The following is a 57,671-nucleotide window of genomic DNA, read 5'->3' as shown; positions in this document are numbered from 1 at the left end:
TTTTGGGAATACTGCGGCATGGCCCGTCCATTTAATCGAGCCGTCAGGCCAATACGCGAGCGGCCATGTTTGCAAATACGGGGCGTTTTCCGAAACAATGGCGACCGTTTCCCCTTTTTGCAGCACTCCTTTTGCCCAAGGCACTCCCCAAGTCACCCCGCCGAACGCGGCAGGAGCCCTATTCAGCCATTTTAGTTCAGCCTGTGCTTTCACAAGTGTTCCTCCTTTCTGTTCAACCGATTGGTCAGTGAACATTTTCCTGTTTAGCCTATTGACCGTCAATATTCCTTTTTTGCTTATGATGGAGAGGTGCCTGCTCCTTTTTTGCAGGAATCATTCCTTTATTGCAAAACGAAACAAAAAAGCCGCGGGCAAGCGCCTGCGGCGATTCATTTACTCTCTGAAAATAAAATCACGCGGTATTCGTGCGGGCCGAGTGTTACGCGTCCGGATACGGGCCTGTCGGATAATAGATCGGTTCCGTTCCCGTCAAGTGTCACTGCGCCTCCGTTGCCGTCCATATTGATCACGACCCAGACAAGCCCGTCTGCTCCTTTCCGGGGCGCGACGACTGTTCCGGGAGTAGCATCGGTTTTCTGCGTAACGCCCGCTTCTTCGGCATAATGGCTGATCAGCTTTTTCATCATGATGTCTCCCGCTTCGCCCGCCGGCATCGACCCGAGCATGACGATTTTGCCTTTTCCGTATTTATGTTCTGTGATGAACGCTTTACCTGATGCCGGGCCTTTCTCAATCATCCCGACAGCCTTGGTGCCGCCGGCTTCAAAAACAGCGCTCCACAAGCTCTGCGGCGCCTTTACGCCAAACGCCGTTCCGCTTGAGTTCCGCTCATCCATCGGGAATGTAAACAGCGTTTTGACACCGGAACATTTTTCCAAATCACCCAATCCGCAATCAGTGTGAATCGTATGGTGCTCTGTTCTTCCGCCCGTCAGCGGACCCGCAATCCAAATGCCGCCGCTTTGTGCAAATGCTTTGGCTTTTTTGATAAAAGCAGGCGGAAGATAATGAATAAACGGCGTAAACAGCAGTTTATAGCCGTCAAGCGGGCTCCCTTCAAGAATGACATCCCTGTAAATGCCCATCTTTAGAAGACGGTCATAAAACTCGGTGATCAGCGTTCTGTAATGAAGACCCCGATGAGGCTCCGTTTTCAAAAACACCTTCGCACGGTCCGAATAGACGACAGCTGTTTCAGCCTGCAAAGGAGCTGTAGCCAGCATGATGTGCTCAACCTCTCGTCTCGCCCGCTCGACTTCGAGCACATGTTCATATCCCACATCAGGCTCCCCCCATGCGCTGAGCACTGATCCGTGCGGCTGCTCAGACCCGGCTCTCTGCTGGCGCCACAGCCAGTAGCAGAATGCGGCTCCTCCAAGAGCATAAGAAGAGACCGCTTCAGCTTTCAAATAGCCGTTTTGATGAGGCATCGCATAACTTTCAAGCGAAGCGCTGTAGGAAGGGCTCGTCTCCATTATCCAAAACGGCCGTCCTTTTTTAATGTTTCTCCATAAATCGCAATTAAACAAAAAGGCGGCACTGTTTTCCTGGCTGGCGTACGTATCAAACGAGGCGAAATCAAGGCCCTTAAAAAGATCTTCATGATCAACGCCGAACATGACGCTGCTGTTATGGGTGATCGGGGCATCGGAGTATGCTCTGATCACCTCAGCCTGTTCACGCGCAAATTCAGAAATTTTGTCCATCGAAAACAGCTGATACATTGTCCTTAAAGAAGAATTGTGCAAAAACGGAGTCGGTCCGGGCTGCGGGACTTGCTCGAAGCACTGATACGTTTCGCTCCATACGCCCGTACCCCATGCCTCATTCAGACGGTCAATCGTCTGATAGCGGTCTTCCAGCCATTTGTGCCATAATGTGCGGCACGTTTCACACATGCATTCTGCGACATGGCATTTGAATTCATTGTCAAGCTGCCATCCGATCAATCCCGGCAGTTGTCCGAGCTCTTTGGCGATATGCTCGATGATCAGGCGGGCCCGCTTTCTGAAATACGGATGGTTTGTGCAGGCATGCTGCCTCGAACCGTGTCCCATCGTCTCCCCTTTTTCATTCACATGCATTCTTTCCGGGTGCCCGTGGGTCAGCCAGATCGGCGGTGTCGCAGTCGGTGTGCACATGACCGTTTCAATTTTGTTGTCGTAGAGCTTTCGGATGACGCCGGCAAAAAATCCGACATCGATCCTGCCTTCTTCCGGCTCCATCCTTGACCAGGCAAACTCTCCGATTCTGACGACATTGATCCCGGTTCGCTTCATCATCCTGATATCTTCATCCAACACATCCTCATCCCACAATTCAGGATAAAAGCAAGCGCCGTGGTACAGTTTTCCGTTCATCTTCATACCGTTTCTTTGATAAATGGCAGCCCGAGCTCTCGAATGCCGGTAGAGACAAGCTTTGCCATTTCCCGGGCCCCTTTTTTCGTAAAATGTGTGTAGTCGTTGACATTTTCCGAGATCATAAAATATTTAAATACCTCGCTGTACCCTTTTTCCGCAAAATGCTGAAGGCTTTTGTCCATTAAATCGATCAAGCGGACATTTTCTTCACTTGCCACCTGCTTCATCGCAATGCAGTAGTCCGGGAAGTCGTTCAAAAAGACGCCGTCCTTGTAATGGAGCCTTGCGACAGGCGTGATGAGAAGCGGCGATGCTCCTTTTTGACGCGCGCCGTCGACGTACATTTTCAAATATTGTTTATACGTCGTATACGGCTCTGTATAGCGTTCTGGTTTATCTTTCGACGCGTCATTGTGCCCCATCTGAACGAACAGCCAATCATCCCGTTTGATCACATCCAAAATCGAAGCAAGTCTTCCCTCTTCAACGAACGTTTTTGAACTCCGGCCCCCGATTGCCCGGTTGATCACCTGTACATTTCCGGATAAATAGGACTGGAGAAATTCGCCCCAGCCTCCCTGGGGCGAATCCGCCTTATAATGCTGCACGGTCGAATCGCCGGCCAAATAGATGCTGATTGTCATCACGACCACTCCTTTTTTATGAAAGAATTTTATCAATTGTGTCGAGCTCTTCAGCTGAGAATCGAGCGGACTTAAGAGCCGCGGCATTTTCTTCGATCTGTTCGGTTTTGCTTGCGCCGATCAGCACCGAGGTGACGCGCGGATCTTTTAAAAGCCAGGCTATCGCCATTTGCGGCAGGGACTGGCCGCGTTCGGCCGCCACTTGATTCAGCTTGCGGACTTTGCCGAGCACGTCTTCTGTGATGCCCTCGGCCTGTAAAAACGGACTGTTCGCATCAGCGGCTCTTGACCCGGCGGGAATCCCAGTCAAATATTTCGTTGTTAAAAGCCCTTGGGCAAGAGGTGTAAACGCGATCGCCCCGGCTCCTTTTTTCTGCAGCACTTGCAGCAGGCCTTTTTCCGGTTCTCTGTGGAACATTGAATATTTGGGCTGATGGATGAGGAGCGGAATCCCGTATTCTTGCAAAATATCGGCCGCCTTTTCGGTCTGTTCAGCGCTGTAGTTCGACAAACCGACATATAAAGCTTTTCCTTGCCTGACGATGTGGGCGAGCGCTCCCATCGTCTCTTCCAGCGGTGTATGGGGGTCAGGGCGGTGCGAATAAAATATATCGACATAATCAATGCTCATTCGTTTTAAACTTTGATCAAGGCTTGCCACGAGATACTTTTTTGACGCCCAATCGCCGTATGGTCCGGGCCACATCGTATAGCCGGCTTTCGTGCTGATGACCATTTCATCGCGGTAGCCGGCAAAATCGGTTTTCAGCGCTTTTCCGAATGTTTCTTCGGCAGAACCGGGGGGCGGACCGTAATTATTCGCCAAGTCAAAGTGGGTGATCCCCAGATCGAATGCTTTTCTTAACAGCGCTTTGGCATTATGAAAAGAACTTGCTTCTCCGAAATTGTGCCAAAGCCCTAAAGACAGAGCAGGCAGTTTTAATCCTGAATGTCCGCAGCGGTTGTATTTCATATTTTCATAGCGTGAATCACTCGCCTGATACCCCATATGAACCCCTCTTTCATTTTGTAATGAAATCGCTTACCAATCATTTTATGGTAACAGGCTGTGAGATTACAATCATACTTTTTTGCATATTTAATAATCCTGCCGGTGCCCCGGGTCTATGCATGATGAACCGGCGGTCTCTGTCATTCTTCATTTCTCTTACAAGGAACAGTATAAATATTCGGGCGGGGCGGCTTTTTCATTCCGGTTCCCAAATAAAATCCGGGGTGAGGCGGCTGATTGTAAGCGACATTTTGCCAGGCTACCCCCAAGCGGTAGACGGGATCGTGCATGAACGTATAGAAACGGTGTTCAGTCAGCTCGGTCGTTGTGTATATTCGCAGAGCATCGCTTCGGGCCGTGCGGAACACGACATCTTCGCGCCAATCGCCGAATAGATTGGCCTGAAGCACGGGCGTCCCTTTCGTCCAATTGTTGGACAGCGTTCCGTCAGCCGTAAGCAGATTGACCAGCCGGCTGCTGTGATAGTCCCATTTATCAATTTTGGGGATGCCGGCGGGTTCCTTCCAATCGTGGTCAAGCAGCTCGCGGAGAAGATCGCCATCCCACCAAATCGCAAAATTAGCCGTAGCCGGAGCGGCGTCGCTGAGCTTTTCTCCCTTACTCGTATAGAGGCCGTATGATTTTCCTTCATTACCCGGGGGATCGATCGCCCAGACAAGCGCACCTTGATAGCGGGGATCGATATGTGCGGCCATTCCCCGCCCAACATCTGTATCGGCCGGCACTCCCCAGAGGATTTCCCCTGTACCCGCATCGCGAAATGAGAGGCCGTACGGAAGGCGCGGATCTTCATGCACTTGAAAGACTTCCAGCCCGGGCCGATCCGGGTCAAGATCGCTCACGTGCATGGCGTCACCGTGTCCAAGCCCTGTCGTATAAAGCCCTGTTCCGTCATGATCAACGGCCATTGCGCCGTAGACGATCTCATCTTTCCCGTCATCGTCGACATCAGCAATGCTCAGACTATGGTTTCCCTGCCCTGCATAGTCTTCGTTTCCGGGCTTGTCGCTGTCAAACGTCCACAGCTTGGTCAGCTTGCCGTCCCGGAAGTTGTAAGCGACTAGCACCGTTCTTGTGTAATAGCCGCGCGCCATGACAAGGCTCGGCCTTTCGCCGTCCAAATAGGCGATGCCCGCCAAAAATCGGTCCATGCGGTTGCCGTATCCGTCTCCCCAGTCCTCAAGCCTTCCACGGGGCGGAGCGTAATCCACGGTTGCTAATTCCCTCCCCGTTTCCCCGTGAAAAATCGACAAATATTCAGGCCCGTCAAGAATTCGTCCATCTTCATTTCTGTAATCGGCAGCCTGATCGCCGATCACCCGTCCGGTTCCATCAACCGTTCCGTCAGCCGTCTTCATGGCGATTTCCGCTTTTCCGTCGCCGTCAAGGTCATAGACCATCAATTGGGTATAATGGGCGCCCGCGCGGATGTTTTTCCCGAGATGAATCCTCCACATGAATGTCCCGTCAAGCTTATAGGCATCGATGATGACTTCTCCGGTATAGCCGTTGTGCGCGTTATCTTTCGAATTGGACGGGTCCCATTTGAGCACAATTTCGTATTCTCCGTCGCCGTCGAGGTCTCCGATGCTCGCGTCATTTGCGCTGTACGTGTACATTGCGCCGTCAGGAGTTGTCCCGCCGTCAGGCTTGTTTAACGGAACATCCATGTACGGCTTCTCCCAGACAGCTGTTTTGTGCGACGTCTCGACTTCCTTATCTCCGAGAACCTTTGTCACATAATACAGCGATTTTTCGTTTCCGTGTTTATCAAGAAAGTTGGTCGATGATGAAATGGGTGTTGAGTTGATTCTTTGTCCGTTGCGGTATAGATTAAAAGCGGTTTCTTCCGGATCGGTTCCTAAGAGCCGCCAGCTGAGAAAAACCCCTTTTTTTGTTTTTACGGCCACAAGTCCGCGGTTTAAGTGTTCCATTTGCCTCGGTTTTGTCGCTGTTTTCACCGGCCGAACGCGTTCAGCTGCTGCATGTCTGTCCTTTTCTCCCATAGTCCTCTCTCCCCCTTTACGGTCTTTACGGTTTGGAATGGCGAACGGGAGAACCGGAGACCGGCTCTCCCGACACCTTATTTCTTTAGCGAGTGTTTCAGCGGATACATGTTCAAATCGGAGATTTCTTCTGTGACGAGCCTTGCCAACTGGTTGGCACCGAACTCGTGAAAATGCACCCTGTCCTGGATGCCGTCCGGATAATTCGGGCTTTCTCCCGGCTCTAAAAACATAAATACGTTTTTAGTCGCTTCAACGCCAATCTCGTTGTAGTAATCAATGCTTTTTTTGTTTAAATCGATCACCGGAACGTTCATTTCCCGCCCCAGCTGTCTCATTGCGTTCGGATATTCTCCGATGCTGTTATAAAAAACGCCCGTTTCATCATAGGTTCGTTTACTTTGAGAAGTGACGAGCACAGGCCGTCCTCCTTTTTCGCGGGCTTTGTCAATATATGTTCTCAAGTATTCCTGAAATGTCGTATACGGATCTGTATGGCGGGCCGGATCTTGCCCGGCGTCATTGATGCCGAACTGAATCAACACATAATCGCCCCGTTTCATCCGGTTCAAAATCGTATCCAGCGACCGTTCATCCACAAAACTTTTCGCGCTTCTCGCGCGTTTCGCCTGGTTGTCGATGATGATTTCATCCGAGAAATAGCCGCCTAAAAATTGCCCCCAGCCTGCCATCGGCGCATAACCTGGTTCATAATCGGAGACCGTGGAATCTCCCGCCAGAAAGACCGTCGTCTTGTCATCTGTTACATGATAAGCCGTCTTCGTCATGACCAACGCATTGAGGCGCGGCGCTGTTCTCGCTGTTAAGGCTTGAATGGAAAGGCGGCCGCCGGAAATATGAATCGGAAACGTTTTTTCGTTATATCCGCCCGCTTCCGCACCAAACGAATACAGCTGAAGCATGCCGTTTGCCCGTACATCCATGTTCGTTTTTGCCCGCGCATCTCCTGTTATCATCTGTACATGATATTGACCGTCAGGCAAATCGACAGTAAACGCCGTCCCATCCGGAATACAGAAGTCTGAACGAAGCGGGTCGGCCGTACCGCGGTCCGTACAAGACACCTTTGCCGTGTCGTCAAATCCGTAGCCTTTTAGAGGGGTATAAGCCGATTGCGCGCCGACCGGAATAAAGCCCGGAGCAAGAGGCCCGTTACCAAAATCAAACTGATACACCTTCGACATTTCGACGGCATACACTTTTGGCTGAGGTCCTTTCCACTCCAAATCGAGACGCCCGTCTTCCACCGAAACGGTGAACGCTTTTTCGGCTGAGCTTCCCTTTGCTCCGGCCGGGATCGTTCCCATTTTCTCTCCTTCGGCATAAAGCTTCAATTCATCGCGGGATGAGGCAAATACGGTCACGCGGTATTTGCCGGGGGAGAGATCCGCCAGAAAAGCCGTCCGGTTCACGACACAATAGTCTTTCTTGAGCGCTTCTTTTTTTTGCGTCTTTTTGCATACAGCGCTCCCTGCCCGTGAAAATCCGTAGCCTGCACCATTTTGATACGCGGAGGCCTCGTTCACTTTCACATAATCCTTCTCAGCGGGACCTTTTCCAAAGTCGAACAGAAAAAGATCCTGACTGTGATGTGCGGCAGCGGCTTTCGGCTGCGCAGGTCCCCCCATTCCCGTGATGAACAAGAAAAGGAGGGGGATGACCCATACGCAGCGAACATATCGCTTCATTATGCAGCTCCCCTTTTTCATCAGCGTGTATAAATGTTCGGCTTCTCCGGTGTCTGCATGCCTTCGCCTAAATAAAAGCCGGTGTGCGGCGGCTGGTTGTAGCCGACATTCTGCCAGGCGATCCCGAGGCGATAAACTGCATCATGCATCAGCGTATACATGCGGTGTCCCGTCACATCTGTCGTCGTGTAAATGCGCAATTCGCTGCTGTCATCCGCTCGCCAGACCACTTCTTCACGCCAGTCTCCGAGAATGTCAGCCTGCAGGGACGGCGTCGCTTTTGTTCCGTTATTCGCCGACGCTCCGGACGCTGTCAGTAAGTTGACGGTTCGCGAATTTCGATAATCCCATTTATCAATTCTGTTGCTGTCCAGAAGCTCTCTTTGGAGATCGCCGTCCCACCAGATACCGAAGTTCGTTGATGAAGGCAATGTGTTGCCGATTTTTACACCTTTTGCCGTATAAAGACCGCCGTTCGCCCATACTTCCGCTCCTTCGTAGCGCGGATCGATATCAGCGGCCATTCCGCGTCCGACATCCTTACCTGCGTGAACTCCCCAGATGATCTTTCCTGTTTTCGCATCCCGGAAGGATAACCCATAAGGAGAATTGCTGTTTTCATGCACTTGAAAGACTTCCAGTCCCGGTCTTGACGGGTCCAGGTTCCCTGTGTGCATAGCATCCCCATGCCCCCATCCGGTTGAGTAGAGGCCTTTTCCGTCATGATCGACAGCCATCGCTCCGTATATGATCTCGTCCTTTCCATCTCCGTCAACATCAGCGACGCTCAAACTGTGGTTGCCTTGACCGGCATAGGCGCCATTTCCGGGAGCATCCGAATCGAACGTCCACAGCTTGGTCAGCTTTCCGCCTCTGAAGTTGTAAGCGACAAGCACTGTTCTCGTGTAATACCCGCGTGCCATGACAAAGCTCGGCCGCTCCCCGTCAAGGTATGCGACACCGGCCAGAAAGCGGTCAACCCTGTTGCCGTAGCTGTCTCCCCAATCGGCTACATTTCCCCGGGCGGGTTCGTAGTTGACTGTTGTAAGCTCAGCGCCTGTATCGCCTTTAAAAACCGTCAAATATTCGGGCCCTGACAAAATTCTGCCTTGGGCATTGCGATAATCGGCGTTTGCATTGCCGATCACCTTTCCCTTGCCGTCTTTCGTCCCGTCGGCCGTCTTCATGGCAATTTCCGCTTTTCCGTCGCCGTCAAAGTCATAGACGAGAAACTGCGTATAATGGGCGCCGGCGCGAATGTTTTTGCCAAGGTTGATTCTCCACATCATGGTGCCGTCAAGCTTGTATGCGTCAATCAGCACATCTCCCGTGTATCCGTCCTGTGAATTATCCTTTGAATTGGAAGGATCCCACTTGAGAATGATTTCATATTGGCCGTCTCCATCAAGGTCGCCGACGCTCGCATCATTGGCGCTGTATGTGTATGACACTCCATCAGGCGTTTTTCCTCCGGCCGGTTTTTGCAGCGGAACAGATTTGTATTGTTTATTCCAAACGCCGACGGATTCAGAAGGAGCCTGCTCCATGCCGTTTAAAACGGCGCGCACTTGATAAACGGCATTCGAATCCCCGCCCGCATCCTGATAGTTTGTGCTCGATGTAATCGGGGAACCGTTCAGCTTCTTTCCGTTTCGATACACATTAAATGAAACAGAAGACGGCTCGGTTCCGAGCAGCCGCCAGCTGACAAAAACACCATTACCCGTTTTAACAGCGACAAGCCCCCGGTTCAGCGATTCCATTTGCCTTGCCTGCGCAGCCGTCCGCCCGTCTGCTTCCGCTCGTTCCGAGAAGCCGGTCACAAGCGTGATGAATATAATAGATGACGCGGCCAACAGTTTCTTCCACCTTTTCTTTCCTTTCTTCATCATCTTCTCCCTTCGCTATTTTTGTAAGCGCTTACTTAAAAGGGATTCTATTACGGCTTCCATTTTTATTCAATTGCACTTTTTTGCCGAAGGGAAAAGATGTGTTCAAGTCCGGCTTTTAGCGGTTCAGCCTTCACAATTGATCCTTTTTTGCTCACTTTTCTCATTTTTGCACGGTGCAGCTAGCCTTCCAAACGCAAAAAACAGCGATGTGCGATGAACATCGATACAAGAGCAAACAAACTGACACCATAAAATGGGATCAGACCCGGAACCGTCATCAGCACATAAACGACCAAGCCTCCTGCAGCTGCCATTCCGGCCGTCGTCAAAGGGCGAACGAGACCGATCAGCGCAGCCTGTGAAAAATAGCGGACAAACGGCAACTGAACATGAACGTAAAGCGGAAAAATATAAACGAAAACCACGAAATACATCAGCCCGGCGATCAGTGTGGCATAGCTGATCATGATCGAAAATAAATCCGCACGGACTCGGAAAAATTGATAGTTTACGAATAAAATTGTTCCGGCGGCGATGAGGATGAAGCCAAGTCCGTTTGTTTTGAAAAATTCTTTTTTATACGTTTGATAAAACGTTTTGAATACGGGTGCGTCCGGCCGGCCGAGCAGCCACTTGCGCACAACCGTGAACATCGCAGCCGTGCTCGGAGCCCAGCCGAAAACAATGCCTCCTCCCAGCGTGAATAAAACCCAGAGCCCGTTCAGCCAGGCGATTTTCATGATCGCTTCACAAGCGCCGTACATCATCGCCATCACGCCTTTTTCCCGCATGCCCGATCCTCCTTTCAGCCGCGCAGCAGCCTGCGCACTTCAAAGTTGGCATAGGCTGCTTTCAGCGGAGCCATTTGTCTGAAGCCGATTTTTCCTGCGCCGTAAACAGGACCGAAACGCCTGCCGTCGTCCGTCCATTCCAAAATGGGCAGCCCGTTGATTGAAAAATGAACGCATGCCCCGTCCTTGATGAGCTTCATCCGGTAAGGAGGCAAAGCGTCAGCAGCGGGCGGAAGCGGATCGGCTCCCTCACAGACGAGGTGAAATCCGCGGCTTTTCCTGAGGTTGCATGTTCGGAATGCTCTTTCATCAGCATGCTTATGTCTGAAATACGACAGGTGCAATGTGTTGATGTCCCCTGAATGATATTGCGGATATTTCCCTGTTCTCTCCGCCAGCCGCCCGTCAAATAAATCTTCCCCGTTCATGCCGGCGGCTGCAAAAAATGTCATGCATAAGCCAGGTTCCCGCACAGGGTAGAAATCCCACTTCACAACAATTCCATCAGGGAATGTCTCAGGACACCAGTAAACAAAATGGGCATCGTCTCCATATTGCTCAGCGTCGAGTTCGTTCTCCATATGCATGCGGCCGTGCGGAAAACGAGTGATTCCTTTCCCTTCCATCACCCAGTCGCGGAGATCTTCAGGGGATGATAAAGGGTTTTGATACATCAGGCTTCCTTCTCTTACATTACACTCCGGCACGGAAATCGCTCCTTTCACAATGAAGATAAGCCGATAGAGGCAGACCAAGCTCTCTGATTCCTTCTGTTACCAGCCTGGCGACTTGACGGGCCCCTGCTTCGGAAAAATGGGTATTGTCTTCGATTCCATTCGGATAATGAGGATGCTCATGCGGCTGAAAGTGGACAAACAGCCGTTTTGAACCTTTGATTCCGAGAGATTCATAGAGCGTTTTTGTTTTGGACCATAAATCGATCAGCGGAACGTCGAAGCTGTCAGCGAGCGCCTTCATCGCTTTCGGAAAATCCCCGAGTGTGTCGGCGGGCTTTCCGTTTTGATCAAAACGTCTGCGCTCTGCGGAAGTGATCAAAACCGGAGTCGCCTGTTTTTCACGAACCGCTTCCACATAGCGGACAAGATGCTCCTGATAGGTTGTATACGGGTCTGTTCCGTACGGCTTTTGATCGTTGTGGCCGAACTGGATCAACACATAATCACCAGCCTCAAGCCGATCTGTGATATCATCGAGCCGGCCTTCATCAATGAAGCTGTTCGAACTGGCCCCGCCTTTTGCCATATTCACAACCGCCGCCTCATCTGAGAAAAACAGCGGAAGCACCTGTCCCCAGCCGGCCATCGGCGCTTCATGCGGGGGACAGTCTGCGACGGTCGAGTCCCCGGCCAAATATACTGTCACTTTTGGCTTTTTGTCTGTTCGTTTCATAGCACTCTCCCTTTCACGAAGATTCCTGATGAATCTGCCTGTAGCGGCTCGGCGGAATGCCGACCTGCTTCTTGAAAATCCGGTTGAAATAGCTGTGTCTGTAGCCGACCTCTTCAGAAACGTCATGGATTTTTTTATTCGTTTCAAGAAGGAGCTCTTTCGCTTTTTCGATTCTGAGACGGGTAACATAGTCGATAAAATTGATACCGGTTACTTGTTTGAAAGCTTTGCTCAGCGTATACGAATTCGTCCCGGCTTGATCAGCGCAGCTTTCAAGCGAGATATCGTTCATATAATGCTGATGAATCATCTCAAGCACCTGTTCGACAAGCCGTTTTTGCTGTCTGTTTTTCCTGCCTTCCATTTCTTTAAGATACGGGCTTACGATACGCTCCATTATCCAGCCGACGGCCCTTTCCGGCTCCCTCAGCTCTGAAAGCTCCTGCAGCAGATTTTTTCGGCTGAACAATTCATAAGGGTGAAGACCGGACTGAAAGATCTCTTCCTGAATCTTTGCGAACAGCTGCATCATGCCCGGCTGGATGCGGATTTCCGTCTTTCCTTTTTCAGACAGCTCCCGGATGAACATCCTGATCCGCCTTTCGACTTCATCCCTTTCTTCAAGCCGTAACGCCCTGACGACCTCTTTTTCAAGGGCGAACGGATAGTATGATTCAGCAGGAGGCATGTCTTCCCGCCGGCTTAAATCGATCACCTGGCTGGCGTTTTCGAACTGTCTGTAATGCCTGCCTTCTTTCACCTCTTCATAAATGCCGGGAATGTCTTTTAACATGTCAGCATTTTTTGATACCGTCACTGTGACGTGGAGTCTGGATACGCCGTAGATCACATCTGTCAGCTCACGCACAAATTGTGCGATTTCTTCCTTGAAGGCTGTTTTCCTGCCGCTCATCAGCAGCACCGCGAGCGATAACGAACGGACATCGCTCATATAAATATGTTTGAATGTCCTTCCAGCCAGTTCGCGCGTAATGTTGCCCAACAGAAAGCCCGCCAGACTTTCATCCTTTTTTGTAAAAGATCCGTTTCCTTCGTAGAGTCCCGTCAGCTGGACATCGATGATGGTAAACACATTGTCTTTCGCTTCCCAGCCCCACCTTTTCAGACGATCTCTCAAATTCCTCTCTGATTCATCTGCAAAGTATCCGCTTAAAAGGCGCTGAAAAAAAACGTTTGCAGCCTGGGGGATTTCCTTTTTCAGTCTGCCGCTTTCCTCTGACAGGTCTTCCCAGCGCTTCTCGAGCCAATGAAATTCATCAGGAAAATGGGCGGCCTTTCCCTCTCCTGAGCAGAGCTTGATCAGCCTTGCGACAGGTGAATAAATTTTGTGTGACGCATACCATGCCAGAATGAAGGCAAGAACGATCCCGGCGATGCTGACCGACGCGATGAGCTTTGATAAAAACAACACCGGAGCCGTAATCGCCGACATCGGTGAAGCCGAGACATAGGTCCATTCCTGGTTCAATCTGTCCATTCGTCCGTATGAAACGGAATACACCCCTCCCTTCCAATCCATAACAAAGGAACCCTGTTGCTTCTTTTGTTTCTCAAGCCTCCTTTTTAAAACGCTTTCAAAATTGATTTTGCCGCGTTTGCTTCCAGAAAAAACGGGCTTCTGGTTATGATGAAAGAGGAGCGCTGTTCCCTTTGAATAAGGTGAAAGACTTTCCAGCAAATGCTCCATTTCTCTTTGGTCAAGCGTCAAAATCAGCGCGCCGAACGGTTCTGAGATGCCTCCCGGAATTTTGTGGACAAGCGCCATTCCGGCAGGAGCTCCTCTCATGTCTTTCCAATAAACGTTTTGATCGTCTTTAAGCAGTGAATGATAGGCCTTTAAGATTTTCCGGTCGGTCATTCCGCTGTATTCCGGATTTAAGAGAATCGGCTCCTTCCCTTGAATGAACAGTTCAACCTTGTGAATGAGCGGATTTTGATCCTGAAGCAAAAACAGCGATTTTGAGAGCCTGTACGTCGTTTGAAAGTCCGTTTGCAGATCGGCATCGGCCAGACCGTTCATCAGTCGCGAATCATATGCAAGCTGGGAGAGCATGATTTCTAGCCCTTCCAGCTTGTCATCGATTTGGCTGATTTGGCGCTTCACCTGGTTCTCGTGCAGATGTTGGAGCTCTTTTTCAATTTTTGCAGCCGAAAACAAATAGATTCCTGCACCCGTCAATAAGCCGGGAATACATGCAATCAGCAGGATCAGCACAAAGCTTTTTTTAAAAAAACTCCCTTTACGCCGTGAAACATATCTTTGATGCAGCTTTTTCATCCCTCTCCCCCCACTGCAATGAAAAGAATGTTTCTTTTTCAATTTCTATTGGAACGCGCGCGACTTGGAGCGGACGACATCGGCCAAAAAGGTCAGGGCAAGCCCCTGTCCCCAGCCTTGAATCCGTTTATACGGAACGTCTTTGTAACCCTGCGCATCCCGCATCACCGCTGTGCCCGCGGAAACGCGTTCCACCCTTCCGTCAGGCGCAACCGCATCTGTAATGGCTGAGAGCGCCTTCTGAACGGATTTATGGTATAGCGAGCCTCTGGACAGCAGGCCGGAAGCAATCCCCGCAGATCCTGACACTTCAAGATATGAATCCGGATCCGTCAGTACGGTGTGCCATAAGCCAGAAGGATGCTGAAGCCTGACAAGCGCGCTCAACAAGTCTCGGAGTGAACCGTCAATGATCATATATGAAGGATGCGTAACGTCGATCAAAGGGAGCGCTTTTGCCATCGTCAAAGCTGCCCATCCGTTTCCCCTTCCCCAAAATATGCCTGACAGATTGTTTTTAGCCACATGATCCCATCCGTGATAATAGAGATTGGTCTCCATATCCTGCAAAAATTCTTCATGGCCGTGATACTGGCGGAGCCCGTCTTCAAAATATTCCTCGCTGCCGACAAGTTTTCCGATTCGGAGAAGGAACAAGCCCGCCATCATCATCGTATCGACCCATGCCTGTTCAGGGAATACATGTTTCTCTGAGTTGACGGTGTGCTGCAAAACCCCGTCTGCGAACCGAGGCGCATCGTGAAGCACATAGTCCGCCATTTGCCGGGCGGTGTCAAGATAACGGTCATCTCCTGTCGCCTGGTAGAGCGACAGAAGGGTATGGCCGATGGATACCCCGTTGATCGACAGCTTAGGCAAGCCGTCTTCAAGCTTTTCATCCGTCCAGTTTTTCAAAAGCTCGAGGTATTCGTCATTTTCGGTTGCTTCATACGCCTCAGCCACACCGTAAAACGCGACGCCGCCCGGCCAATCCCATTCGAAATCCATCTCAAATGTCCGCTTGACGATTCTGTCGATCACTTCATTGAGTTTTTCTTCATCAAAAACAAGCTTTGTCATGCACTCTTCTCTCCTTTTTTATTTTAATCCGCTCATGCTGATGCCTTGGACGATCGATTTTTGAAAGACGAAAAACACGAGAATCACCGGGATGAGTGAGACGACTGACATCGCAAACATCGCCCCCCAGTTAGACGCCGTTTCCGTATCTAAAAACAGCTTTAATGCCAGAGAAACCGGGTAAAGCTCCGGCTTGTTCAAGTAAAGAAGCGGATTGATCAGCTCCTCCCACTTCCAGTAAAACGAGAAGATGGCGGACGTCGCAAGCGCCGGAGCGATCAATGGCAAAATGATTCTGAAAAAGATGCCGAGACGGCTGCAGCCGTCAATCTTTGCCGCTTCATCGAGTTCTGCCGGGATCGTCCTGATGAACTGAATCATCAGAAAGATAAAAAACGCGTGCCCGAAAAATTGGGGAACAACGATCGGCTTGAATGAATTCAGCCAATCCAGCTTTGCAAAAATGATATATTGCGGAATCATCAGCACCTCGTGAGGCAGCATCATCGTCACCATCATGCAGCTAAACCAGAATGCCTTCCCTTTAAACGGAATCCGCGCGAATCCGTAAGCGATGAACGCAGAGGACAAGACCGCGCCGACCGTCGAGAGGCCGACGATGATAAGCGAATTTTTAATAAATGTGATGAACGGCTGTCCGGCGATCCCTTTCCAGCCCTCCGTATAATTGGACAGGATCAAAGGGTCCGGGATGAGCGAATGGGATGTGGCGAATATGCTTGCACTTTCTTTAAACGAGCTTGCGATCAGCCAGATAACGGGATACAAAAGGATGATCGCAAGACCGGCCGTCGCGATATGAAACACAAGATGCCCGGCTGTTTTCTTTCCATTTCCTGCAGGAAGCGGGGCAGGCGCCGCCCGCCCCGAAATGTCTTTAATCGGCTCCACCAGCTACTCCTCCTTCGATTCGTAATGCACCCATAAGGATGAAGTTTTGAACAATATGAATGTGACAAGGCCGATCAGAATCAGCATCACCCATGCCATCGCCGATGCGTAGCCCATTTGGAAAAAGTTAAAGGCCCGCTGGAACAAATAGAGGGAATACAGAAGCGTCCCGTCAAGCGGCCCGCCTTCCCCTTTTGAAATAATGTAGGCCGGCGTAAAGGTCATGAAGGCTGAAATGGTCTGCATCACCAAGTTAAAAAAGATGATCGGGCTGAGAAGCGGGAGCGTAATGAGAAAAAAACGCTGAAACCTGTTTGCACCATCGACGCTTGCCGCTTCCTGATACATCGGCGGGATATTTTTCAATCCGGCAAGAAAGATCAGCATGGAAGAGCCGAACTGCCACACCGACAAAAGAATCAAGGTCCACAATGCGCTTGTCGGGTTCTGATACCAAAGAATTTTCTTGTCAAAACCGAGGAAGAACAAAAGCGCATTGATGACACCGTCATTGCCAAATACATTGCGCCACATAATCGCAACCGCCACACTGCCGCCGATAATCGACGGGAGATAAAAGAGCGTCCGGTAAATGCCGACACCTTTTTCGGCTCTGTTCAAAATCACCGCGATGAAGAGCGCAAACGCGAGGCGCAGTGGAACACCGGCGAGCACGTAATAAAACGTCACTTTCAGCGAGCCCCAGTATTTTTCATCATCGGTCAGCATCGCCTTATAATTGTCAATGCCGACCCATTTGGGCGGGGTGAACAGATCATAGCTCGTAAAAGACAGAAACAGCGAGGCTCCCATCGGAATGACGGTAAAGCACAAAAATCCGATAATAAACGGGGAAATAAAGGCATAACCCGCCAAATTGTCAATTCTTTTTTTTCGCTTCACGTTCACTTCCTCCTGCAATTGATGAGCGGCCTTCCTCCACTTGCCCCGCTTATCATTGTTGATTTCTTTTCAGTATGGCGTCCGCTTCTTTTCTGAACTTCGCGGCTCCTTCTTCAGGCGTGATCTTTTTAAACAAAATTTGGTCTGACGTGTCTTTTAACAGCTTGATGACTTCGGCGCTACCGATCGGTTCAGGCGGTTCCGCTTCCCCCGCGTACTCTGAAGCACGTTCGACATATTCGAAAATCTTTTTCTCCTCTTCACTCAGTTCTGACTTCACCGTTTCCGCTATTTTGGAGGAAACCGGCACGCCTCTTTCTCCTTTGATCAGGGCATTGGCTTTTTCATTGTTAATAAAGAAGTCGATGAATGCTGCCGCTTCTTTTTTTTGCTCGGAGCTTTTCGGAATTGAAAACAGCATGCTCGGCTTTAAAAACAGCGCCTTTTCTTTCCCTTGTTCAGGAGGCAGTTTTAATGACAGGGGCGCATCGGTCAGCTGGGCGAACGCCGCAAACTGATTTGAATAATTCCATGTTGCAGCCGTTCGGCCTTTGACGATAAAATCGTCCTCCATTCCTTTCACTTGCGCGCTTTCATCAGGCGTCGGCGAAGCTTTTTTATCGACGAGCTTCACCTGCCGCTTGAAGTAGTCGACAAACAGCTTGTCGTCTGAATAAGCAAGGCCTGTGCCGTCCTCTTTATAAAAGCGCTCGCCCTTCGTCCTCAGGTAGTACGGGAAAAAGACATCAGGCGGATGCATGCCGTTTGAACCGTATTGCCCTGTCTTCTCCTCGACCTTCAGCGCCAGGTTTTCAAAATCGGTCCACGTCCAGCTGCCGTCGTCAATCTCAACGCCCGCTTCTTTTAGCATGTCGTCATTGGTTATCACCGACAGCACATTCACACCGAGCGGGAAGCCGTATAACTGATCACCGATTTTGCCGCCTTTGATCGTCTTTTCATCAATCGCTTCGGTATTGATCGTCCCGTCCTTGACATACGGAGTCAGATCTTCAAGCTGGCCTTTCTTGCCGTATTGGGAGAGATACGCCATATCCATCTGAATCACATCGGGCAGCTGGCCCGCCGCGGACATCGGGGCAAGCTTTTTCCAATAATCGTCCCAATTTGCAAACTCCGCTTCGATTTTGACATGCGGATGTTCCTTTTCATACAGCTCGATGATTTTTGATGTATAATCATGCCGAGGCTGTCCGCCCCACCATGCGACCCTCAAGGTAACCTTCTTTTTGCCGTCCGCACCGGCCGCCTCTTCAGTGTTTGAACTGCATCCGAACAGGCCGAGCATCAGCAAAATGCAAAAAGAGAAACACACAAACTTTCTCATCAACATTCCCCCCTTAATTTGTAAGTGCTTACATTTCATTTTAAATTCAACTTTCTGTCCCAAAAACTCAAAAAACAGAGAAAAATGTTAAAAAAACAGAGATTCCGTCAATCCGCAAAAAACCGCCGGATAGGACCGGCGGCATTAAAATGTGTTTTCTTCTTTTTTTCGAAATTCTGACGGGGTGAGTCCCGTGTATTTTTTAAAGACAAGACTGAAGTATTTCGGATTGTGGCCAAACCCCAGTTCCTCTGCCAGCGTGCCGATGGCCGTGTTTTTAGACTTCTTCATCTTCGCGATCGCTTTTTCGATGCGCACCTTTGCGACATAGCTTGAAAACTTCTCACCGGTTTCCTGTTTAAACAGCTTGCCGAGATAATCGGGGTTCATGTACAGCATGTTGCGGGCTGCCCATTTTAGCGAAAGCTTCGGATTTGAGGCTTCCTTTTCGATGAGATCGAGCACCCTCCCAATTAAAACCGATGTCTCCCCTTCATCTTGGGCGATCTTTGCGTATGCCTTTTCGTACAAGAAGGAGGCTTCGCTAATATTGCCGCTTTCGCTGAGTGATATCTCAGGTTCAAATCGGAGCAGGCGGCGTGAAAGCTCTTGGACGCTTTTCATTTTTTCCTCAAGCACGGCAGGAGCCAATGCTCCGTCTATTGCACAGACAAGCACTTGGTGAACGCGGGCCGAAGCGATGACAGAACCGTTCAGCACCTCATCCGCAATGGACTCAACGCCATGAGCATAATCTTTATCCTCCCCGTCCCGGACGGAAAACAGGATCAGCCTGATGACCTTTTGCTCTGAAAAGAAGCGCAGGCACGCTTCATCCTCGAAGCGGCCGCCCGTAATCAGCTCTTTTAACATCTGCTTCATAAGATGCGGCTTCATCATCTCCAGATCGGTTTTCACTTTTTGCGCCGATTCCTCTTTTTTCAGCTCGCCGATCACGCTTTGAAGCGAATCTGTAATATGGCTCTCATTGCAGGGTTTGAGCAAATAATGCCTGACTCCGTATGACATCGCTTTTTTTGCATATTCAAACTGACCGAAGCCCGTCAGCAAAATAAACCGGATTGACGGGTGGTCGCGGGACACTTTTTCGATCAGTTCGAGCCCTCCCATCCCAGGCATTTTAATATCGCTAATCACAATGTCAGGCCGCTCTTCCATAATCAGGCGGTAAGCGTCAATCCCGTTTTGGGCGGCTCCGATTAAAGACGTCCCGAACGAATTCCACTCGATCATGCTGGAGATGCCGTCAAGAATAATCCGTTCATCGTCCGCCAACAGCACTTTATACATCATCACACCCCGCTTTGAAATGGTATTTTAATCATCATTTCGGTTCCCTTGTTCTTTTCGCTTGAAATCGTCAAGCCGTACCCTTTGCCAAACATCAGCTGAATGCGTTCATCGATATTTTGCAGCCCGATTCCTCTGCCCCTTGTCCGGACAAGCTCCTTTCTCGCTTTTTCCAAAAAGTCTTCATCCATGCCCGGGCCGTTGTCGGCAACCGTTAAATAAACAAACCCTCCTTTTTGATATGCTTTGATTTGAATATGGCAAGGTTCAATGAAAGGCTCAAGACAATATGTAATCGCATTTTCAGCCAAAGGCTGGAGAACAAGCTTAGGGATGCGGCATTTTTTCACCGATGGCTCAATGTCGAGCTCAAAAACAAGCCGCTCCTCAAAGCGAAACCGCTGAATGGTAAAATAGTGGCGCACGATTTCAGCTTCTTCCTCGATCGTCAGCACGTCGGTTTTCATATTGATGGCATTCCTGAGCAAAAACCCGAGAGATTCCGTCATCTTTGAAATTTGCGGCTGCCGGTTCGTTTTTGCCAGCCAGTTGATCGATTCGAGCGTGTTGTATAAAAAGTGGGGGTTGATTTGCGCCTGAAGCGCTTTGAATTCCGTCTCTTTCAGCATGAGCTGCTTCTTGTAGTTCTCGGCAATCAGTTCATTGATCCGTTCAACCATTGTAAAAAAGTTGCGGTTTAAGACGCTGACTTCATCCTGCCGGTCTAAAGGAGCACGAGTAAGCGGCGCCAGTTTAAAATCGCCGGTTTGGACATTTTTCATGGCCGCCACCAGCTTCTCAATCGGGCTCGTAATGCCCCTGGCCATTTTTCTTCCAAAAAGAACCGCAATCAGAAAGAAGAGGATAAAAAGGGAAATCAGGATCGTCTTCATCGCAGAGATTTTCGAAAACATAGCATCAAAGGGGATCAGACTCCAATACGTCCAATTTTTATACGCTGATTTGACATATGAAACGAAAAAGCGCTGGCCGTTTTCCTCCACAATGTCATATCCGTTTTCTGCATGAGAAGATAAACGGAGTCCATCAGTTTGGCTGAAAGGCATTTCAGAAAAAAACAGCTCCCGTCCGTCCGACATCGCAATCTTTCCCGCGCCTTCCCCCCAGTCTTTCGGAAGGTCGCCAATGACCCGTTTTAAATCAGCGACAATCACCACTGTTCCCAGGTGGTCAAGGTTTAAACGCTCATAGGAGCGGATTTCCCGGACGGATAACAGCTCGCCGGTTTCACCCGGCATAGGCTCCCACGTGTTGCTGCCTTTTTGACGCGACGCTTTTTCGATCAGCGCATTCTTTTGCTCCCGCAATGCTTCGGTTAAATTCGCTCCTGCGGAATACTCGGTGCCGGAAGCATCAAACAAATGAATCGATTTAATGTACCGCTTAGAGCCGGTATATTCGGCCAGCTTATCCCAAATTTTGCTTTTCATCCGGTAGCGCCCGTATTTGTTTTGGCCCCGGCCGGCTTTCAGAAGGTTCGCTTGGATGTCCGCGTCAGTGGTGATTTGATATGACACATCCTCAATCTTTTTCAATTCATCTTCAATGCTTTTTGATGATAACATCAGCACCTGTGACGACTTCCTGTATATCTGCTGGTCATATACACGGAACGCGTATTGAACGCCGCTCAAGATCAGGATGAGCGAAACGGCCATGATCAGTGAAATCAAAATAAACAATTGATCTTTAATTTTCAAATGCTGAAACCGGTTCACCGAACGAACACCTTCATTTCAAGCGTGTGACGGCAGCCTGCTTGTCTGTCCGGCGCCCATCGATTGCACGGAACGCCTGAAACGAGAGCTTCGTCAAAATGAAACTTAAAGCACTGCCGCTGAAAAACAAAAGAAATGTGACATGAAATAAAGCGAGCAGAATCATGCCAAACGCGCTGATCAGCATGAAAAACGAGGTGAGCGGACGGGAAAATCCGATGATGAAGCTGTATTTCAGCACTGCAATCCGTTTTAAATCGTAGTGGACATCGATTGGAAAAGCGTATAAGAGGATGATGGCATAAATGATAAACAAACTGATGAACAGGCTTAAAAACACTGGCTGATCGTGAAAATAGACGACAGCAATTTGAAAATCAACAAACAGCAATAAGCCGACCAAGCCCAATATCAAACCGAGAATGCTTGATTTAGCCAATTTCTTTTTAAACGCCTGAAAAAACGTCTGAAACACCGGAATATCCGTGTTTCCCAGCGCCCACTGTCTTGTCACAGCGAACATCGCGGCAGTCGCCGGCGCTAAACCGAAGATGACTGCTCCCGCCAGTGTAAAACCGATCCACAGCAGATTCAAATAGGCGAGCCGCATCACCCACTCGCAAAATCGGTAAAATCCATTTGCCAACGTGTGAATCATGGTATCCCTCCTTCACTACTTAGTAAACGCTTACAAAAAATATATTTCTCTTCTTTCGAAAAAAATCCTCTTTTCCCCTCTCGCTGACAGACGGAAGAAGGCTTGATCTAAAAGCCCTAGACCAAGCCTTGTTTCCGCTATTTAGCCGATGTTTTAATGTTGACGCCGACCGCCGTTCCGTTTCTGCTTGAATCGGCAACCCCCATAAACGTTTTGTTCTCCCGGTCAATGAAAATGCTTTGGACATTGCCGATATCAACCGGATTCGCACCGAATCTGTGGCCGAAGTCATTGAGCTTCAGTCTGACATCCTCCGGCATTCCGGATTCATAGCGGTACGAAGTCAGGCTGTTCGTATAGATTCTCGGCTCTTCAATCGCATCCTGAAGGCTCATGCCGTACTCAAAATAATTCAAGATCGTCTGGAAAACGGAAGCAATGATCGTCGTGCCGCCCGGGGAACCGACAGTCAGCACCGGTTTTTCGTCTTTAAACACGATCGTCGGCGTCATGCTTGAAAGCGGCCTTTTATTCGGCTGCACTTCGTTGGCTCCGCCTGGAACCGCATCAAAATCGGTCAGTTCATTGTTTAAAAACAGTCCGTACCCGGGCACTAAAATCCCCGTTCCAAAAAGCTGTTCAATCGTTGTCGTATAAGAGACAACATTGCCCCACTGATCCGTGACGGTAAAATGCGTCGTCTCCCCGATCGTTTTATCTTCAGGCTGAGGCACGATTTCATAATTCGGCTCTCCCTCCTCGTATTTCCATGGATCGCCTGCTTTCACATCACGGTTCATCGAATCAAGGCTGATCAGCTGCTGCCGCTCCTTAATATAATCGGGATCGAGCAGCCCTGAGAGCGGAACATCGACAAATTCCGGATCGCCCGCATATGCCGCCCTGTCCGCATAGGAGAGGTGCATCGTTTCCGCGAGCAGATGATATTTTTCAAACGATTTTGGATCGTATTGCGATAAATGAAAACCATCAATCAATTTCAGCATCTGCAGCATGAACACTCCGCCTGAGCTTGGAGGAGGCATGCTTGCGATATCATAGCCGTGGTACTCGCCCCAGATCGGCTTATCTGTTGTGACCTCATAGCGGGACAGGTCATCAGGTGTCATCGAACCCCCGAAATCCTGCACGACATCTGCAATCGCCCGGCCGATTTCTCCATCATAAAAGGCTTTTGACCCTTCTTTCCGTATTAATTTAAACGTCTTGGCCAAATCCTTTTGTACGAGGGTATCGCCTTCTTTCAAAGGTTCACCGTCCGGAAGGAAAATATCCTTTGCGGCCGTTTTGCTCAGCTTGTCCTGATGGTCCTTTATCGCGTCAGCCAAAACCGAATCGATTGGGAACCCTTCTTCTGCAAGCTTAATGGAAGGCGAGATCAAGTCTTTCATTTTCTTTGTTCCCCACTTTTTATGCGCTGCTTCAAGCCCTTTCAGCGTTCCCGGCACACCGACCGCATTTCCGTGTCTCGACCTTTCTGAAAAAGGAATCACCTTTCCGTCTTCATCCAAAAACATGTCAGGTTTGGCACCCTCTGGAGCACGCTCCCTGCTGTTGATAATCGACGTTTCCTTCGTCTCACCGTCATAGACCATCATGAACCCGCCGCCGCCGATTCCCGACATCATCGGCTCTGTTACATTCAGTGCGTACTGGATCGCAATAGCTGCATCAATGGCATTCCCGCCCTTTTTCAAAACTTCAGCTCCGATTTTTGATGCAAGCGGATGGGCCGTAGCCACCATACCGTCTTTTCCGACGGCGACTTTATCACCATCTCCGCCGCTCATGACCCCTTCTGCTTTCGAGACCGGACTGAAAAAGCAACCAACCGCCAAGCAAAACGCAACAACTAAGAAAGCTAACCGTCTCATCAGATCACCTTCCTTTCCAGTTTATTACTACTATAACAGGAAAATGAACTGAAAATAAGGAAAACTCTCAATTTTCTACTTTTTTGAACCTAAACTCCCAAATTTCATAAAAAAATCCTGTCATCCGTTCTTTTGGCACAATGACACAAAAGGAGAAACCGCCTATTACCATCATAAAATCCCGGATGGCAGCTGGTGCTTGCGCCCAACTAAAAGGTGTGAAGATTTTAAAATTAAATGGTTTTTTTCGACTGCACCTGTTTTTTTTCGACAAAAAGTTATATAATATTTTGATGTGTGCATTGTCTCATTTAAACAATGGAGGGTTACAAATGTTGAAAAGAAAAAAGGACAAGTTTTCCGTGCTTTTGACGGAAATTGCAAAAAATTTAGATGAAACAGCTGAGTATTTTGTTAACTATAAAGTGACGAATCAGACAACCCTTAAAGAATTCGCGGATACCTTAAAAGAGTATGAGACAAAAGGAGATAATTATGTACATACGATGATTAAGGAGCTGAACAAAGCATTTATCACGCCGATCGAACGCGAGGACATCCTTCAGCTTACAAACAGTCTCGATGATGTACTCGACGGCATCGAGCACTTTTCAGCCATGATGGAAATATTCTCGATCACATCTTCAGATGAGCATATTGATAAATTCAGCGGCTATATCAGAGAATGCGCAAAAGAAATTCTTGTGACGATTGAATTGCTGGCGGAAAATCGCCTGAAAGAAATTCAGCCGCACGCCATTAAAATTAAAGAATACGAACATAACTGCGATAACCTGCACCGCAAATCGCTGAAAAATCTTTTCGGTAAAGAGACAGATCCGATTAAAGTGATCCAGTACAGAGAAATCTATGAGACGCTTGAAGAAATCGCAGATTCATGCCAAAGTGTAGCAAACAATTTAGAAACCATCATAATGAAAAATGCGTAACGAGGGATTATAATGGATCTTTTATTTGTATTAACCATATTGATTGTCATCTTTGCTTTGGCATTTGACTTTATCAACGGCTTTCATGATACGGCAAATGCGATCGCCACCTCGGTATCGACAAAAGCGTTAAAACCACGGCACGCCATTATGATGGCCGCTGTCATGAACTTCGCCGGCGCCATGACGTTCACAGGCGTAGCGAAAACAATTACGAGCGACATCGCCGACCCTTTCAAGCTGGAAAACGGATCGGTCGTGATCCTTGCAGCTCTTATCGCCGGCATTACATGGAACCTAGTGACCTGGTATTTCGGCATTCCCAGCAGCTCATCCCACGCGATCATCGGAGCGATTGCCGGAGCTGTCATCGCATCGGAAGGATTCGCCGCGATTAAATACCACGGATTTATTAAAATTATCGAAGCACTTATATTATCGCCCATTTTGGCGTTTGTTTTAGGATATTTGATCTACAGCATCGTCAAAGTCATTTTTAAGAACAGCAATCTGGCAAAAACGAATAAGCGGTTCCGGCGCGTTCAAATCGCGACAGCTGCCATTCAGTCCTATACGCACGGCACGAACGATGCACAGAAAGCGATGGGTATCATTACGATGGCTTTAATTGCGGGTAACTTGCACAGTACAACCGACATCCCGTTCTGGGTGCAGTTTGCATGCGCCACGGCCATGGGCCTCGGAACATCTGTCGGCGGCTGGAAAATCATCAAAACCGTCGGCGGAAAAATCATGAAGATCCGTCCCGTCAATGGTGTCTCTGCAGATTTGACGGGAGCCCTCATCATCTTTGGTGCGACGATCGTCCATTTGCCTGTCAGCACGACACACGTCATTTCTTCATCCATTTTAGGTGTGGGTGCTTCCCACCGGGTGAAAGGCGTAAACTGGGGCACCGCAAAGCGGATGTTGATCACATGGGTCATTACCCTTCCCATTTCGGCAACCATCGGTGCATTTGCCTATTTCATACTTGATTTATTCTTTTAATCAGCACACTCCCGTCCGAATCTAGGACGGGAGTTTTCATGTTTAAAAGAAAGCCGGCATAACAATAGAATAGGAACTGCACTATTTCTCGGGAAGAGGGAAACAAGTTATGCTGCTATTTTATCAATTCCTTGTTTGGCTCATTGTTTTGGCGCTGGCTCTGTACGTGGCTGCCGTGTGGCGTTTTGAAAAAAAGCTCACCGAAAAAACGGTCGCCATCCGAAAAACGTGGTACCTGCTTTATGTTATCGGCGCCGTGATTTATTGGACTCACGATCCGCAGTCGATTTTCACGAACCCGCTTCATTACCTGATCGTTGCCGTTTTTTTCACGCTGACAGACGCTTTTATTTTCTTAAACGCCTACTTTAAAAAGCTCGGCAGCTCCGAACTCGCGACAGACACAAGAATGCTTCTCGAAGAAAACAACGACCTCCTCCACACATATCAAAACAGGCTGAAAACGTTTCAATACCTATTGAAAAACGAACCGATCCACATCTATTATGGAAGTATAGAAGCGTATGCAGAAGGCATCGAAAAGCTCATCAAACGGTTTGCCGAAAAAATGAATATATCCGCTGCACTTTGCGAATATAATTCAGAAGAAAGCAAGGATCATTTGCTTGAGCATATGGAAAACCGGTTCGATGTTCAAGAAAAGCTTGAGCGCAAAGACGTTTATTATGAAGAAAACGGAAAAATGGTCCTCATTCCTTTTTCCATCCACGATTTTGACTATGTCATGAAGTTAACCTCAGAAGACCTTGTCACAGAATTTGATTATCTCCTGTTTACTTCTTTAACAAGCATCTATGATCTTCTGCTACCAAACGAAGAGGAAGGTGACAACTGATGGAACCTGCTTTTCAGCAAGACCAGGAAACCGCAAAAAAGCGCCTCGCCTTTAAAATGTTTAAAAAGCAATCCAAAACCAATATCGCGAAATACGAAGTCAGCCCCCATACCGAACGGATTTTCCGGCAAAACGAACGGCTGATCGGCGAGTATAAAAGAAAAAAAGCTTAAACGAGGACGGGAAAATTTCTCCCGTCCTTATTCCGTTTTCCCGTTTCATACATACAATAAACCAATCAACTAAAAGCGCTGAATTAGGTGATGCTGTGAAAAAACTGAAAAAACAAGTCAAACACGTCGATTTCGCAAAATTTGGCCTGTCAGACTATACCTCTCTTCTCAGAAGAAGAAGCGAGAAAATCATTAAAACGCTGAACAGAAGAAAAAACAAACCGTGAAGCTTGCACTTTCACCCTCCTTCTCTGCTGAGAAGGGGGGTATTTTCATATCCCGAGCAGCATCCTTCGCATCATAAAGTATGCCCCTGTCCGCCTTCTCCAACAGGTTGAGGCAGCTTTTCAGAACGTATCGGTTTCACAAACAAAGCGACGCAAATAGAACCTGCCACCGCCAGCCCTCCCGCAAGCAAAAAAGCGCTTGTGAAAGCCCCGGTGTACTCGACGATGTACCCTGTAACCGTTGGACCGATTATGCCGGACGTATTGGCAAGAAAGTGCATGAATCCGCTCACGCCCCCGACCCTGTCCGGATGAACGATATCCTGTATAATCGCCCAGTAGGTGATGCCGGTCAAATACAAAAAGAAAACCGATAGTGCGACAAGTGCAACAGCTCCAAACGCGGTAGTGACAAGCCCGGCAAATCCAATGCATACCGCCGCAGCCAAAAGGCAGCATACAAGCACGGCTTTTCTTGAAAACATCTGTTTGCCCGTCAGCTTGAACAGATAATCTGAAATAAATCCCCCAAGCGCAAGACCCAGAAATCCGACAACCCACGGTATAATCGTTGCAACGCTCATATCGTGAATGCTCAGCCCCCGGGCTGTCGTTAAATAGCTCGGAAACCACGTTAAGAAAAAGAACAAAATATAGTTATAGGAAAAGAATGCGAACGCTGTAAACAGCACGGTCGGCTGCTTCAAATAAAAAGAAAGCGGGATGCCGGTGTCCTTTTTCGGACGCGCTTCTTTTTCAGGGGACAAACTGCGGGAATCGTCCGGCTTATCTTTCATGAATTTCATCCAGAACCAAGTCCAGACAAGCCCGATGATCATGATCAACACAAAGGAAGCTTTCCACCCCCAATGGATGGCGATCAATCCGACGATCGGACCTGAAATGGCTCCGCCGAGCGGCGTTCCGCACATCGTCATGCCGAGCGCCCTTGCTCTTTCTTTTTGCGGAAACCAATTGTTGACCGACTTGCTCGTTGCTGCTGACAGCGGACCTTCCCCCATGCCGAAAATGACGCGGATGATGAACAGTGAAACGAAATTATAGGTCAGTGCAATGGCGCCGCTGAAAACCGACCATACGACCATTGCAGCCGACAGCGTATGTTTCGCTCCGTATTTGTCTGATGCCCAGCCGCCGATAAAATTAAAGATGGCATATCCGATGAAAAAACTGCTGAACAGCATGCCCATCTGCGACGGACGTATGTTCAAATCTTCCTGAATAAAAGGAGCAGCGACAGACAATGCTGAACGATCCAAATAATTAATCACTCCCGCCAAAAAAAGCATCACGATGACAAACCCGCGGCCGTTTGAAAACATGGGCAACCCCCCTCTTTCCAAATTTAGAAAACGCTTTCATTTCGTACGATCTTACAGATGGATCAACACTTTCACAGGATTGGTTTCCGGAGCAAGTGCTGATTGAAATCTGTCAACAACATCGCGGAACGCCATCTGTCCGGTCACAAACCGGTTCGCATCTGCTCCGCCATCCCTGATGGCTTTCATCACCGACTCAAAATCGCTTTTTAATGCGTTGCGGCTGGATAAAATCGTCAGCTCCCGCTTGTGGATTTCAGGATCGGGCATGGCCAGATGGCCATTGACCAGTCCGACATAGATCAGCCGTCCCCCGTGTGCGGCGTACTGATAAGCGCTGTTCATCGATGCAAGGTGCCCTGTCGCGTCAAAGACAGCCGTCGGAAAGTCTCCGTTCGTCAACCGTTTGATCTCATCTGCCGCATGTTCTCCCGCTAATACAACTTCATCGGCTTCAGCCCATTCGCGGCTAAATGTGAGGCGCTCTGTTCTAACATCCATCGCGATGACTTTCGCCCCCTTCAATTTTGCGAATTTCATCACGCTGAACCCGATGGGCCCCGCTCCAACGACAAGCGCCGTTTCCCCTTTTTTGATATTTGCCCTTTCTGCAGCGTGGGCGCCGATGCTCAAACATTCAACGACGGCGGCTTCGCTGAGCGTCAGTCCTTCTGTTTTCAGCAGGTGGTCTGCCGGAATGTTTATGTATTCCCGCATTCCCCCGTCTGTATGGACACCGAGGACGTTCAGATCCACGCAGCAGTTGGGCCGGCCGTTCCGGCAGGCGATGCATGTCCCGCATTCCAAATAAGGAATAATTGACACTTGATCGCCCGGCTTGAGCGTTCCGCCGGTATCATCGATGCTGACAATTTCACCTGACAGTTCGTGTCCGAGCACTCTTGGATAAGAGAAAAAAGGCTGTCTTCCGCAATAAGCGTGAAAATCCGTCCCGCAAATTCCGATCCGTTTGATGCGGACCAATGCTTCCCCATCCTTTAGTTCCGGCATTTTCACATCCGTCATTTTAAAATGATAAGGCTTTTCACACACAATCTGCTTCATGTACCGGCCTCCCCTTTATCGCGTTTTTAGACACCGGCATAAGCCGTAAATCCGCCATCTACCGGCACTGTTATGCCGGTAACAAACCCGGACATATTCTCATCCGCCAGCCAAAGCAGCGTCCCCAGCAAATCTTCCGGTTTGCCGAAACGCTTCATCGGGGTGTGAGAGATGATCTTCTTTGCTCTATCGGTAAATTCGCCGTTTTGATCAAGCAGAAGCCGTTCATTTTGATTGGTTAAGAAAAATCCCGGAGCAATGGCGTTGACTCTGATCCCCGTTTCGGCCAGATAGACGGCCAGCCATTTCGTAAAATTGTCGATGCCCGCTTTCGCCGCGCTGTATGCAGGCACTTTCGTCATCGGAGTTTGAGCGCTCATTGAAGAAATATTGATCACAGATGCCCCTTTTTGATTCAGCATCATTTTTGCAAATTGCTGTGTTGGAATGAAAGAACCGAGGAAGTTTAAATTGAGAACAGAACCGACATCATCGCAGTTCAGATCAAACAATGTCTTGATGTTGTCCTGGAAGAGGTGCTCGGAGTTGAATGTTTCATCTGATGTCGTGCCATTGGGGTGATTGCCGCCGGCCCCGTTCACCAATAGATCACAGCCGCCGAATCGGTCGGCCACAACGCGTTTCGCCTGTTCAACGCTTCGTTGATTGATGACATCACACTCAACGGCAATCGCTGCGCCGCCGGCTTTTCGAATAGCTTCGGCCACGAGTTCTCCTTTTTCAACGGTTCGATTAAGAATGGCAACATTCATACCCTGGCGGCCGAGCTCTCTCGCCATCGCGCCGCAAAGCACCCCGCTGCCGCCTGTGATGACCGCAGTTTTTCCCGCTAAATTTTCATGGATTTCAAGCATTGTGAAGCCTCCCGTTTTTCTCTATTAAGCGAATCCCATATGCCCCATAAATACATGATACCGAGCGCCCTGTCATACAGACCGTAGCCGGGCCTGCACTTTTCATCCCAGATGTGGCGGCCGTGATCCGGACGCACATAGCCTGAAAAGCCCGTTTCATGATAGGCTTTGACAATCCCGCAAATGTCAACGGTGCCATCTTTTGTTCTGTGCGATGTTTCGATAAAATCGCCGTTTTCATAGACTTTGACATTTCGGATATGGGCAAATGGAATCCGGTCGGCATACGCATGGATCATCGCGGAAAGATCGTTTTCGGGGTTGACGCCCAATGAACCGCTGCACAGTGTTACGCCATTCGCCGGATGATCGACAAGCTGAAGCAGCCGCCCGATGCTTTCTCCTGAAGTCATGATGCGCGGGAGTCCGAAAACCGGCCACGGCGGATCATCGGGATGGATCGCCATTTTGATTCCGCAGCGTGCGGCGGTTGGAATGATGCGTTCAAGAAAATAGTGAAGATGGCTCCACAGATCCTCCTCCGTCACATTTTGATAGGCTTCAAACAGCCTTGTGAGATGCTCCAGCCGCTCCGGTTCCCAGCCGGGCATCGTGAATTCGGGGTGATTGGCGATTTGATCGACAAGCGCAAAAGGGTCGATTGTGTGCACCTTTGCGTGCTCATAAAACAGAGCGGTGGAACCGTCTGCAGCCTTTTTATACAAATCGGTCCGCAGCCAGTCAAATACAGGCATAAAATTATAGCAGATCACTTTTACGCCGGCTTTGGCCAAATTTTCAATCGTTCGCTTGTATTTTTCAATATACAGATCTCTCGTCGGCAGCCCGAGCTTAATGTCCTCATGGATGTTAACGCTTTCAACAACCTCAATGTGAAAACCGTGCTGTTCACATTGCCGCTTCACTTCTAAAATTTCTTCCAATGGCCATTCTTCACCTGGCGGCTGATGATGAAGCGCCCAAACGATTCCCTCTACACCGGGAATCTGCCTGATCTGCTCAAGGGTGACGGAGTCGTTTCCTTCTCCATACCATCTGAAAACCATTTTCATCACACTTCCTCCTCACCGATTCAATAAGATAAAATGATCTTTGTGACCTGATGGGGACAGTTTTTCGCTTTTTTCAACGCCTCTTCTATTTCCATAAAAGGCATGATCTCAGTGACAAAAGCCCGGGCTATTTCAGGGTTTTCATTCAAAAATTGAATAACGCCGGGAAATTGATTGACGCTATGTTTTGTTCCATAAATTTCAATATCTTTCTTTGTGAGAAGAAGGCCCGGAATCGTCACATTCTTACCCGTTAAGCCGACAATGACAATGCGCCCGGCGGCAGCTGCCAAACGGATTGATTGCTCAATCGTCGCGGGAATCCCGGCTGCTTCGAACACAATCCCCGCTCCTTCTCCGTCTGTCAGCTTCAGAATCATTTGCTCGGCATCCTCTTCACCAGGCCGAATAACGGCATCCGCACCGAATGCCTTGGCAAGCTCAAGCCTTTCCCGTACTGGATCAACAGCGATTACACGGACGTCAAAATGCTTTTTAATCTGTGCCAAAACCGTCAACCCGATCGGACCCATTCCCAATATGACAATCGTTTCGCCTGTTTGAATATCTGCCCGCCGAACCGCCTGCGCTCCGATTGAAAACGGCTCGCACAACGCGGCGGTTGCAAAATCCATTTGCTCAGGAATCGGATGGACATGCGTTTCCGGAACAATGATAAAATCAGCGAACCCTCCTCTGCGAACCGACCCGATCATATCGATGTTCACACAGGCGTTTGTTCTCTCTTTCCGACAAGGGTAGCAGCCTCCGCACGGAATAGCCGGTTCAATTACGACCCGTTCGCCTGCGGATCGCTCCTTCACACCGGCCCCCGTTTTTTCAATGATGCCTGCAAGCTCATGGCCAAAGATCTGAGGGTACTGTGCATATGGATTTGAGCCGTCGTAAAAATGCACATCACTGCCGCAAATCCCGGCGGCCTTTACCTTGACAAGGACTTCGCCGTTGGCCGGTTCGGGACGCGGAATGTCGCGAAATTCGATCGAAAAAGGCTTCGTCATCACCGCAGCTTTCACATCACCACTCCTTTTAAAGCGCTTACTTTTTGAAATAACCGGGAAACTCATCAATGAGCATCTGTTTATCGACGATGACCAGCTGCAAATGCTCTTCGGCAATCTCCTTAGCTTTTGCCTTCTGTTTTGTTCGAATCGCTTCTGTTAATGCCGCGTGCTGCTGATGGATGGTGTTCCAGTTAAAATCGGCGGCAAGCCTTAAAAAGCGGATCCTTTGGAAGGGAACGTTCATCTGCTGAATCGCAGCCCAAACATTCGCTTTTCCGCAACCTTCAAAAATCGTCTGATGAAAGGCTTCATCTAATTCAAACAAACTTTCATAGTTTTTCTGCGCGATCGATAATTCCTGCATCTTTACATTCTGCTCCAACTTAAACATAGCTTCCTGCGGAAAGTCTTCACACGCCAGTTCAGCTACAGCCTTTTCCAGGTTTTCCCGCATAAACCTCGCTTCCTCCACCAGATCAAGATCAATCAGCGATACGCGGGTTCCTTTCTGCGGATAGACTTCGAGAAGCCCTTCTCTTGACAGCTGCAAAAAAGCCTCTCTGACCGGAGTGCGGCTGACTTCATACCGTTCTGAAATCTCTTTTTCCGATATCAGCTCAGCCGGCACCAGCCGAAACTTCATGATGTCTACCTTCAGCATCTGATAGATTTGGTCTCTGACAGAACGCGAGTTTAATTGTTTCATTGTCATGACTCTCACCTCCTCTCTGCCATACTACCATACAAGTATGGTTGTGGGATAGATATTTTTTGAAAATTTTAAAAATATAAAGGAACTTTAAAAGTTCCTTTATTTCAAGAGGGCCATCATTTTCGCTTTTGTCTTCGGTCCGTATATCCCGTCCGCTCCCAGACCGTACATCAGCTGAAAACGTTTCACCGCATTTGCCGTCTTCACTCCGTAGTATCCGTCGATCCCGTTGTTTTTGGCCCCTTTATCAGGGTAGTAATAAAGAGCCGCAAGGGCTGTCTGGATTTGTGTGACGGCTGTTCCTTTCATCAGCGGGCTTTTCACCTTATAAATGCCGCCCGGAAGGGTCCACGTCTTGCTCTTGCTGTCCGCTGAAGCTTCAGCGGCCGAAAGGGCTTTTTCAGTTGAAGGACCGTAAATGCCGTCGGCTTTAATTCCCGCTTTCTTTTGCAAAGAAACAACCGCTTGCACCGTCTCGTCTCCATAGCTTCCGTCCGCACCGTATTTGGGCAGCGAAAAACCGGCCGCGATCAAGCGCGTTTGCAGCTTTTTCACATGAGCACCTGACATTCCTTTTTTGAGGATAATGCTGGACGATGAGCTTGCCTGGCTGGTGGAGGCAGCCGATACGGAAACGGTTTTCCTCCCTAAAAGGGAATCTACTCTTTTACGGAAAGCTGACAATTGGCCGGCATCTCTCACCCACGGGGTTGGACAACTTTTGTTGGTGACATCGTAATGGCGGACAATCCGATCTGTGGACAAACCGTATGTCTTGCACAAATCCGCTACAAGCTCTGCCGCATTGCGCATCGTCTCTTCATGGATGGCACCATCTTTTTCCACGCACATTTCGACCCCGAGCGCCGTGGTATTGGCATTCGGCTTCAGGAAGCTGACATAGCAGCGGTTTTGATCATGCGCATGATAAGCGACTTCATGATCGGGAATAATATGCTGCACCTCATGGCGATCGACAAAATAGTGAGCCGACGCATAACGATTGTCAGCAATGCAGGTGCCATTGAAATAATTGCGCTCGTTTAAAGCCGAAGCCCCGGGCGTCGCCGTCCAATGCATGACGATGCCTTTGACTGCCGCAAGCTTCAGCCCGGGACGGGTGTATGGATTGACTTTTACAAAGTTATTGATTACTTTGACCAATTAAAACACTCCTTTTCAAATTTAAAAAAACTGCCGCCGGCAGCTCCTAAAAAAAAAAAGCCCTTTTACAAAGGACTTTTAATCTGCACTATATTTTTTCTTTCGAATAACAACACTGGTAAGTTTCTTTAGTGTTGTTAATGGTGATGTAACAAAAATACTGATTTTCGAGAAGACATTTGATCCTAACAAAGCTGAGATCAAAATTGCAAACCCGAAGTAAACTATAAATTGTGTATCAGCTTTCCAATCGGCCATGAACTCCGTCCTTCTCAATAAAAATACAAAGACAGGATGGAACAAAAAAATGGTAATGGAATGGTCTCCCCATTTTGTTAAAACACTTCTTTCTCCCTTTACACTCGTTAATATAAGTAAGCAAAGCCACCCTGATAATAGATAATGCAACATTATTTTCGCATAGTAACTTTCTCCTTCATTTAAGAATCGCTCCATTCCGAAACTTCCTCTGAATAATGATTCCAAATTAGGAGTGTATTGAATATAGAGAATAACTGCAGCCGCTGTAACCGCCAATAACCCTTTTGCTATACTTTCTGGGATTGACTCATAAATCATTCTCAATTTATTTTTGGAAATGAAAAATCCCGCGAAGAAAAATGGAGCAAAAGAAATTGTACGCTGAAAACTGAGTGTATATGAGGTGAAATTCGGATATATTTCCTTTATAAACTCAACGACAGGCTCAGTATACCAGCGCGAATAAAAGCCAAGTGCAAAAACAATCAGAAAGATTATTGTCTTGCCAACTTTCCCCGGTCTTAACCAATGGATACCCCACGCCAAAGCATACCAAAAAATCATGCTTACGATATACCATAAATGAAATTGAGGTTTACCAAAATGAAACTGCAAGGTTTTGTAATCACCTATAAAATATAAGTACCAATCAAAAAATGATTGAAAAATAATATACAATATAAAGAAGTTGATTATTTTGCTTACTGTTGCTCTTTTGGCTAAAAAACCGCTTATAAAAATAAATAGAGGCATATGAAAAGCATAAATCAATACAAAGATTTGATAGTAATTACCCTTATACAATTCGATTAAATGTCCAAAGACTACTAAAAATATTAGCAATCCTTTAATGTTACTTATTTTCAAGTCTTTTTCTATCAACAGGCTTCCCTCCTTTTTTAAGGATATACGAAGGGAAGCAGCAGTACAATAGTGATTATTTTTTTAATATGCCTTGTTCTTTAAGGGTTTCTTTCTGCCTCCGACCTCTGCTCGTAATATAATTATTTTTATACCATGCAATAAGTGATGCGGTAATTGTAAAAGCAGCAGACCCGGCCACATACAGAGCGTCCGCCAGTGTATTAATCTGATCTTCACCAATCGGCAAAACCGGCTTACCAAACATGATCAGCGTCTGATTGACCAGCGCAATAAAAAGAAGCACAGTCCTGACGACCGTGCCTTTGTCGATATGTTTCATCATCTTGTCCTCCCCTATCTCTGCAATAAATTATAAAAAACAGCGATCGCTCCGCCGATGATGCCGGTGCTGACCGCTGTAATGATCGCGCCTGTGATGCTGCGCTTGATCCAAGTTGTATTCTCTTCGATTTTGTTCAGCTTTTCGTTAATCGAGATGATTTGCTGATCGTGGCGGTCTGATGTTCTTTCGAGTGTGCTGACGCGCTGTTCGAGTGATTTTTGATCAGCCTTAATTCCATTCAACTCATTCTCAAAGATGTTTGTTTCATTTAAGATCGTCAACGAATAATTCCCCTCCAATCTTTATACACTTTCCATATGTCTTCATTTCAATTAAATAAAAAGTTCCTTATCCAATTTGGGACATGGTGACATATGCAGTCGCAATATTTATGGTCTTCCCAGTACTCCTTGGCGTAATGTAGAAAGTAACTTTATCACCCGCTGCAAATTTTTGTTGCAGAAAAAGTACGCATGTATTACCTGTTGTTGCGGGATACCAGATACCTAGTCTCTGATACTCTTTTCCTCCGACATAACAACTTAATATATTCTCTGAATTAACAGTAATGTTTTTGCTAGTAACATACAACCTTATTAAATAGAGACCACTATTTTTTAAAGTTATTTCTGAATTTGATATATTATACTCTTCTAAATGATCGGCTCTTGTTACGCCAAACACTAATTTTGTCGGAACATTCTCCTCCGCAGAAACAGATGAATTTTCATGATCATAAGTATCTACATACGTTCTTTTATTAAAGTCTTCAACTGTCATAACTTTTTTCCAGCCCTTGAAAATGCCGTCAGTGTGTATTGTCCCTAACCATAATGAGTTGTCATAGCTTCGCCAGGCTTGTATCGTCTTTCTGCCTGAATTCGTCTCAATTACATCATAATTAAACCAAGAGCTGTCATTTTCTACCGGATTGTTTTGGACGACATGGCCATTCGCATAATAAAAGCCTGTAGGCAAAGTTAACAAATCTGTTCCATTTTCCAGTTTAGTTCGTTTTCCATTATCATCGGTTATTTTGTATAACTGGGCATCATTCCATTTTGCACGCTCAGTTTCATTAATATGAAGATTCGACTTTTGCTCATGTGCATCGACTTTTGCCTGTGCCCCGATTGTCGTTTCCTGTGTCTGCCATGATGTCCATGTTACAGAATCACTTTTTCTAAACCTAAAATATGACTGTACACCTTTATACGATTCATAAGCACACTGTACTAATGTATTACCGAAACTCATGACCAGTAAAAATACACGATTTGATGAGGGAGGTGAGTTTACCCCTTCATTGTAGATTAAATACATACCCGTTTCAGTCAAAGTATTGTAATCCGTTGTCTCTGCGCTGCCTTTATAAAATACTTTACCGTTATTTTCTGTTAATTTGAATAATTGACCTGAATTCCATCGGGTTCGCTCCGCATCGTTAATGTGGACCGTGACATTATTTGTGTGAGTATCCGTATATGCTTTCGAATTTTTTTCTGCTTCTTTAACAAGATCTGCAATTAACTCATCATTCTTATTCAACTGATCAACAACATTATTAAAAAGATCGGCATGGGCGCGGTCTGTCGTTTCAAAGCGCCTTGGCTTTTTCAAAACCAATTTTATACGCCTCCTTAATCAAATACTTCTTTTTTACCTTTACAACTCCTCTAATGTTATTTAGTCTCGCTTTAGGTTCTTCAGGGGTTTTCCTTAAATCCTCTTCCTTTCGTTAAACTATAAATTCTCTTCATAATTCACTTGTTAGTTCTTGAAATTCTTCCTTAGTGATGTACCCCGTCTCTACACCTTTTCTTATATCCTCAATAGAACAATCATCGTAAGCAATTGCTTCCTTTACCATTTCTGCAGTAGCCCATTTATAAGACAGAGCATACACCCAAAAATTAAGTTTCAATTTCTTTACCTCCCTTGATACTCAGCAGCTCTAGTTTTAAAGATACCAAGTGCTCACCGAGAGCCTTGTTTGCGATTTCAGCTTGCTTCCTAGCCAGTTTTTCATCTGCCAGCTGCCGGCCGAGGGCGGAAAGCTGCTCTGATACAGGATTCTTTTCAACAAATTGATCTTTTTTTAAACCGTTTATATATTCTTGATCCGCTCCCTCTATCCAATCATTTAGGGAAGGGATAAACTTCGCTCTCCATAACCCATCCTTCGGTTTTACAGCCGTTGAATTTTCTGGCATGGAACCCGGACCAACTACAATCTCGGGCCTTTTATAATAGAAGTCATCATCGTATAAAAAGATTTGCATCCCCTATTTCCTCCTTATATGGTGAAGCTGTTATCCAGCGAGACGCCTGAAATATTGGCTTCAATATTGGCATGCTTTCCAACGAGCCTTAATTCTCCGGTGGTTTCGGCTATATATTTTGATGTCCCGGTCGTTCCAAATAGGGTTGCGGCCATCGATTTTTGCGTAGAAGGCCTTGCGTCCGCCGGAAGAATGGCAAAAACACTCGCAAAATCTGGAGATACTACTTCCCCGCGGGTAAACACTTGATTTCCCCATATAGCGTATTGCGGCTTTCTTCCGCCCGCTTTATTTCCGTTTATCAGCGTCAAGTCATACCATTTCATCGTTGTAAAATCAACGTCGGTTATAATGCGTTTCCATCCTTTAAATACACCGTCGGTATGAACAGTTCCATGCCATAATGTATTATCGTAGCTCCGCCACGCATGGATGGTCTTTCTTCCGGCACCAGTTTCAATCACATCGTAATTGAACCAGGAACTGTCGTTTTCTACAGGGTTGTTTTGAACAACATGGCCCGTAGCATAATAAAAACCTGTCGGCAGCGTTAACAAATCCGTTCCGTCGGCCAATTTTGTACGTCGACCGTTATCTCCTGTGATTTTATACAACTGTGCATCAGCAGCTGATGCTAGCTCTATCCAGTCCGACCACTTTCCGTCGGCCACTGTCTTCCTGTACGTTCTATTAGCGTTGTCAAACGCTATAACTTGTCCGTACTCACCGGTGGCATTACATGTCCAAATTCCCCGCACCGCGTTTCCAGGGCTGTTTGAAGCACCGCCTGCTGCCGTGAAATGGATTAACCCTGTATATTTGGGGAGAACCTCGTGAAAGTCATCTTCTAAACCAATATACACTTTACCCTGGCCATTCTCTGAAGTAATATTAAAAATCTGGCTGCCGTCCCATTTCCTTCGTTCACTTGCTGTGATGTGCCTTTCATTATCGTTATTATGTGAATCAAACTCTGCTTTTGTCGCTTGTTTTTCATTGATCACATTACTTAATCCCACCTGGGACTTTGTTACTGCATGCGGATTATTTTTTTTTGTTGCATGGGCATCAGTATACGTTTTAGCCCTTTCTTCAGCTTCCTCAGCCCGCTTTGCAATCCGTTCGTCGTTCACATTCAGCTGATCTATCGCTTCGTTAAACAAGTCGGCATGAGCGCGGTCTGTTGTTTCAAAGCGTCTCGGTTTTTGGATGTCCACCTTGTTTCAGCTCCTTTAATAAATGTCGTCGATTTCAAAGACGAACTCGATGTCGCCGTCTTTTTGCTTGTCTGTCATCGTTCTGACCGCGGTGAATTTTCCGGCTTCATCGACAAGGGCGAGCTCGTTGATCGTTTCCCCTGCCAGTTCGCTTTCTGCCAATGTACATGTATAGCGGACTTTCGCCGGTTCCATGAAGACAAAGCCGTCGATGTCCTTTTGCAGGAGTTCGTTTTTCAGCGCCTGTTCGTTGCCCTGTAGAGGAACGGGTTCGCCTTTATCGTTTGTACCTCCGTTTCCGAAAGCCATTTTTGTGATTTTGGTGAGCTTGCCGCCCTCAGCCCGTGCTTTTGCCATTTGCTGTCTCGCATAAAGCGTTGTCACTGTTAATTGTTGTGCCATTTTGATTTCTCCTTTACAATGCGATTTTTTGCGCCGCTGCTGCCAGCTGCTTTGTACCATCGAGCAAAAATGCGCCGTTTAGCGTCCACCACTTCTCTCTCATTTCAAGTGCGCCTGCTTGCTTAAATTCATGCTCGCATTTGCAGCTGATTTTGAAAGATTGGACCTTGTTGTTTTGATTGGTAATGCCGGTTTTCATGCCTGCTCTTGTTTGCTGTTTCCGCCGGTTTTCAGCGGCCGCCTTGATCGTAAAGCTGGAGGCGGACCGAATGTATTGCCGCTTCTTGTGGCGCAGTGTGAGCTGCTGTTTAAACCTGCGGGGCAGACCGTCGATTTCTCGAAAACCGTTCAAGTAGAATGACTCATCAAGCAGATACTGTCCGTCCAAATAGACCGGTATCGTACCGAAAAAGCCGTTTTTGCTTCTTAAAACGAGCCTGTTATGAACGCTTTTCGGTGGCCGACATTCATAATGAAACCCGCCCCGGAATGTATAAGCCAAATGGGCGGGCTTCATATGATTGACGGTTTGAATGATCGAAGGTATAAACTGCAGATCCTCTCCGTTTACGCTCAGCAAAAAATGATAACGTCCGGCCGTCAGCCTGACGGAGGCGGACGGCTGTTTTAAAAAAGCATTGACCGCGCGCTCGATCGAGCGGCTTGTAATCGGCGGAATATTGGACATCTTGGTTAACAGACGGGCCCTTCGAATATCGACGCCGTCCGAAGCCTCGCGTCTGACATTCAAAATTTTTTCCCACCTGTCCAGCCCCCATGTCGCCGTTGTGACGAAAAGCTGGTCCGTCATATCGAAAATCTCTTGATTTTGCTTCTCAAATTCGGGCGCTTCGGCCGTGATAATTTCTTGGATCTCCCGGATTTCCGTCAAGTATGGCGGCAGATGAAAAGCCATTTCATCAATCTTGCTCAATGATGGTCACCTGCCCCAGCTTTGGAATTTCCGTTTCTGTCAACTGCAGATTTTTCGCTTCCCCGTTGATGAAGACTTCCGAATAGTCATTGACAGAGGACGATTCATAGATCATGTTGTTGATCTGCGAGAGACGGATGACGCTTTCTTTAAAAGCCATTTCTTTAAACAATTCAGTGATTTTTTCTTCAATTTCCTGTTTGGCCTCATCAATCGTCCGGCCTGATGCAGGAATGACTTTTGCAGATATGCTCACGTCTTTCCACACCGCGCTTTCAACCGCGGTATAAGCTCCGATCGGCGCCATGCCTTCTCCTTTGCCTGGATCGGGATCGATATACTGCTTGACTCTTTCGATTAATGCGTCAGAGGCAGGCTCCATTTTCGCGTTTGTAATGACAACCTTTACGGTGCCCTCGCCATTCCACAGCGGAAAGACCTTCGCTTTTCCCACGCCGTCCACCTCTTCGGCCCATTGCTTGTAATGCATCTGATTCGCGCTGACCGCTTCACGGCGGACACGGATCAAATACCTTTCATACAGGGATTCATCCGTCTCCTCGTCGCGGCCGGGAATTTCAAGGCTTCCCATAACCGCTGTTTCAAGCCCGGGAATGGTATCGAGCGGAAGCAAAGGCCGCTCCGAGAAATTGGCGTTTCCTTTTGTTCCGGCCGTTTCACATTCCAGCTTCCCGTCTTCGAGCATGGTAAAATATAAGTCTTCCAGAAAGAAACGGGTTCCGGGGGGAACCGATACTCCATCCGTAAATACCGCAGACCATATGGCTTTTGACGCCCGATAGCGCTCAAGACCGGCCTCAGCCGCCCTTCTGTCCAAATATTCGCCTTCAGCCGTATCCGCATAAACCAAATTCAGCACTTGATCAAGCCAAATATAAGAAAGCGCCAGCTCGGCGGCTGCCGGGGCAAGCGCATTCCATATGACGCTGTTTTCACGCTTGTCAATCTCATCTGAAACCCGCTCAAGCATGCGTTCCATGATCTCTTCAAATGTCTGGTTTTCAAACATCTTCCCCTATCACCTCCTCGATTTCCAATGTCCCTTCATCGGTTTCAACCGAAAAAGACACATGGAAGGCATCACCTTGATGCTCAATCTCGAAATCGGTTACCGCAGAAATTCGGTCATCGTATATGAGGGCTTCCTCAATCAGTCTCGGTATCTCCATTTCTTTATAAGCGTCGGTCGTTTCATAATCTGAAAGAACCTCCTGCAGCTCATTTCCGATGTTATGGCTATAAACGGCGTATGCGTAGCGCTCGGTTCTCAGCGCCATGTAAACCATTTGTTCGACCGCTTCGAGTCCCGAAATCATATCACCCGTCATCCTGCCCGTTTCAAAATCAATTTTGTACGTTTTTGAAGTCTCAATCACGTCGCTGTCATCCTCGATATCTTCAAAAGATACTTCCGGTGAAAGAGCCATCCGAGCCACCTCCTACTCCTACACTCTGTCTATCACAAAAAAAGACTGCCCTCCAGGCATAGCCGCAATCATCACGTGGTCACCGGCATGCAATTGATTGTAAAAGCGAATCGTTTTGTCCTCTCCGTCAATCCGGATCTGTTCCGTATGTTCTGTCAAATGCCTGGCCACCACCAGTAAGTCGGAGGGGATCACCAATTTATCATGATTGCGGAGCTTCAGCTTGAGCGGAGACGCGGACACGACTTCAGCCGGCATGACATCGACAGGCGATTCAGCGTTAACGGCTCCAAGAGCCAGCTCTTTTATCGCATCGCTTAATTTCATGAAGACGCTCCTTCAGGTATTGTGTTTTTAGCGACGACATCAATCGTCATCACATGCTTTGTCCCTGTAAAATCGTGTTTATCTTTATCGACCCAATAGGTTTCTTTAATGCCCGCTTCCGGAATCGATATATAAACCGGCTGTCCGCTTTGAACTTCCGGTATGCCGATTGCCTGTATGCTTTTCAGCTCTTTTTTGACCCCTTTCTTTTCAGCCTGTATCTTCTTCGCCCTATCGCGGAGCTGCGCCTCGTTAATATCATCCGATACCGTTTCTGTGTACTGAAGAACGCCGAATTTTTTCATACCGGCTTCATCGCTGGCGGATGCAGTATAGGTTTTGTTATCTTTCTGCTTTCTCAGCTTCACCCGGGTTGCTGTTTCATCAATTGACGTGCTGTAGGCGTAATCCGTAATGTTCACACCCGTTTCCAAAACCCAGATATTCTCCGGTTCGGGCCACGCCCTTAAACACAGCTTTCCTTTTTCGGCATACAGCTGATAGTTTTTTCCGGTTTGCTTTTTTGTTTCCCGCAGCGCTTTTAAAATGATGTCATACAGGCTCGTATTGTCTTTAAAGACGAGCGATTTAATCGTATGTCCGGTGCTCGCGATCGCGCCTTTGGGAATTTGAAAGTCGTTTGCAATTCGTCTGACAATGTCAGCGGCCGTTTTGTTCGAGAATACATATACATCCTGGTTTTTCACCAAGTACTGAAGCATATCGTACGCTTTAAACGTAAGCGTATATTCTTTCGGTACCCTGCTGAACACAATTCCGCGAAACAGTTCTTTTCCTTTCCATTTAAATAAAACGGTATCGCCTTCCTGCACGCTGTAATATTTGTGGCTCCCCTGCTTGATCACAATCGACGCTTCGATCGAACGAGGCGCCTGGTACCTTTCTCCTTCCAATGTGACGCTTTCGGTGACAAGTTCATACCATTCGCTTTCTTTTATGACAAATAATTCGATCATCGCTATCCCCTGCTTTTGATTTAACAGAAAAACGCCGGTTCACCCGGCGCTTCGTTTTATGGTATTTTCAGCTTTTGCCCCGGGAAAATCCAGTGCCCCGGTTGTTTGATGTTTCGCTTGCTTCGTTTGATCATCGCCTGTTTGTTCGCATTCCAAATTTTCCGCCATTCCTGGCTGTTTCCGTAAAAACGGCCTGCGATGTGCCAGAGCGTATCGCCTTTTTTGACAGTGTACATTTTTGGAGCCGGTTTGGACGGCCGTTTTTTCTTCGTTTTCTTTTTTTGTTTGATCTTCCGGGGTGATGCTGTTTGATACTCTTTTAATGTGAGATCAAAATCCCGGTCACCGATATCCTTTTCACCCTCGCGATGCGAAAAGTTTTCGATGCTGCATGTGAAGTTGATCTTCGTTCCCGTCACGAGAAATTGAACCGGCTTTTTTACTTTCATCCATTTCTCGATTTTGAGAATCGCGTTCTCCGGCGAAAGAAACCCTTTGTATTCCGAGAGCGGGGAATACTTTTTCGGAAAATGAGATGAAAATGAAATCGTCTTTGCTCCCGGTTCATTGATAAACGTCACCTCGCCGAATTTTGACACCTTTACAGATTCGTTCGCAAGATTATTGCTGACGTCAAGCTGCTCGGGAAGCACAGGGAGGCGCAGCTTTTCCTTTCCTTGTGTCAGCCAAAATTCGTACACGGATTTAGTCATAAGCTACGCTTCCTTTCGTCCCAATATGAATGTCACGCTCAAGCTCATCGACAAGAGCGCGCTTGATTTTCGCAATCAATGTTTCCTGGTCGCGCTCACTGTGATAATGATTGTCTCCGGTAATATAGATGTTGACTTCTTTGGCGCCGTTTTCAGCCGGCTGCCGGGATCGGGCCCCACCTGCGGTGGCTGCAGCCGCCTGGCCGCTTGAAATGGAACCTGACCCTTCAGCCGGGTCATGCACTTCCATCCCGAGCGCGCCTGCAGCCCGCTGAAGCAGATATCTGCCGCGGATGCCGCGTTCTTCGGGAATGATCCATTCGCGCTTGCCGCCTTCACCCACGCGGGCAATCTGCTCGCTCGTGATCAGGCCGCCGTTGGCATAGCCTTTATAAGCTCCGCCTCTTGCCATGCTTTTAATCCCTGGAGTGTTAAATGGCGACCCGTATCGCGATTTGATGTAGTTGATGGCCGCTACCGCGTTGTGAACAGGATTGAAAATATCATTCATTCCTTTTCCCTTGTAAGCATTAAACGTTTGACCGATCGTCTGCATCAAGCCTCTGCTCGGGTCCCCCCGCTTGGCGTTAATGTCCCAGCCGTTATAGGCACGCGGATTTCCCCCGGATTCCTTTTGAGCAATGACAGAAAGCGGCTGCAGCCACGATACCGGTGAACCGGTAGCCATGATCGCCTGCATCAGCCACGACTTTACATTTCCGCCGACGGCGCCGATTCCGGAAAACGCTGCTGCCAGTGAGCCTGCTTGTTTTTCCGCAAAACTTTTGACATCGACAGAACTTAAACCTTTGACAATCCCGACCGACGCAAAGCGCCCGAGATTCATCATGACCCGGGACGGAGAATGAATATCTAGTTCTTCGCGGAACGCTTTTTCCACTTTTTTCGCCAAGTTTTTTGCAGCTTGAGAAACTTCGCTGCCTTTTCCATTCATGCCGCTGATAAAGTGTCCGACCATTCCTGATCCCCAGCCTGTAGCTGACTGTTTCGAATCAAGGAACGGCTTGTTGATATTTTTATCAACATACTGACGCGTCCCGGTCGGTGTCGCATTTTGCCCGGATGCAAAGTTTTTGACTGTATTTGCGCCCCAGGAAGATGACGTTTTCACCGTTGTTTGATAAGGCACATTTACTTTTGCTTGAAGAAAACCGCCTGTTCCGGTCGCGGAAGCATTTTGCCCGGAAGCGAACCCGGCAACCGTCTGTTTGCCGTAATTAGACGATTCTGTCGGCAGGCTGCTAAACGGCTTGCTGATGTTTTTTTGCTTCCATTGATCAAGGGAAGGAGCGTTTGAGCCGATCCCTTTATCAAAGCCGCCGGTGAATTCCCGGCCGAAAGCCTGCGCCTCTGCCGCTATACTCCCGACGCCGACAGCAGGCGACACAGAAGCCGAATACGAAGCGGCGCTTGAAACCTGAGAAGAAGCTCCCCCGTCTCCCGCCGCGGCTCCCATGTCGTCAACAACGCGCATGCCGAGCTTGGTCGCGGCCTGGGCAAGCAGCATCTTCCCGCGTCCCCGGTTGTTTTCCGTCGGGATGACGAATTCGTTTCCGGCTTCACCGATCCAGGAGATGGTCGGTTTTGTGATGTAACCGCCTGTGGCATTTTTATCAGGATCTTCTCCTGTCATGAAGTTGATGACGGCATCAATACCGCCGCCAACCTTTCCCCATATTTTACCTACCCATCCGAATGCTTTCTCAAAACCGTCGCTGATCAATCCGGCAATCTTTACAATTGGCTTTTGAATATTTTTCTCAAACCAGCCGGCGACGCCTTCCCAAATGTCTGTTACCGTTTTTTTGGCCGCTTGAAATTTTTCTCCAATGGCTTCTTTTACGCTTGAAAACGTATTTTTTATCGGATTCCAAACCGTATTTATAAACCATGAGGAAACCGCGCCCCAAACTCTTTTAATCATGTTCCAGGTGAATTGAAAACGATTCCAAATTCCAGTTGCCACTTCAATGACTTTTGAAACTACGGGATTCCAAACATTTTCCGCAAACCAGCCGGCGACCGCCGTGAATGTCTCTTGTATCATCGTCCAGGCTGTTGTCAGCTGATTCCAGATGCCTGTTGCTACTTCAATGACTTTGCCCACAACCGGGTCCCAGACATTCTCTGCAAACCAGCCGGCGACCGCCATGAATGTTTCCTGAATCATCGTCCAGGCTGTTGTCAGCTGATTCCAGATCCCTGTCGCTACTTCGATCACCTTGCCGACAACAGGATTCCAGACATTTTCCGCAAACCAGCCCGCCACTGTCATGAATGTTTCCTGAATCATCGTCCAAGCTGTTGTTAACTGATTCCAGATCCCTGTCGCTACTTCGACCACCTTGCCGACAACAGGATTCCAGACGTTATCTGTAAACCATCCCGCTATCATCGACCAGTTTTCTTGAATGGCTCCGAGTGCCTCAGCCGATTTATCTTTAATCGTATTCCACGCTTTCACGACACCGCCATTGTCATCGAACATCTTCCCGAAATATTCACCGATGCTTGAACCGCCCAAGCTTCCGACCATACCTCCAATGGCACCGCCGATTGCCGTCCCCCCCACAGGGAGAATAGCTGTGCCAATTGCCGCACCTGCTGCTGCACCAGCTAAACCGCCGCCAATTCCTCCGCCTGCCGAACCGACTTTTTCGCCTGCGTTTTCTTTGTTCATATCCATTAACTCAGTCGCTGATAAAAGCGCTCCAGCATATGGGAGGGCTTTGCCTCCAACTTTCCCCACTTTTCGAAGACCTTTCATAAACTTGCCGCCGGATCTGTTTCTTCCCGATCCTGTTTCTCCATTAGTAGTGGTTTCTTCACTTCCTGGCCTGCTGCTTGTTGCAGGTTCATTGATTATAGAACCTCCGCCTCCCCCACAGCAGCAACAACCGCCTCCACTTTCTTCACCTTTAAACAGCTTACCGAGGATGGCATCAAACGATTTGTCCCAAATCTTCTCCGGCAGCCCCTTCACCCATTCAACAAATTTACTTTTACCCGCCTTTAGAATTTCAGTCCATATGGCCTCTGCTTTCCCATCCTTACCTTTGTTGTCTTCATCCTGTTCCGTTTTTACAATTGCATCAATTTTAAGGATACGTTTAGCCTCGATGCTGTTAAGCTTTTTTTGCAAAGCACTCAATTTCGCGGTTGCCTGGTCGTTAATCGTAAGGGTGGCCTGATATTCTCTTGCTAAATGATTTTTCAAATAGGAGGAAATCCTGCTGGCTGTCTGGGTGATTTTATCAATGACATAGAGCGTTGCAGAGTATCCTTTTTGCAATACACCCTTCATATAGCCGGAAATTTTTTGAACAGCCGGGGTGACTCGGTCGTTAACGGCTGCAGTTAAGAAGTATTCGGCTGATGACAAATCAGACATGATGCTTCTGATCTTTTGAATGCCCGGTGTTGCCTGATCATTTATTACAATTGAAAATTGATAATTGCCAGGCAGCTTTTGCTTAATCTGATTTGAAATATTGTCGATCGTTTTGCCCGTTTTATCAACTGCTGAAATTTCTAGCTGCCATGATTTCAGGTTGGCTTTTAAGAAAACATTTAGTTTTTTCAATGTTTTCTCTGCTGTTTTCGTTTTTATTTTCATTGTGAACGGGCGACTAAGCTTTTTTTGTCTTTTTTCCAGGTCTTTAAACCCCTTCTGAATCCTTCGCAGCTTCTTAGACACCCGGTCTTCAAGTTCAAAACGTGCCGTCAGTTTTGCCATGGATTATGTACCTCCTTTCCGCGCTTCTTTTTCCAACATTTGAAGTTTGTAGCTGATGAGTCCGTATAATAATGCCTTAAACGGTTTTGGGGCTTCGTACAGCTCCCGGAGCTGGGATGGAGAATAGTGAAGTTCGTGCATCGCAAAATAGAGATACACCGCTTCTTTATTCCCATCCTTGATTAGTTTTTTGCTTCTTCTTCCAGATCTTCAAGATCGTCTTCAAATCCGTTGATTTCAATCGCTTTGTTGAGCCAGTTCGCATATTCTCCTCCGACGGACAGAACGCGTTTGGCCACTTCGACCGGGTCGGCCGTTTTATAGGCTTCTCTTAATTCCTTTGATCGGAAATCAGGATAGATCGTCGATTCAATGGCGATTCTGGCGTAAAAGCGCTGGGTGTCGAGATCCTTGACGCGGCCTCTGCCTTTGATGTTTTTATAAGTTGTATTTTCTTTTTCAAGCTCGTCAATGCGCTCGGTTGTAATCGGCTTAAACACAAACGGAATGACATTGCCCTTTTTATCGACGAACCGCTTTGAGATCGGTACTTTGATTTCTTCGGCTTCAACGGTTTGTCCCGGCATAAAAAAGGATAAATCATATACTTTTTCTTCTTGTTTTTCGCTCATGTCTGCTTGCTCCTTTAACATTCAATTTTTAGCAATAAAAAAGCACTCTCGGCTTGGCGAGAGTGCATGGTGTCATATGTCCTTGCTTCGTTCTGTAAAAAGAAGAAATAGACCAGCTTTTGCAGTCTATTTTTGAAAAGCGGGCTCGTTGTATACGGCTCCTTTTTTAAAACGTATCTTTCAGTTTTTCAGGGACGTCAAAATCTTCAAATGTGAACGGCACTTCTTCTTCGAGCGCTTCTGAGTCGACGTCAAGGCCGGCGATTTTGGCTGAGTCAAAATTCACATCATACAGTGTGACCCGTTCCGTTCCGCGGCCTGATGACTGGTCGTCAAGGACGGCTTGGAGCGTGAAATACGGATCTTCGCCTTTTTTCACGTAGTTCATCATTAATGTGACAAATTGAGATGTGACTTTATAAAATGTCGCCGTTCCCGTGCCGTTTGCACCTGTTGTTTTGTGGCCGGTCATGCGGCGGCCCATAATATTGACTTCAGCTTTATTCTTTTCGACGTTTGCCTCAAATGTTTTGATGTGAGCCATCTCTTGTCCGTCGAGAAAAAGACGGCCTTCTTTTCCGGAAATCGTGTTTTGCGCTTTTAATGCCATATTATTTTACCTCCACATTAAAGTAGAATTTTTCTGCTGCATCAACCGGCTGAACGGCCAAATCGATTAAAAACCCGTCGCGGTCTTCATTCAGTGTAATGGCAATATCGCTTTCAGAATCAAAGCCGGTAATGCCGCCGGCTTCCTGAAGTGACGTCATATACTGAATGATCAGCGTTTTGACGTACTGCAAACCATCATCGGACGCAGGAATGTCGCTGCCGCTTGCTTTTCGCGCTTTGATTAAAGCCTTTAATTCGCGGGTCAGGTCATTGTTGACTCCGTCGAGAACGCGGATGATTTTATTTTTCGAGAATTTTTTGTTCTTGTCGGCCGTGAAACTCGTTAAAGAGTTGATGTCTTTTTCGACGCTGACCGATTGATCTCGTGCATCAAACGTAAATAAAAACTCGCCTTTTTTCAGACGTTCGATGACCTGGTCTTCATCCAGACGGTTCAGGACATCAACAGCTCCTTCGTATTCGACAAATGTCAGCGACTGATTAAAAGTCGCGCCTGCGCTCGCTCCAGCAACCCATGCCGTCGCTTTTTCAGGGGTGATTTCTGTGCCGTCTTCCAGCACGACGCCTCCCGTTACATTAATGATGCCTTCATAGTCTCCGGCATAATCGGCGACAACGCCTTGGACTTTCTGGCCCTGCTTGTCGCGAAGGCGTTTGATGAAAGCGGCAAAAGTGGCTTTCAGCTGTTCATTGTCTGCAACCGGAAGTGCGATCGTATTGAAGTATTCCGTTTCGGCAGCATCTAAAAATGCGGTGTAATCAGCAACGCTTGCCGTTCCGTTTTCTCCGCCTTCCAGCTTTGTGCCCGCTGTCAGTTCAAGCGCGCCTTCCCCTTGAAACGCAACGTACGCATTTGCGGTAAGCTCTTCTGCCGTTTTGACGGTTTGTCGGTCAGCTTCATCTATTCCGACAAAGGTTGTGACATCAAACTTTTTAGAATCGAGCACATTTTCGGAAATGCGGATCGAAATGTCGTTCCCTTTCTCGCCTCCGTATTTTGCCGTTACGCTTAGCGTTTCGCCGATTTGGGCTTTCGCCGGCGCTCCTGTGTTCAGACGGTACAGCAAAACGGTCTGCGCATTTTTCTTCGCTTCGCGGAAAAGCAGAAGAGACGGATCATCGATGTTCAATCCTACTTTTTTATTTAAATCTTCAACGCTGGAAATCGATACGAATGTTTTCGGCTCCCCCCAGCTCATGACGACAGGGAGGGCAACTGTGCCGCGGTCCCCGATGGAAACCCGTTCCTCCGCTGTCGTTTTAAAATTAAAATAAATGCCGGCACGATCTTTTTCTTTGCCTGGTGTAAATGTTCCGCCGTTCATTAATTCATGACCTCCTTGGCTAAAAATGTTTGAATAAGCTGACTTGCCTCATGTTTTGAAATCTGCTTTTCTTTCACATGAAAAAGAGCACCGTCGAGAACTTCCGGCTTAATGCCGAAAAGCTCTTTCGCGTGCTCCCTCAGATCTTCGATGTAGAACAGCGCTTCACGTTGCTCTTGAGGCGCCTTTTTTGCTTCGGTGTTTGTTTTTTTGCTGACTGCCAATTATTTCACCCCGTTTGTAAAATCAATTGTTTCCAGAGAAAGTTCGCTTTCCCGTTTGTACCAGTAGCGGCTGTTCCATTGAATAATAATGGACGCTGTGCCGGAATCCCCTATCCTCGTCTCGATCCGGCTGATCCTCAAGCTGTCCCCTGTGCCTTTACCCGATCGGTCAATGAGCGGTATGATGTGCCGCGCTTCCCTTACGGCGTCTGCAATGCGCTCGGCATGATCGTGAGCCTGCTGCGAATCATGGTGAAACAGTTTCACATTCAGGGTGAAGACTTTTTTAAATGTTGAAACCGTATCATTCTCATCAAAAACAGAAGGGGGAGGAAAATATAGTGACGGTATTTGAAAATGGTCGGGTATTTCCTTTTCATAACAGACGACAGGAAAGACTTGATAAAAGAAATTCATGACAGATCCCGTTTCGTCGTTCAAAGCTTCACCTCCTTAAAGGGAATTCAGCCATGTTTGCAGCCTTTCATGCAGGCGTTTTTCAAATAAACGCTCAAATATGTAAAGCGCATGCTCCCAATAGCCTGTTCCCTTTACCCATTGCCGTTTTAAGGCCATGCCTGACCATGAACCGGGATCGTATTGAAACCGGCCGCCGTGCCATTGTCCCGGAATCCACCTGACTTCATCTTTTCCGCCTGACCAATGGCCGTCATTTACGAATGAGGCGTACTCTAACTCCGTCCCGACTTCAAGCGTGAGGCCGCCTTTTTCGATTTCCCACCTGTTCCCTTCGGCGCCCCGCTTGAAAGAGCGCAAAAGGCTGCCGGTATCAATCGATCCAGCGCGCACGATTTCGTCACGGACCAGGTCCAAAAAATCGGTTCCCGCCTGTTCAAGCCACTTGGCAGCTTCAGTTCGAAAGCCGCTCTGCCCCGCTTTTTCCAGCGTCTGCGACAGCTGTTTCAATCCTTTGATTTTCATAGTTTTTCATCCCTGACCGCTAAGACTTCCAGGTGATGGCCTTTGATGTGGCGCGGCTGCTGGAGCGTGTAGCTGACACCGTTCCAGACCGCCTGATCGTGAAGGCGCACATCTGCATCCGCCGGAAAATGGGCCAAATATGAATGATAGATGACCTGTTCGGGATCTTGCTGGATGATCGACTGGTTTTTTTCCGTGAAATAGCAGGGAACGTCCTGAAGATCAGGTGTGTCCCTGTATGTGCGGATCGGCTGCAGGTCTGGCGCGGGAATGCCGTACCTTGCTTCCTCGGCCTGATCTTCCTTTAGATGATAGATATCGCAGCGGTCGCTTAATAATCTTTTGTAGCTCATAGCGGCAGCACCTTGAATCGAACAGATTCATAATCAAGAATAAATTCTTCGAGCAGTTTATAGACGTCGGGCTTCGCCAGGCCTCCGCTTCTTGAGAGCGTATAGGAGTAGTCGCCCAATTTCTCGGATTTGTAGCCTTTCAAAAGCGATTCATCACCGTTTTTCAATGCAAAGTACTGTGCCAGCTGCAGCAAAGCGAGCCTTGCCTTTTCCGGCAGCGGATCATATTTTTCATCTGTAAAACGATGCCCCGTGATCTGCTCGGCTTCCGCTTCCGCTTCAAGGATATCCTGCCGCAGCAATTCCTGCGGCCGGTTTTTCACGGCTTCAATAACGGAATATTGGACGATATCGTCGGGCGTGATCAGCAAGTTCATCACATCCTTCCAGAGCTTTTAGCTGTTGTCCGGGGCGCTTTCGCTTGTGCCCGGACTCGTTCCCCGCCGATCGGCTATGCTTTATTGGAACCGTTCAGACTAAGGCATTTACTCTTTTACATTGACGATTTTTGCAACCGCGTCTTCTTCTTCGAATTTGCTGTCCAGTTTTGCCGTCAGGACAATGATAAATTTGCGTGCGCGAATGTCTTTATCGACTTCAATTCTGATATTGCGCGAGAAACCGAGAATGATATTTTTCGGATGCGTCAAGATAATGTCTGATGCTTCGGCGGCCGTATCTCCTTCTCCGTATGCATACGGCTGAATATTTGAGACCCCTTTAACAGGCACGCCAAAAGCGGTTGAAAGTCCGCCCTGTACGGCCGCATCCCCGAGAGTGGTTTGACGGTCTGCGACGCGGTCTTTCCATTCAACCTCCTGACCGAGCGATGTGTAGAATCTGAATTCCTGTGGCACGCGCATATATTTTGCCGGAACAGCTTTCAGCCCTTGTTTGAAAAGCTGTCGGCTGATTTGCTCCCCGCCTGCATCGACGATGTGGGAGACCGACTGCTTCCGGATCCCGTCGAGCTGGGCAAGATACGGATCTGAAGATGAGACATCACCGTTGACGATCAGTTCTTCAATATCCACGGCAGCCCGTTCCGCCAGCATTTGCATCAACGTCTGTTGAAGGCCGTCTTTTTCAATGTTATTTTCGAGCGTGTCATAAGTAATATTGACTTCGGCAATGACTTCTTTCGCATTCAGCTCGACCGTGCTGGTCACCGGTGCGGTTAATTGGTCTTTCGCCAACGCTTTACCTTCATCAGCTGCTCTTAGAATCCGCTGGCCAAAACCGATCTTTTCAAATTTTTGCGAGTCATTTTCCATTTGAATGACGCGCGATTCGCTGAAAATTGTCGGCGTGTTTTGCACCATGCGAATAAATGCAGAAGCCTGCGCCGGATTCATTAATCCTCCGCTTTTCAGCGTCGCAAGCGACATCTCGGCTTTACGAATAATCTCTTGATTTCTCATTGTCTTCCTCCTCCAAATTAAAGCAATCCGCTCCAAATCGATTTTTTAACTTCTTCTTCCCCTTCTTTTTCAGCCGCTGCCTGCTTTGAGGCGCCTCTCATCTTTTCGAGTGCTTCAATGCGTGCAATAAGAGGGGCGAGCATGTCCTCGACGATTTCCTTCACATGTGCGTCTTGGTCTGTCTGCTGCTCTTTTTCATCTGCTGCTTTATCCCCTTCCAAATCGTCAAGACGTTTGAGAAGCGGAGCCAAGACGGCTTCAATCGTTCCTTGAACTTCTGATCGTTTCATCTTTTTTTCTTCCTCTCCCGTTTTTTGTTTGTCGCCGGCAAAAAACTGCTTAAACAGCTGAAAGAAACTGCCGGGCTCATCGGTTTCAGAGCCGGCGCGGGGCGCGTGCTCGACCGTTTCGGCAGTGCCCGCCATGCTGTAGCCGGTGATGCTTCCTTTTTTAATCTGTTCCCAGATCTCATCGCCGGCTTTTGTGACCAGCACCCAAGAGCCTTTCACAATCGTTTCGCCGTTTACTTCAAAATCAGCCGGCGCAACATAGGACTCCACGACTTCTCCGACGCCTCCCTGGAAATTGTGATCCTTGTCGATCTTCCGGGCATTTTTCAGAAAACCGTGGGCGGCTTTTTGAATTTCTTCAGCCGTCATAAAGTCGCCGTGGGCATCCTGAATGTCGGGCTCGTAGACTACGCCGTAGACGAGCTTCTTTTCATCCTCAGCTTTTGCAATCAGCTTGACTTCCTTTTGAAATGTCGGCGGTTCACTCGACTTCGTCATAAAAAATTTCTTTTTGTTCGCCGCTTTGTCGACATAACTGACGAAATTGATCTTGGCATTTTTAAGCTCTCTCGGCACGAAGTGTTCACCTCCTTTCAGTGATCTGTTTCAATGTCTCGACGGCTTCCTGCAGTTCAGACAGCAGTGCTCCGGCTTCCGCTTCAGCATTCTTTGAGCTTTCCTGGTAAACGAGCGGCCTGCTGAATTCTTCTTCCGGCCATTCATCAAGCGTCTTGCCGAGCACTCTGCCGGCCAGGTCTCGCAAATCATTTGCAGATACCGCTCCCGCCTGAATAAAAGGACCGAGCACTTTTGCGATCTCAAGCGGATCGCGAAAGTCCGGTCCTTTCAGCTGGAACCTCGCGTGAAAAATGTTTAAATCACGGAGAAACAGCGTATTCAGCTTGCCGATCAATATTTTCCGCTCCGGTTCAAAAACCTGTTCTTCGGTGATTTTGCGGGCGGTATCGGCTGTCGCCCTGTTATATTCATGGGCATCACCAGTGTAGAGCGGCGGGAGCCTAAAGGAAGAGCGGATTTTATTCCGGGTTTTCTCGTCATATTCAAGAAACAGCGCATCTTCCTGCAAAATTTCGGCGAGGGATTTGATGTCCACTTTCACCGGTGTAATGTCCTGGCTGCCGTGAATGTCTTTTTCCTGTGCGATCCCCTCTGCTTCGATCAGCAAAAATTTGTGGGCATTTTCAACGCCTTCCAAGTCGTTCATATATTCCTGCAGCTCTCTGTAGGAAGCCTCTGAGAGCATGCCGTTTTCAACCGTAATGACGGCAGGTACGTGCCGGCCTTGTCTGAAGTACATATAATTCAGCTCTTCCGCTTTCCGCGCTCCGTACAGGTTGACAATATTTCCGATCCAGCGCGGAACGCCGTAGACGCCGCTGCCGATTTTAAAATGGATCGCTTCATTCGCGCTTCGTTCAGGCGGAGTCTGTCTGTCAAACGCTCCGGTGGTCATATCCATGACGCGCGGATCGCCGTATTCTTTAAAGTACACTTTCCTGCCGTCAATCATCTGAACGTATTTGCGGAACCTTTTTTCCCTTTTGATGTTTTTTAGCGATCCGTTTTCCATGTAGGTGTATTCAACTTCGATCGGTTCTGTAAATCCGCATACGCGCATATTTTTGACATCGAGATATTCTATACCGGCCGGCTGCCCCGCACCGTTTCTGAGCACCTCCAAAAACCCGTTCCCCGTTTTTTCGCGGTCCTCTATCATATGGCTTAAAATCGTTTCAGCCGATTCATCAAAATGAAGATGGCGGCAAAAATCTTCAAGCCTTGTCCAATCGGTCTCAGCAGCTTTTTTCTTATCGGGCGTCACATCCGCACCGTTGAAATCAAAAGCGTATTCTACATCGAGCCCGAACCCCGCAATATTCGTTTTATAGGCGTCAATGCATTGCTGCAGAATTGAAGAATATTCGGCAATGGCTTTCAGTTCTTTCAAATTGTAAGGCGGAGCGATAATCTCATCGCCGTAGATCTCCGAAAATTGATCTTCATATATTTGTTTTGTTACAGGCCCGTGAAAACGGGATTTCATGACTTTCGCTCTTACCGTTTGCTGAGTGGACATAGCTATCTCCCCCTTTTCCTGTTCGGCCGTTTTCTCACTTCCGGCTCAGCCTTCAAATCGGTGACTTCATAATCATCAAGCGCGTACCATAGCGCGGAAAGCGTGTGCGGATCAATTGTAAACTGATCCTCCTTCAGATTGCCGTCTTTATCCGTCGCATAGGTCAGCGGCTTCAATTCGTAGATCGTATTGGCACATCGGTCAGAACAGAATATTTTTTTAAACCGCTTGATTTTTTTCGTATATTGCAGGCGCGAGCCTTGGAACTTGTGGGCTGCTGTCATGTTAAAACCGTTCTGCCTGAAAAACTGAATGCTTTTCGGCTCAGCGGGATCAGCTTTGATCAGCTCCTTCGTAACCGCGAATTCGTTAAGCTCTTCAGCCGTCTTGTCGTCTGTCATTTTATTTTTGTAGTACTCCCAATAGATATATAGATATTTTTTGTCGGGATCGACGGCCGCCCGGACGACGGCATTGTAGGATGCCTCAAATCCGAAATCCATTCCGGTTCTCTTCAGCGGGTTGGAAATGGCGGAGATCTGTCTCATGACCTCCTCATGCTCCATCACTTCAAATTGCGGCAGAACCCTTGTGCCGTTTACCCCGAACCGTCCTTTTCTGGCAATCCGGTACAGATCGGGATCATATGCTTTCATATCATCAAGCTGTTTGAGGTAGCTTTTCGGCAAAAACAGGTTGTCATCCGCTGTAGAATGGTGGTAATACGTATCACCGACGACAGCGACCCGCTTTTTGTACAAGACCTCATCATCCAAAATAAACCGCTTGTTCCGCTCATCCTTGAAAAAATGTCTGTACGTCCAGTTTGACTGGCTGACGGGGTTTGTCGTCAACATCATATACAGCCTGTGATCAGGATGCCTCAGCCGGCCGATCAGTTCCTTGAAGCCCTCATACTTCACTTCCGAACATTCTTCAATCCAAATCAGCGAGATGTTGTTGACGGATTTCAATTTCGCCGGGTTGTCCATCCCTTTAAAAATAATCCGGCTGCCGTTTGCAAACCTGATGTGCATCGGTGAAGCAACCGCCTCGGCCGCCTTATGAACACCCAGCTCATCGATAATGGATGCGAATAAAGAAAACGTCGAATCCCTGTGTGTTTCAAACACTTCCCTTACGACAAGAGCGGTCCGCTTTTCCTGAAGCAGCTTTAAAATGACTTTTAAAGCGGTATGATAGCTTTTCGACGAACCGTATCCGCCGACAAGAAATTGAAACGTCTGATCCCAGTTAAACAAATAATCTTCAAAATGCGGATTGACTTCTTTCATGATCAAGCCGGATCACCTTTTCGGGCGATTACCACTTCAACGGGACCTGATTCCGCATCTTTGTCGGCTTTTTGTTTGGCGAGCTTCAGCTTCTCATTTTCAATTTTCCGCTTAAATGAATCAGGGAAAAGGTCAAAATACTGTGAGAGCTTATCGAGCGCCTTCATTTTATCGGCCAGCTTAATCGCGATTCCTTCTTTCCCGAGTTTCGCTTCCGTGATGACTGTGCCATCGACGAGGTCGGAATGTTTCACATCGACAAAGCTGACCTCTTTCATAACCGGATTGTTTTCTTCATCAAACAGCGGTCCGGACTTTCCGACAGCCTGTACCTCTTTTTTGCCGAAAGTCACATAATCGGTCATATCGGCAAACGCGATTTTCACATAAACTTGGAGAACATCCATTGCCTCGACGAATATCTCCCCTACCATTTCTTTTTTGA

General features: G+C 47.9%; 60 protein-coding genes (2 of these 60 only partly in view). 5 read left to right on the top strand and 55 right to left on the bottom strand.

All coding sequences use genetic code 11. From position 1 onward, the window contains the following. The 19 genes from BTA31_RS08350 to ggt all read right to left on the bottom strand — a co-directional run. A protein-coding gene (locus BTA31_RS08350; protein WP_076790734.1) for an exo-rhamnogalacturonan lyase family protein crosses the window boundary here: on the bottom strand, positions 1-255 show its start. 2,379 nt of this gene lie to the left of the window's left edge; only the first 255 of its 2,634 coding nucleotides appear in the window; its start codon is at positions 253-255; its stop codon lies off the left edge, out of view. Between the two features lie 134 nt (positions 256-389). Further along, positions 390-2,387 (bottom strand): beta-galactosidase, encoded by a 1,998-nt coding sequence (locus tag BTA31_RS08345; RefSeq protein ID WP_076790733.1) that lies wholly within the window; start codon positions 2,385-2,387, stop codon positions 390-392. Then, entirely contained in the window at positions 2,384-3,028 is a 645-nt protein-coding gene (locus BTA31_RS08340) for a rhamnogalacturonan acetylesterase (RefSeq protein ID WP_076790920.1), read from the bottom strand. Before BTA31_RS08340 ends, BTA31_RS08345 begins: the two co-directional genes overlap by 4 nt. A gap of 16 nt (positions 3,029-3,044) precedes the next feature. Beyond that, a complete protein-coding gene (gene mgrA / locus BTA31_RS08335; RefSeq protein ID WP_076790731.1) occupies positions 3,045-4,037 on the bottom strand; it encodes an L-glyceraldehyde 3-phosphate reductase in 993 nt (330 codons plus the stop codon). A 143-nt stretch (positions 4,038-4,180) separates the two neighbouring features. Then, complete coding sequence (locus BTA31_RS08330) at positions 4,181-6,067, bottom strand: rhamnogalacturonan lyase (protein ID WP_076790730.1); 1,887 nt, start codon at positions 6,065-6,067, stop codon at positions 4,181-4,183. Positions 6,068-6,144: 77 nt separating this feature from the next. Then, the gene (locus BTA31_RS08325; RefSeq protein WP_239693155.1) at positions 6,145-7,776 is read right to left on the bottom strand and encodes a rhamnogalacturonan acetylesterase; all 1,632 of its coding nucleotides are present in this window, start codon (positions 7,774-7,776) and stop codon (positions 6,145-6,147) included. Positions 7,777-7,796: 20 nt separating this feature from the next. Next, positions 7,797-9,665: a rhamnogalacturonan lyase gene (locus tag BTA31_RS08315; protein ID WP_076790726.1), complete on the bottom strand. Its 1,869-nt coding sequence runs from the start codon at positions 9,663-9,665 to the stop codon at positions 7,797-7,799. Between the two features lie 182 nt (positions 9,666-9,847). After that, positions 9,848-10,459, bottom strand: coding sequence for a YesL family protein (locus BTA31_RS08310; protein WP_076790724.1), 612 nt, complete (start codon positions 10,457-10,459; stop codon positions 9,848-9,850). 14 nt (positions 10,460-10,473) lie between these two features. Continuing rightward, the gene (locus BTA31_RS08305) at positions 10,474-11,133 is read right to left on the bottom strand and encodes a YesU family protein (RefSeq protein WP_076790721.1); all 660 of its coding nucleotides are present in this window, start codon (positions 11,131-11,133) and stop codon (positions 10,474-10,476) included. A gap of 19 nt (positions 11,134-11,152) precedes the next feature. Next, positions 11,153-11,869 (bottom strand): rhamnogalacturonan acetylesterase, encoded by a 717-nt coding sequence (locus BTA31_RS08300; protein ID WP_076790720.1) that lies wholly within the window; start codon positions 11,867-11,869, stop codon positions 11,153-11,155. A gap of 13 nt (positions 11,870-11,882) precedes the next feature. Then, the gene (locus tag BTA31_RS08295) at positions 11,883-14,168 is read right to left on the bottom strand and encodes a helix-turn-helix domain-containing protein (RefSeq protein WP_076790718.1); all 2,286 of its coding nucleotides are present in this window, start codon (positions 14,166-14,168) and stop codon (positions 11,883-11,885) included. A gap of 45 nt (positions 14,169-14,213) precedes the next feature. Further along, positions 14,214-15,248, bottom strand: a complete 1,035-nt coding sequence (locus BTA31_RS08290; protein ID WP_076790712.1) for a glycoside hydrolase family 88/105 protein — start codon at positions 15,246-15,248, stop codon at positions 14,214-14,216. Positions 15,249-15,266: 18 nt separating this feature from the next. Then, positions 15,267-16,076: a carbohydrate ABC transporter permease gene (locus BTA31_RS08285; protein ID WP_239693160.1), complete on the bottom strand. Its 810-nt coding sequence runs from the start codon at positions 16,074-16,076 to the stop codon at positions 15,267-15,269. 87 nt (positions 16,077-16,163) lie between these two features. Continuing rightward, positions 16,164-17,081: a carbohydrate ABC transporter permease gene (locus BTA31_RS08280; RefSeq protein WP_193427218.1), complete on the bottom strand. Its 918-nt coding sequence runs from the start codon at positions 17,079-17,081 to the stop codon at positions 16,164-16,166. A gap of 34 nt (positions 17,082-17,115) precedes the next feature. Next, complete coding sequence (locus BTA31_RS08275) at positions 17,116-18,417, bottom strand: ABC transporter substrate-binding protein (protein WP_043925308.1); 1,302 nt, start codon at positions 18,415-18,417, stop codon at positions 17,116-17,118. A 138-nt stretch (positions 18,418-18,555) separates the two neighbouring features. Further along, complete coding sequence (locus BTA31_RS08270; RefSeq protein WP_043925307.1) at positions 18,556-19,722, bottom strand: response regulator; 1,167 nt, start codon at positions 19,720-19,722, stop codon at positions 18,556-18,558. Between the two features lie 2 nt (positions 19,723-19,724). Beyond that, the gene (locus BTA31_RS08265; RefSeq protein ID WP_076790702.1) at positions 19,725-21,461 is read right to left on the bottom strand and encodes a sensor histidine kinase; all 1,737 of its coding nucleotides are present in this window, start codon (positions 21,459-21,461) and stop codon (positions 19,725-19,727) included. A gap of 13 nt (positions 21,462-21,474) precedes the next feature. Then, the gene (locus BTA31_RS08260) at positions 21,475-22,119 is read right to left on the bottom strand and encodes a YesL family protein (protein WP_076790700.1); all 645 of its coding nucleotides are present in this window, start codon (positions 22,117-22,119) and stop codon (positions 21,475-21,477) included. A 137-nt stretch (positions 22,120-22,256) separates the two neighbouring features. Then, on the bottom strand, positions 22,257-24,014 hold the full coding sequence (ggt, locus tag BTA31_RS08255) for a gamma-glutamyltransferase (RefSeq protein WP_076790699.1): 1,758 nt from the start codon (positions 24,012-24,014) through the stop codon (positions 22,257-22,259). Between the two features lie 332 nt (positions 24,015-24,346). On the opposite strand from ggt, the gene BTA31_RS08250 reads away from it, so the two are divergent. The 5 genes from BTA31_RS08250 to BTA31_RS23270 all read left to right on the top strand — a co-directional run bounded on the left by BTA31_RS08250 (position 24,347) and on the right by BTA31_RS23270 (position 27,231). Continuing rightward, positions 24,347-24,964: a DUF47 domain-containing protein gene (locus BTA31_RS08250; RefSeq protein ID WP_003180884.1), complete on the top strand. Its 618-nt coding sequence runs from the start codon at positions 24,347-24,349 to the stop codon at positions 24,962-24,964. A gap of 12 nt (positions 24,965-24,976) precedes the next feature. Next, a complete protein-coding gene (locus BTA31_RS08245) occupies positions 24,977-25,975 on the top strand; it encodes an inorganic phosphate transporter (protein WP_076790697.1) in 999 nt (332 codons plus the stop codon). 109 nt (positions 25,976-26,084) lie between these two features. Then, positions 26,085-26,831 (top strand): type II toxin-antitoxin system SpoIISA family toxin, encoded by a 747-nt coding sequence (locus BTA31_RS08240; protein ID WP_076790695.1) that lies wholly within the window; start codon positions 26,085-26,087, stop codon positions 26,829-26,831. Next, positions 26,831-27,004 carry a type II toxin-antitoxin system SpoIISB family antitoxin gene (locus BTA31_RS08235; protein WP_076790689.1) on the top strand — a complete coding sequence of 58 codons (174 nt, stop codon included), beginning with the start codon at positions 26,831-26,833 and terminating at the stop codon, positions 27,002-27,004. The genes BTA31_RS08240 and BTA31_RS08235 overlap by 1 nt, the downstream gene beginning before the upstream one ends. Before the next feature lie 95 nt (positions 27,005-27,099). Continuing rightward, complete coding sequence (locus BTA31_RS23270; protein WP_003180875.1) at positions 27,100-27,231, top strand: hypothetical protein; 132 nt, start codon at positions 27,100-27,102, stop codon at positions 27,229-27,231. 71 nt (positions 27,232-27,302) lie between these two features. Here BTA31_RS23270 and BTA31_RS08230 read toward each other — a convergent pair whose 3' ends face one another. The 36 genes from BTA31_RS08230 to BTA31_RS08060 form a co-directional block, all read right to left on the bottom strand. Continuing rightward, positions 27,303-28,574 carry an MFS transporter gene (locus BTA31_RS08230; protein WP_076790688.1) on the bottom strand — a complete coding sequence of 424 codons (1,272 nt, stop codon included), beginning with the start codon at positions 28,572-28,574 and terminating at the stop codon, positions 27,303-27,305. 51 nt (positions 28,575-28,625) lie between these two features. Further along, on the bottom strand, positions 28,626-29,639 hold the full coding sequence (locus tag BTA31_RS08225) for a zinc-binding alcohol dehydrogenase family protein (protein ID WP_076790686.1): 1,014 nt from the start codon (positions 29,637-29,639) through the stop codon (positions 28,626-28,628). Between the two features lie 26 nt (positions 29,640-29,665). Further along, on the bottom strand, positions 29,666-30,514 hold the full coding sequence (locus BTA31_RS08220; RefSeq protein WP_076790915.1) for an SDR family oxidoreductase: 849 nt from the start codon (positions 30,512-30,514) through the stop codon (positions 29,666-29,668). Further along, entirely contained in the window at positions 30,490-31,587 is a 1,098-nt protein-coding gene (uxuA, locus tag BTA31_RS08215) for a mannonate dehydratase (protein ID WP_076790684.1), read from the bottom strand. Before uxuA ends, BTA31_RS08220 begins: the two co-directional genes overlap by 25 nt. A gap of 20 nt (positions 31,588-31,607) precedes the next feature. Beyond that, positions 31,608-32,624 carry a zinc-binding alcohol dehydrogenase family protein gene (locus tag BTA31_RS08210; RefSeq protein ID WP_076790682.1) on the bottom strand — a complete coding sequence of 339 codons (1,017 nt, stop codon included), beginning with the start codon at positions 32,622-32,624 and terminating at the stop codon, positions 31,608-31,610. A 22-nt stretch (positions 32,625-32,646) separates the two neighbouring features. Then, positions 32,647-33,324: a GntR family transcriptional regulator gene (locus BTA31_RS08205; RefSeq protein WP_076790680.1), complete on the bottom strand. Its 678-nt coding sequence runs from the start codon at positions 33,322-33,324 to the stop codon at positions 32,647-32,649. A gap of 99 nt (positions 33,325-33,423) precedes the next feature. Further along, the gene (locus BTA31_RS08200; protein ID WP_076790678.1) at positions 33,424-34,488 is read right to left on the bottom strand and encodes a peptidoglycan recognition protein family protein; all 1,065 of its coding nucleotides are present in this window, start codon (positions 34,486-34,488) and stop codon (positions 33,424-33,426) included. Positions 34,489-34,566: 78 nt separating this feature from the next. Continuing rightward, positions 34,567-35,631 (bottom strand): acyltransferase family protein, encoded by a 1,065-nt coding sequence (locus BTA31_RS08195; RefSeq protein ID WP_076790676.1) that lies wholly within the window; start codon positions 35,629-35,631, stop codon positions 34,567-34,569. A gap of 55 nt (positions 35,632-35,686) precedes the next feature. Further along, complete coding sequence (locus BTA31_RS08190; RefSeq protein ID WP_041817189.1) at positions 35,687-35,953, bottom strand: phage holin; 267 nt, start codon at positions 35,951-35,953, stop codon at positions 35,687-35,689. 14 nt (positions 35,954-35,967) lie between these two features. Next, the gene (locus tag BTA31_RS08185; RefSeq protein ID WP_020451036.1) at positions 35,968-36,237 is read right to left on the bottom strand and encodes a hemolysin XhlA family protein; all 270 of its coding nucleotides are present in this window, start codon (positions 36,235-36,237) and stop codon (positions 35,968-35,970) included. Between the two features lie 67 nt (positions 36,238-36,304). Continuing rightward, positions 36,305-37,582 (bottom strand): pyocin knob domain-containing protein, encoded by a 1,278-nt coding sequence (locus BTA31_RS08180; RefSeq protein WP_239693154.1) that lies wholly within the window; start codon positions 37,580-37,582, stop codon positions 36,305-36,307. Between the two features lie 130 nt (positions 37,583-37,712). Further along, positions 37,713-37,880, bottom strand: coding sequence for an XkdX family protein (locus BTA31_RS08175; protein WP_076790673.1), 168 nt, complete (start codon positions 37,878-37,880; stop codon positions 37,713-37,715). Beyond that, complete coding sequence (locus tag BTA31_RS08170; protein WP_076790670.1) at positions 37,870-38,238, bottom strand: XkdW family protein; 369 nt, start codon at positions 38,236-38,238, stop codon at positions 37,870-37,872. Before BTA31_RS08170 ends, BTA31_RS08175 begins: the two co-directional genes overlap by 11 nt. 14 nt (positions 38,239-38,252) lie before the next feature. Further along, on the bottom strand, positions 38,253-39,455 hold the full coding sequence (locus BTA31_RS23265; RefSeq protein ID WP_239693153.1) for a hypothetical protein: 1,203 nt from the start codon (positions 39,453-39,455) through the stop codon (positions 38,253-38,255). A gap of 15 nt (positions 39,456-39,470) precedes the next feature. Further along, positions 39,471-39,857, bottom strand: coding sequence for a phage tail-collar fiber domain-containing protein (locus BTA31_RS08160; RefSeq protein WP_076790667.1), 387 nt, complete (start codon positions 39,855-39,857; stop codon positions 39,471-39,473). A gap of 13 nt (positions 39,858-39,870) precedes the next feature. Then, positions 39,871-40,791, bottom strand: coding sequence for a YmfQ family protein (locus tag BTA31_RS08155; protein WP_076790665.1), 921 nt, complete (start codon positions 40,789-40,791; stop codon positions 39,871-39,873). After that, the gene (locus BTA31_RS08150; protein WP_076790663.1) at positions 40,778-41,821 is read right to left on the bottom strand and encodes a baseplate J/gp47 family protein; all 1,044 of its coding nucleotides are present in this window, start codon (positions 41,819-41,821) and stop codon (positions 40,778-40,780) included. Before BTA31_RS08150 ends, BTA31_RS08155 begins: the two co-directional genes overlap by 14 nt. After that, positions 41,814-42,239 carry a DUF2634 domain-containing protein gene (locus BTA31_RS08145; protein WP_076790660.1) on the bottom strand — a complete coding sequence of 142 codons (426 nt, stop codon included), beginning with the start codon at positions 42,237-42,239 and terminating at the stop codon, positions 41,814-41,816. Before BTA31_RS08145 ends, BTA31_RS08150 begins: the two co-directional genes overlap by 8 nt. 18 nt (positions 42,240-42,257) lie before the next feature. Then, positions 42,258-42,566, bottom strand: coding sequence for a DUF2577 domain-containing protein (locus BTA31_RS08140; protein WP_003180843.1), 309 nt, complete (start codon positions 42,564-42,566; stop codon positions 42,258-42,260). Then, positions 42,563-43,543: an XkdQ/YqbQ family protein gene (locus BTA31_RS08135; RefSeq protein ID WP_076790658.1), complete on the bottom strand. Its 981-nt coding sequence runs from the start codon at positions 43,541-43,543 to the stop codon at positions 42,563-42,565. The genes BTA31_RS08140 and BTA31_RS08135 overlap by 4 nt, the downstream gene beginning before the upstream one ends. Positions 43,544-43,599: 56 nt before the next feature. Then, entirely contained in the window at positions 43,600-44,256 is a 657-nt protein-coding gene (locus tag BTA31_RS08130; RefSeq protein ID WP_076790656.1) for a LysM peptidoglycan-binding domain-containing protein, read from the bottom strand. Then, positions 44,249-48,013, bottom strand: coding sequence for a transglycosylase SLT domain-containing protein (locus tag BTA31_RS08125; RefSeq protein WP_076790654.1), 3,765 nt, complete (start codon positions 48,011-48,013; stop codon positions 44,249-44,251). Before BTA31_RS08125 ends, BTA31_RS08130 begins: the two co-directional genes overlap by 8 nt. A gap of 3 nt (positions 48,014-48,016) precedes the next feature. Then, positions 48,017-48,154 carry a hypothetical protein gene (locus BTA31_RS22520; protein ID WP_094777418.1) on the bottom strand — a complete coding sequence of 46 codons (138 nt, stop codon included), beginning with the start codon at positions 48,152-48,154 and terminating at the stop codon, positions 48,017-48,019. A gap of 41 nt (positions 48,155-48,195) precedes the next feature. Beyond that, entirely contained in the window at positions 48,196-48,645 is a 450-nt protein-coding gene (locus BTA31_RS08120) for a phage tail assembly chaperone (protein WP_003180832.1), read from the bottom strand. Between the two features lie 166 nt (positions 48,646-48,811). Then, a complete protein-coding gene (locus tag BTA31_RS08115) occupies positions 48,812-49,255 on the bottom strand; it encodes a phage tail tube protein (RefSeq protein WP_020451024.1) in 444 nt (147 codons plus the stop codon). A gap of 1 nt (position 49,256) precedes the next feature. Next, on the bottom strand, positions 49,257-50,603 hold the full coding sequence (locus BTA31_RS08110) for a phage tail sheath family protein (protein WP_076790652.1): 1,347 nt from the start codon (positions 50,601-50,603) through the stop codon (positions 49,257-49,259). Next, positions 50,603-50,827, bottom strand: a complete 225-nt coding sequence (locus BTA31_RS08105) for a YqzN/YkzM domain-containing protein (protein WP_076790650.1) — start codon at positions 50,825-50,827, stop codon at positions 50,603-50,605. Before BTA31_RS08105 ends, BTA31_RS08110 begins: the two co-directional genes overlap by 1 nt. Continuing rightward, positions 50,828-51,268: a hypothetical protein gene (locus BTA31_RS08100; RefSeq protein WP_003180824.1), complete on the bottom strand. Its 441-nt coding sequence runs from the start codon at positions 51,266-51,268 to the stop codon at positions 50,828-50,830. Positions 51,269-51,280: 12 nt separating this feature from the next. Continuing rightward, on the bottom strand, positions 51,281-51,769 hold the full coding sequence (locus BTA31_RS08095; protein ID WP_076790648.1) for an HK97 gp10 family phage protein: 489 nt from the start codon (positions 51,767-51,769) through the stop codon (positions 51,281-51,283). Further along, positions 51,766-52,122: a YqbH/XkdH family protein gene (locus BTA31_RS08090; protein WP_076790645.1), complete on the bottom strand. Its 357-nt coding sequence runs from the start codon at positions 52,120-52,122 to the stop codon at positions 51,766-51,768. The genes BTA31_RS08095 and BTA31_RS08090 overlap by 4 nt, the downstream gene beginning before the upstream one ends. Continuing rightward, entirely contained in the window at positions 52,119-52,493 is a 375-nt protein-coding gene (gene yqbG, locus BTA31_RS08085) for a protein YqbG (RefSeq protein ID WP_043925375.1), read from the bottom strand. Before yqbG ends, BTA31_RS08090 begins: the two co-directional genes overlap by 4 nt. Positions 52,494-52,607: 114 nt before the next feature. Continuing rightward, the gene (locus BTA31_RS08080) at positions 52,608-53,543 is read right to left on the bottom strand and encodes a phage major capsid protein (RefSeq protein WP_076790642.1); all 936 of its coding nucleotides are present in this window, start codon (positions 53,541-53,543) and stop codon (positions 52,608-52,610) included. 17 nt (positions 53,544-53,560) lie between these two features. Continuing rightward, on the bottom strand, positions 53,561-54,409 hold the full coding sequence (locus BTA31_RS08075) for an XkdF-like putative serine protease domain-containing protein (protein ID WP_043929211.1): 849 nt from the start codon (positions 54,407-54,409) through the stop codon (positions 53,561-53,563). A 7-nt stretch (positions 54,410-54,416) separates the two neighbouring features. After that, a complete protein-coding gene (locus BTA31_RS08070; protein ID WP_076790640.1) occupies positions 54,417-55,931 on the bottom strand; it encodes a phage portal protein in 1,515 nt (504 codons plus the stop codon). Between the two features lie 2 nt (positions 55,932-55,933). Continuing rightward, positions 55,934-57,232 carry a PBSX family phage terminase large subunit gene (locus tag BTA31_RS08065; RefSeq protein WP_076790638.1) on the bottom strand — a complete coding sequence of 433 codons (1,299 nt, stop codon included), beginning with the start codon at positions 57,230-57,232 and terminating at the stop codon, positions 55,934-55,936. Further along, positions 57,229-57,671 carry the 3' portion of a terminase small subunit gene (locus BTA31_RS08060; RefSeq protein WP_076790636.1) on the bottom strand. The gene runs 358 nt beyond the window's last position, so only the last 443 of its 801 coding nucleotides appear in the window; its start codon lies off the right edge, out of view; its stop codon occupies positions 57,229-57,231. Before BTA31_RS08060 ends, BTA31_RS08065 begins: the two co-directional genes overlap by 4 nt.

Source organism: Bacillus haynesii, assembly GCF_001969855.1.
GTDB lineage: Bacteria > Bacillota > Bacilli > Bacillales > Bacillaceae > Bacillus > Bacillus haynesii.
Note: the sequence above shows the minus strand (reverse complement) of the source record. Positions and strands in the feature narration are given on the sequence as shown.

Excerpts from the sequence above, each read along its gene's own strand:
- BTA31_RS08345 (WP_076790733.1), bottom strand. The coding sequence starts at position 2,387 with ATGAAGATGAACGGAAAACTGTACCACGGCGCTTGCTTTTATCCTGAA.
- BTA31_RS08340 (WP_076790920.1), bottom strand. The coding sequence starts at position 3,028 with ATGACAATCAGCATCTATTTGGCCGGCGATTCGACCGTGCAGCATTAT.
- mgrA (WP_076790731.1), bottom strand. The coding sequence starts at position 4,037 with ATGGGGTATCAGGCGAGTGATTCACGCTATGAAAATATGAAATACAAC.
- BTA31_RS08330 (WP_076790730.1), bottom strand. The coding sequence starts at position 6,067 with ATGGGAGAAAAGGACAGACATGCAGCAGCTGAACGCGTTCGGCCGGTG.
- BTA31_RS08325 (WP_239693155.1), bottom strand. The coding sequence starts at position 7,776 with ATGAAGCGATATGTTCGCTGCGTATGGGTCATCCCCCTCCTTTTCTTG.
- BTA31_RS08315 (WP_076790726.1), bottom strand. The coding sequence starts at position 9,665 with ATGAAGAAAGGAAAGAAAAGGTGGAAGAAACTGTTGGCCGCGTCATCT.
- BTA31_RS08310 (WP_076790724.1), bottom strand. The coding sequence starts at position 10,459 with ATGCGGGAAAAAGGCGTGATGGCGATGATGTACGGCGCTTGTGAAGCG.
- BTA31_RS08305 (WP_076790721.1), bottom strand. The coding sequence starts at position 11,133 with ATGTATCAAAACCCTTTATCATCCCCTGAAGATCTCCGCGACTGGGTG.
- BTA31_RS08300 (WP_076790720.1), bottom strand. The coding sequence starts at position 11,869 with ATGAAACGAACAGACAAAAAGCCAAAAGTGACAGTATATTTGGCCGGG.
- BTA31_RS08295 (WP_076790718.1), bottom strand. The coding sequence starts at position 14,168 with ATGAAAAAGCTGCATCAAAGATATGTTTCACGGCGTAAAGGGAGTTTT.
- BTA31_RS08290 (WP_076790712.1), bottom strand. The coding sequence starts at position 15,248 with ATGACAAAGCTTGTTTTTGATGAAGAAAAACTCAATGAAGTGATCGAC.
- BTA31_RS08275 (WP_043925308.1), bottom strand. The coding sequence starts at position 18,417 with ATGTTGATGAGAAAGTTTGTGTGTTTCTCTTTTTGCATTTTGCTGATG.
- BTA31_RS08270 (WP_043925307.1), bottom strand. The coding sequence starts at position 19,722 with ATGTATAAAGTGCTGTTGGCGGACGATGAACGGATTATTCTTGACGGC.
- BTA31_RS08260 (WP_076790700.1), bottom strand. The coding sequence starts at position 22,119 with ATGATTCACACGTTGGCAAATGGATTTTACCGATTTTGCGAGTGGGTG.
- ggt (WP_076790699.1), bottom strand. The coding sequence starts at position 24,014 with ATGAGACGGTTAGCTTTCTTAGTTGTTGCGTTTTGCTTGGCGGTTGGT.
- BTA31_RS08250 (WP_003180884.1), top strand. The coding sequence starts at position 24,347 with ATGTTGAAAAGAAAAAAGGACAAGTTTTCCGTGCTTTTGACGGAAATT.
- BTA31_RS08245 (WP_076790697.1), top strand. The coding sequence starts at position 24,977 with ATGGATCTTTTATTTGTATTAACCATATTGATTGTCATCTTTGCTTTG.
- BTA31_RS08240 (WP_076790695.1), top strand. The coding sequence starts at position 26,085 with ATGCTGCTATTTTATCAATTCCTTGTTTGGCTCATTGTTTTGGCGCTG.
- BTA31_RS08235 (WP_076790689.1), top strand. The coding sequence starts at position 26,831 with ATGGAACCTGCTTTTCAGCAAGACCAGGAAACCGCAAAAAAGCGCCTC.
- BTA31_RS08230 (WP_076790688.1), bottom strand. The coding sequence starts at position 28,574 with ATGTTTTCAAACGGCCGCGGGTTTGTCATCGTGATGCTTTTTTTGGCG.
- BTA31_RS08225 (WP_076790686.1), bottom strand. The coding sequence starts at position 29,639 with ATGAAGCAGATTGTGTGTGAAAAGCCTTATCATTTTAAAATGACGGAT.
- BTA31_RS08220 (WP_076790915.1), bottom strand. The coding sequence starts at position 30,514 with ATGCTTGAAATCCATGAAAATTTAGCGGGAAAAACTGCGGTCATCACA.
- uxuA (WP_076790684.1), bottom strand. The coding sequence starts at position 31,587 with ATGAAAATGGTTTTCAGATGGTATGGAGAAGGAAACGACTCCGTCACC.
- BTA31_RS08205 (WP_076790680.1), bottom strand. The coding sequence starts at position 33,324 with ATGACAATGAAACAATTAAACTCGCGTTCTGTCAGAGACCAAATCTAT.
- BTA31_RS08190 (WP_041817189.1), bottom strand. The coding sequence starts at position 35,953 with ATGAAACATATCGACAAAGGCACGGTCGTCAGGACTGTGCTTCTTTTT.
- BTA31_RS08170 (WP_076790670.1), bottom strand. The coding sequence starts at position 38,238 with ATGCAAATCTTTTTATACGATGATGACTTCTATTATAAAAGGCCCGAG.
- BTA31_RS08160 (WP_076790667.1), bottom strand. The coding sequence starts at position 39,857 with ATGGCACAACAATTAACAGTGACAACGCTTTATGCGAGACAGCAAATG.
- BTA31_RS08150 (WP_076790663.1), bottom strand. The coding sequence starts at position 41,821 with ATGTTTGAAAACCAGACATTTGAAGAGATCATGGAACGCATGCTTGAG.
- BTA31_RS08145 (WP_076790660.1), bottom strand. The coding sequence starts at position 42,239 with ATGGCTCTTTCACCGGAAGTATCTTTTGAAGATATCGAGGATGACAGC.
- BTA31_RS08140 (WP_003180843.1), bottom strand. The coding sequence starts at position 42,566 with ATGAAATTAAGCGATGCGATAAAAGAGCTGGCTCTTGGAGCCGTTAAC.
- BTA31_RS08135 (WP_076790658.1), bottom strand. The coding sequence starts at position 43,543 with ATGATCGAATTATTTGTCATAAAAGAAAGCGAATGGTATGAACTTGTC.
- BTA31_RS08130 (WP_076790656.1), bottom strand. The coding sequence starts at position 44,256 with ATGACTAAATCCGTGTACGAATTTTGGCTGACACAAGGAAAGGAAAAG.
- BTA31_RS08125 (WP_076790654.1), bottom strand. The coding sequence starts at position 48,013 with ATGGCAAAACTGACGGCACGTTTTGAACTTGAAGACCGGGTGTCTAAG.
- BTA31_RS22520 (WP_094777418.1), bottom strand. The coding sequence starts at position 48,154 with ATGCACGAACTTCACTATTCTCCATCCCAGCTCCGGGAGCTGTACGAA.
- BTA31_RS08120 (WP_003180832.1), bottom strand. The coding sequence starts at position 48,645 with ATGAGCGAAAAACAAGAAGAAAAAGTATATGATTTATCCTTTTTTATG.
- BTA31_RS08115 (WP_020451024.1), bottom strand. The coding sequence starts at position 49,255 with ATGGCATTAAAAGCGCAAAACACGATTTCCGGAAAAGAAGGCCGTCTT.
- BTA31_RS08110 (WP_076790652.1), bottom strand. The coding sequence starts at position 50,603 with ATGAACGGCGGAACATTTACACCAGGCAAAGAAAAAGATCGTGCCGGC.
- BTA31_RS08095 (WP_076790648.1), bottom strand. The coding sequence starts at position 51,769 with ATGAAAATCAAAGGATTGAAACAGCTGTCGCAGACGCTGGAAAAAGCG.
- BTA31_RS08090 (WP_076790645.1), bottom strand. The coding sequence starts at position 52,122 with ATGAGCTACAAAAGATTATTAAGCGACCGCTGCGATATCTATCATCTA.
- BTA31_RS08080 (WP_076790642.1), bottom strand. The coding sequence starts at position 53,543 with ATGAGAAATCAAGAGATTATTCGTAAAGCCGAGATGTCGCTTGCGACG.
- BTA31_RS08070 (WP_076790640.1), bottom strand. The coding sequence starts at position 55,931 with ATGTCCACTCAGCAAACGGTAAGAGCGAAAGTCATGAAATCCCGTTTT.